Raw genomic sequence first — 56,773 nt, forward strand, 5'->3', positions numbered from 1 at the left:
CCCTGCGAGGAAAGCACCTCGGCCTCGCGCAGCTTGTGGATGATCTCTTCGGAACTAAAGCGTTTCTTGGGCATCGTCCAGTCTCCTCGTCATAAGTCTATGAACTTTGGATCTGGACCAGAAATTTCAGGTCAGCTCACAGCCAAGAAAAGCGTCAATATGGATGGAATATGGAAAACCGCCTTGCAAGAGGCGGTTTTTTTGTTTCTGGGTACGGGAGGCACCTTACTCCCATGGCATAGGGTGAATCCGCCCGTCTCATCGGATTTTTGGCATGCTCCCGACAGATTCACTCCAGCCCCGACAGCCACTTGCGACACGAAGCTGCGGTCGCTGGCCGGCCCAAGCATTCGAAACGAGGCATGTCGATTCCACGCCAGCCCATTCGTCGCCACTTCAAACAGGGCAAAAAGCCGCCCCATGTTGAAACCTATACTCGGCGCCCCGGCTCCCGACGATGGCACCGTGCAACGACGATCACCAGGAGACCCCGATGACTATCACCATTACCGCCTTTGAACGTTCGCCCGATGGCGGCATGGGTCTGGCGCGCGATACGCGCGTTCGCTGGGTACTGGAAGAAGCGGGGCTGCCCTACGAAGTTCGGGCTGTTTCATTCGCTGCGATGAAGGAGCCTGCGCATCTGGCCATTCATCCCTTTGGCCAGATTCCGACCTATGAGGAAGGCGATCTGGTGCTGTTCGAGTCGGGCTCGATCATTTTTCACGTCGCTTCGCAGCATGCAGGTTTATTGCCGGACGAGCCGAACGCCCGCGCACGCGCCATCACCTGGATGTTTGCTGCGCTCAATTCCGTGGAGCCACCGATTCTTGATTTGGTGACGGTCAGGCTCACCGAGGGCGACAAGCCCTGGAGCAAGGAACGCATGCCGCTGGTAGCGAATCGCATCCGCCATCGGTTGAACCAACTTGCGGCGCGCCTGGGCGATGCGGAATGGCTGGACGGCGCGTTCAGTGCGGGCGACCTGGTCATGGTGTCGGTGCTGCTCAGGACGAGGCCGTCGGGCATTTTGAATGAATTTCCCAGCCTGGCCGCGTATGTGGCTCGAGGCGAAGCGCGCCCGGCGTATAAGCGGGCGTTTGCGGCGCAATTGGCGTTCAACACGGCTCAGCCGGCGACCGGCTGAGCCCATTTGCTCTGTCGCCCAAGCGGATGTAGGGCACCAACCGACACGGCTGACGCTCACGCCGCAGCGCGTACGGAGACGATGGTATCGTGCATGCCACTAACAGGGGCACGGGTACCAGCTAATCCATTCGCCTGGCGCGGCAAAATCGCCAGAGCGCCCGGTTTGCATACCCGGAGAAAAAGCCGGCTCCTGCGACGGCCAGATCCCATCGGACCTGGCACCACTCAAGGAGCGCGCTCGTGGCACGTTATGACGATGAGCTGCAATCGGCCCTACCGGATCGTGCGGCAAAGCCTTATCTGGTTCTCGTCAGCGTCGCATTGATCACGTTTTCCCTGGTGACATGTTTTGCGGTTGCCTTGCACCGTCAACTGATCACGCTGGTATTGGTCCAGGTATGCCTGCCGTGGCTTCCGATAGTGCTGAAGCTGTATTTCAAGCATCGGGGCACGGCCGAGGAGAACGACGGCATCGTTGTCGGCACGCTGGTGGCTGCGCTCTTCGAGATCGTCGCCCTGCTCCTGCTCGCGTCTTCGCTGGCCGACCTCGTGCACGAGAACGTGGTTTTGATACCGGCCGCCCTGGTGGGGCTGTTGTGGTTGCTCGGGCTGTATGTCGCGTTCTTCGGTGGCGATGCTGACACGCGAGCGTCGCTTGCATTCAAAGATTGGTTCTTTGCGCTGTTGCTGTTCGGCATACTCGCTTTCGGTTATGGCTATGCCGCACTGAGCCTGGTCAATCGCATCGTGGATACAGGTGCGCCGGATATCTATCACAGCCAGATCGCCGGGAAATACACCACGTCCGGTAAAAGCGGCACGCATTACTACCTCAAACTGGCAGGCGGCCCGGATCCCGGCGGCTCCAATTTGCAGGTTGGCAGCGGGCAATATGCCGCCGCGCAAGCGGGCAACGTTGTCTGCGTTGCGGTCTATCCGGGCGCGCTGGGGTTTAGATGGATGCACAGCGTTGCGTGTCCGGACCAGGCCTCGCCATGACACGAGGCCGATGCCACTCGCACTGCGCTCGTCATTCGGTTTAGTGCGCGCGCAAGTCGAGCGTCCAGGTTTGTCCGACCAGATCCTTGCCAAAGGAATGGTGCCGATTTTCTTCGACCAGCACGAAACCAAACGCCTGATAGATTTTTCGTGCGGAGACCAAGTTGTCGTTGGTCCATAAGGTCAGCGTTTTATAGCCAAGCTCGCGCGCCCGCTCGATGCATCGATGGACCAGACGTGATCCAACACCGAGCCCGCGCGCGGAGGGTTCCACGTAAAGCAGGCGCAGCTTGGCAACCTCGGCATCCTGGCTTTTCATCAGAAAAATGGAACCCATCACCTCGCCATGATGTTCGGCCACCCAGGCATCTTCACGCGCGGGATCAAAGTATTTGGCGAAGTCGCCCAGGATCTGCGCAACCAGGCCTTCATAGGTCCAATCCCAACCATATTCCTGCTGATAAAGCAGTGCTTGCCGATGCGTGATCCAGCCCAGATCGCCCACCTTCAACGATCGCAGTTGCACCTCATCGGGGGATGCCTTGGTTCCCGACAGCAAGGTCTGGATTTCGTAGAGGTTCGCCGCCAACCGTTGCTGATGATGCGCAGGCAGCGGCGATACCAGATCCTCGATCTGCGCCTGCGTGCCCGCGTTCAACTGCTGAAAGGTCTGCTTGCCCTTCGCGGTCAGCGACAACAGTTTGTGCTTGCCGTGTTCGGGGCTGATCCGGCTTTTCACTAATCCGGTTTCCTGGAATCGCGCCACGATCCGGCTGATATGCGCCTTGTCCATGCCCAAGCTGCGGATGATGTCTGCCGCGGTCTGCTCCGGGATGTTTGCCAGCTCATAGAGCACGCGCCCCTCGGCCAAGGTGAATGCGCTGCCGGGAAGAAATTTGGAGAGCAGGCCGATATGGCGCGTGTAGAAGCGGTTGAAGCTTCTGACCCGATCGACGAGGTGGGATTGCATGGGCTGCGTCCTATGTTGTCAGATACAACATAGGTCAAGGCTGCCGCTTGTGCAATGCCCCTGGAAGACCGGCCCGGCGGGGTCTCCGATAATTTTGAGCGGGATTACATCCTATTAACGAACTTGTCGGTATAGTTACCTCCATGTCGTGAGACATCAGTCCCGCCGCTGGGTCTGGCCTCCCCTCCCGCCCCAGCAAACAAGATGGATGACCCTGAAGCCCGCAGGCTCCCCTTGCGGGCTTTTTAATGCCGGTATCATGTAAGGCCTTTCGTCGCCGGCTCCCGGCACCCATCGCTGTTCAACGGCCTCCAGGCCGATCCAGGAAACCCCGCCGGGCCCGCGTGATAGCGGTTTGCTTATGCCTGCGGGGCTCTCGTATCGCGCCAACCAGCAGCCCACCAAGGGATAGCTGGATCTGGAATACCGCAGGCAGCCCACTCGCGATTCGATATGACTGCCTTCAATACCCTGCCCCTGAAGCCCGAGCTGCTCGCCAGCGTTGAAACGCTCGGCTACCGCCAAATGACGCCGATCCAGGCGCAAAGCCTTCCGGCCATGCTGGAGGGGCGCGATGTGATCGCCCAGGCCCAGACCGGCAGCGGCAAGACCGCAGCATTCGGCCTGAGCCTGCTGCAAACGCTGAGCGTGGAAACCATCCGCCTGCAGGTGCTGGTGCTTTGCCCTACGCGCGAGCTGGCCGATCAGGTAAGCAAGGCCATTCGCAAGCTCGCCGCGAATATTCCCAACGTGAAACTGCTGACTCTGTGCGGCGGCATGCCGCTGGGGCCGCAGTTGGCCTCGCTGACGCACGATCCGCATATCGTGGTGGGCACGCCCGGCCGCGTGCAGGAACATCTCAAGCGCGGCAGCCTGCATGGCGGCGGCATCAAGGTGCTGGTGCTGGACGAGGCCGACCGCATGCTGGACATGGGCTTCAGCGAAGCGATCGATGACATCGTGGGGCGCATTGCCAAGCATCACCAGACACTGCTGTTTTCAGCCACCTACCCTGCCGCCATCCGCGAAGTCAGTGCGCGCGTGCAACGCGAGCCGGTGGAAATCACCGTGGAAGCGCCGGCGCAGGCCAAGGCGGCGATCGAGCAGCAATTCGTCGAGGTGGATCCCGCCCGCAAGCTCGATGCCCTGGCTCAATTGCTCAGCGGCGAACGCGGCCAGCATGCACTGGTGTTCTGCAATATGCGGCGCGATGTGGATGCGGTGGCGGAAGAACTGGATCGCCGCGGTTTCTCTGCGCTGGCCCTGCATGGCGACATGGAACAACGCGATCGCGACGAAGTGCTGGTGCAGTTCGCCAACCGCAGCTGCGCCGTGCTGGTGGCCACCGATGTGGCAGCGCGCGGACTGGACATCACCGCCTTGCCGCTGGTGATCAGCTACGACGTGGCGCACGATCCCGATACGCATACCCACCGCATCGGCCGTACCGGCCGGGCCGGGCAAACCGGCCTGGCCATCACGCTGAGCACGCCGCGCGAATTGCCCAAAACCGAAAACATCGAACAAGCGCTCGGCCAGCCGCTGCCGTGGCGTGCGCTGAATGTGTCGGCGCCACGCGGCAAGACCCTGAACCTGGCACCGATGAAAACCCTGGTGATCGATGCCGGCCGCCAGGACAAGCTGCGCCCCGGCGACATCCTCGGCGCCTTGACCGGTGATGCAGGCCTGGACGCCAACGACGTCGGCAAGATCGATGTTTTCGCCACGCGCGCCTACGTGGCGATCAGCCGGCCGCTGGCCAACAAGGCGCTGGAACGCCTGCGCGCCGGCAAGGTCAAGGGACGCAATTTCCGCATCCGCACGCTGCGCTGATCAGGGCGCGGCTAGCGCGGCCGCTTTTTTTCGGCCTTGGGCTTTTCTGGCGCCGTGCCGGGATGCGTCGCATCGCGGGCAAAACTGTTGGTCGATTTAAAATCCTTGGCCTGCTCGACGACAGAAACAACTTTGGCGCCGGAATAAACTGAATGGATGGTCGCGGCCGTTAAGGGTTTGGATGTGTCGCTCATTCGAACGTCCAGCTCATTACTGAAAGAATCGTTCACTCTACTCCTAATGGGCCCCCTTACGCAGGCGGGGGTCTGCGCGGCCACCCGGGCCCGTTTTTTTATTTCAGCAGGAACAAACCCACGGTCAGCGCCACCCCGATAGCTACGATCGCGATACGCAGTACTTTCTCGTTGACCCGGTGCAGTAAGTGCGCACCGAGCTGGCCGCCCACGATCGCCGGAATCGCCACACAGCCGATCAAGGGCCAGGGCAGCGTCCGCGCCTGCACCAGGAAGATCGCCACGGCCGACGCATTCATCACCGCCGCCAGCACGTTTTTGGTCGCCCCTGCCACCCGCACGCCAAGGCCGGCGGCGGTCAGCGCGGCCAGCATCAAGATGCCGATGCCGCCGCCGAAATAACCGCCGTAGATGGCAATGCAGAACTGCACCAGCATGGCGGCGTGCCGGCCCAGCGCCGGCTTTGCGCCATGGGCAGCGGGTTTTCTGAAAAAGCTGCCCCAGGCAAACACCACCGTGGCGAACAACACCAGGAACGGCACCAGCCGGGTAAAGACGCTCACCGGGGTTACCAGCAACAACACCGCGCCCAAGGCGCCGCCGACCAGGCTGATGCCGAACAGCATGCGGAACGACAAGCCTTCGGCGCCCGCCACATCCGCGCGGCCGGCCAGTCCCGTGGTGACCTGCCCGGGAAACAGGGCGATGGTGGAGGCGATATTGGCCAGGCGCGGATCGAGGCCGGCAAACAACAAGGCTGGAAAGGTGAGAAAGGAGCCCCCGCCGGCCAGCGCGTTCTGCACGCCGGCAACCAATGACGCAAGCATCAACAGCAGCCAGGACTCATTCGGATGCATAAGAGATCAGGACGTCGCTAAGCGGGTCCGGCCATAGTGCCTGTCCGGACCCACGTCTGGAAATCCCAGCCGCGCCCCGCTGCCTTCACTCCCGCTCAAACCGCGCAATCTCCTCCAGCATCGCCTCGGCCCGCTTCACGCTGTTGCCGGCGAAGCTGTCTTCCAGCTGGCGGCGAAATCCCAGCCGGCAAATCAGCGCATAGGCGATCCCGACAAACACCAGCGACAGCACCGCGCACGGCAGCAGCCAGGTGAGGGAATGCGACAGCTGGCTCCACAAGTCGACCCCGGCGCGATCCGCCGCGTACTGGAACAACATCAGCATCGCCGGAATCCAGATCAGGCTGCCGAGCACGGCAAATACCGGTGCTTCCACCTTCACCCGCCATGCACGCAACTGGGCAAGACGACGCTGGATCTCCAGCACCGGGGCGGCATAGTCGATGGTCTGCGCCAGCGACAACACGCGCGCCGGAAAAATGATCGCCAAGGTGCCGAAAACCTGCATGGCGATGCCGCACGCCATCGCCTGCCAGATATGCAGATGGCTGGACCAGAACCCGATCCCCCACAGCGCCATGGCAATGCCCAGCAGTAATTGCAACGACTGCCCCCACAGCAGCGGGCGCACGCCGCGGCGCAGCCGCTCCGCCTGATGGGTGCGGAAAATCTGCCAACTCAGCGTCTGCTGCTGCGCCAGCTGCTGATTGAGCGCCAGCCACGCCTGTTTCATCTCGTCCAGTTCCATATTCATGCTCCCGCCATGGCCGCGCCGGTCATTTGCCCGCGCAGCGTTTGTTTGATGCGGCCGATCTTGGTGGCCACGTTGGTTTCGCTGATGCCGAGAATGTCGGCGATCTCCGCATAGCTCTTGTCTTCCAGATAAAGCAGGATCAGCGCGCGATTGAGCGCATCGAGCTGGCCGATAAAGGCATACAGCGCAGCCAGCCGCTCATCGGCTTCGGGCAGCGGATCGGCGTGCAGGCTGTCCAGGTGATGTTGTTCCAGCGGTTCCAGCCTGCCGCTGCCGGGGCCGCTGGTTTTGCGCAGCTGCGAAATCGCCACATTCAGCGCCACGCGATACAGCCAGGTCGAAAACTTCGCCTTGCCCGGATCGAAGCGGGCGAACGAGCGCCAGGCCTGCAGGCCGATCTCCTGCGCCAGGTCGCGCCGGTCTTCGGCATGCTGCGCATACAGCCCGGCCACTTTGAACACGATGCCCTCGTGCTCGCGCAGCAGGTCCTGGAAATGTCGGCGGTCGGCGCGGTTGCTCATGTCCCCATGATTCGCTGTGAAGGGAAAAAAATCACAGCCCCAAGGGCGGCCCGCCAGCGACCCAGCCCGGCAGCGGGTTGACATACTTTTCACCAATGAGAATAATTCCCATTAACTAATTGTCATATACCGCCGATCGCGCTGCGCCAAGGAGCACCGCGAGGCGGCCGACTGGGACTCCGCTGCATGATGATCTGCGCTTTTTTGCTGGGCTTTTTGGGCGCAGTGGCGATCTACCTCACCCATCCCCAGCAGCGCCTGCTGGGCCGTCCGCTGACGGCCACGGCCCGGCTGGCCGGCATGGCGCTGATTGTTGCCAGCGTATGGAGCTGGTGCGCGGCGGGTGGCGTGGCCGCGGGTGTAAGCGGCGCGCTGACCTCGCTGATGCTGGCCTGGGTGGCGCTGCCCTATGCCGCCTGGTGGCGCAACAAGCAGCTCGCCACGCTCAGGAAAGGATCGCCATGATCGGTCGCTGCGTGGCCGGCGTGCTGCTCGGTTTTCCCCTCGCTGCGGCGCTGCTGCGCCTGTTCCTGCACGCGCTGCCCAACGATGGCGCGGATTGGCTGATCCCGGTGCTGATTCTGTTTTTTCCGTTGTGGATGGCCTTGATCAGCGGCGCCTTCGCCTTTCGCAACGCCGGGCGTGCATGGGTGACGCTGGGCAGCGCGACTATCGCGGCGTTTTTCGCCTTGTGGCTGGCCCGATGAAAGCCGCCACACTGCGCACCTTCCAGACCGTGCATACCTGGACCGGTTTGCTCGCCGGCTTCGCGCTGTTCGTGGCGTTTTATGCCGGCGCGCTCACCGTCTTTCACGATGCGATCGCCGCCTGGCAAAACCCGCCCTGGCACAGCGCGCGCGATGCGGATATTCCGCTCAGCCAATTGATCGATCGGCTGGTGGCCGAGCATCCGCAGGCGAAAGACGATTTCGGCATCGTGCTTCCGCCCGACCCCGCGCACGCCGCGTATGCCTATTGGGAGGATGCGCAGGGCACGCGTTTCGCCACCTATAGCGAAATGAGCAAGCCCCGCGACGAAGCCAATCGCGGCAGCCTGGCGGACTTTATCTACGCCCTACACGATTCGCTCGGCATTCCGGTCGCCGGGCTTTATCTGATGGGCATCGTCAGCGTGCTGTACGGGTTGGCGCTGATTTCCGGCTTCCTGATCCATCTGCCGCATCTGCTCAGCGACCTGTTCGCCATGCGCGTAGGCCACAACCTCAAACGGCTGTGGCAAGACGCGCACAACGCCATCGGCGTGGTGAGCCTGCCGTTCCATATCATCTTCGCCGTCACCGGTTCGATTCTCTGCCTGTTCACCATCACGCTGGCCGCGCTCAATACGCTGGCCTTCGACGGCAAGCTGTACGGCGCGTTTGCCCAGGCCGTCACCACCGCACCGACGCTGACGGCCAGCCACACGCCCGCCGCCATGCTGCCGCCGCAAGTGTTGATCGATCGCGCCAGGCAGGCTTCCGTGGCCGGCGGCGTCACCAGCTTCGAGCCCGATTATCTGCACTACATGCGCTATGGCGACCGCACTGCGGTAGCCGAAGTGCGCGGTCTCTCGCAGCACACGCTCGGCACCTACGGCACGGTGGCGCTGTCGGCGGTGGATGGCACGGTGCTGTCCACGCATGTCGGCAGCCTGCACACCATCAACGGCATCACCAACTCGGCCATGTACGGCCTGCATTTCGGCACCTTCGGCGGCAACCTGGTGCGCTGGCTTTATTTCGTGTTGGGGCTGGCCGGTGCGTTTTTGTTTTATTCGGGCAATCTGTTGTGGATCGAATCGCGGCGCAAACGCCGCCATGCCGATCAGCCCAAGCGCACGCGCGTGATGGCGCGCGCCACCATCGGCGTGTGCATCGGCAGCTGCCTGGGTATTTCCGGCGCGTTTGCCGCCACGATGATCGCGGCGCGGCTGGATCTTGATGTGGCGATAGCACAACAAGCCGCGTGCTACGGCCTGTTCTTCGCCGCCTGCCTGTATGCCTGCCTGCGGTCGATTCCGCGCGCCACGGTGGAATTGCTGGCCGCGACCAGCGCACTGACGCTCGCCGTGGCCGTGGCCGATCTGCTCGCCAACGCATCTTCACTGATGCATGCCAGTTCGCCGCAGGCGCTGGCTGTGCTCGGTGTCGATGCGATAGGCCTGCTGCTTGGCCTGGTGTTTGCGATGTTCGCGCGTGCCGCCGCACGCCGCGCGCGCCATGGCGATCCGCGCAGCGTCTGGGCGCTTGCTGCCGCCTCCTAGTTTTTCTGTTTTGCCCTCTCTGATCGGCCAGCCATCGCCAGCCGGACAACCATTTCGCAAGGAGTTCCCCATGTCCGTGGCCGCCCGCCGTCACGCTCTGCATCGCTTTGGCTCGCGCCGCCTGCTGGCCGCGCTGATTGTTTCCGCGCTGACCCTCGGCGCGGCGCATGCCGACGACAACGATCCGCAAAATGCCAAGGTGCTCGACCAGGTCAGCGTCACCGCCACCAGTCCGCTGGATGTCTACCACGCCACCGACGCGAACACCGGCGCGCTCGGCGCACGCAGCCTGCTCGATACGCCTTTCAGCATCGACGCAGTCACCGCGGACTTGATGCAGAACCGCCAGTCGATCGATATCAACGAAGCCTTCGCCGCCGATGCCGGCGTCACGCCGCTGTCCAACGGCTACACCGGCGAATCGTCCGGCATTGCCGTGCGCGGCCTGCCGGTGGATCTGCTCAACGGCTACAAGATGGATGGCCTGTCGATTCCGAGCTGGGGCAGCGATCTGCCGCTGGAAGCCTTCAGCCAGATCGAATTGCTGAAAGGTCCCGGCGGCTTCATGTACGGCTTCGGCCAGCCCGGCGGCATTCTCAATTTCGTATCCAAGCAGCCCACGCTGAAGCCGTATGCGAGCTTTACCCTGGGCTACATGTCCGATGGCGTGTTGCGCGAAGCAGCCGACTTGGGTGGCACCTTCGGTGGCCAGGGCGGCTGGGGCTATCGCATCAATCTGGTGCATGAAGACGGCAACACCTTTGTCGACGATGGCCATATTCGCCGCAACGCCGCCTCGCTGGCGTTGACCAAGGACATCACGTCGAACCTGCATTGGCATTTCAACAGCATCTACCAGGACCGCGATGTGCGCGGCACCTATTACGGCATCATCCTGGGCCAGGATTACGGCTATACCCTGCCCGAACCGGTACGCACGCCCACGCCGCTGCCGGGCGACCAGCGCGTCAGCCAGCCGTATACCGGCTACCAGACCACCTACCGCGTCGCCAATACCGGCGTGGTTTGGGATATCTCGCCCGACTGGAGCTTCCACCTCGATTACAGCTACGCCAAGCAGACGCGCGAAAACGGCGACAGCGCGCTGATCCTGATGGATAACCAGGGCAGCTACACCGACGTCAATTACACCGGCTACTCGCGCTACAACTTCCAGCAGTGGCAAGGCATGTTCAACGGCACGGTGATGACCGGCGACATCAAGCACGAGCTGGTGTTCGGCGCGTCCTGGCAGGCGCTGGACGAACACTATCCGGAAGGCTTCAGCATCAGCCCGGTGCTGGGCAGCGGCAATCTGTTCGACGCGCCGATCTTCCCCAATCCGGACGTGCCGACCAACCGCGCCAACTACCTGGCGGAAACCACCACGCAGCGCGCGCTGTTCGCCAGCGATACGGTGACGTTCTCGCCGCAGTGGTCGGCCCTGCTCGGCCTGCGCTACATGGAATACATCGACACCGCATACAACCAGGGCAGCAGTACGCCGAGTGCGCGCTACAGCAAGAATCCGGTCACGCCCACCGCCGCGCTGATGTACAAGCCGATCGCGCCGGTCACCTTGTATGCCAGCTATGTGCAGTCGCTGGAGCAATCCAGCAGCGCGCCGGAAACCGCAGTCAACGCGTACCAGACCTTCGGCCCCACCACCAGCAAGCAATTTGAAATCGGCGCCAAAACCGAATTCGACAGCTGGAGCACCAACCTCGCCCTGTTCCAGGTGCAGCGCGGCCTGCAATACCTCACCAGCGACAACGTCTATGTGCAGAACGGCCAGACCCGCTACCAGGGCCTGGATTTCTCCGCGCAGACACGCCTGGGCCAGAACTGGACCCTGATGGGCGGCGTGATGTACCTCGACGCTACCAATCAGCGCGCCGCCGCCGATGTGAATGGCAAGCGCGCTTACGGCGCACCGCGCTTGCAGGGCAATGTCTACGTGGAATACGCCGTGCCGCAGGTGCCTGGCCTGTTCTTTACCGGCGGTGCGCGCTATGTGGGCAACGAGGCGATCGAGGCGAGCAATGCCAACTTCGTTGCGGCGTATCACACCTTCGACCTGGGCGCGCGCTACAGCACCACGCTGGGCAGCCATGCCATCACCTATCGCGTGGGCCTGGACAACCTCACCAACGAGAAATACTGGCTCACCAGCTGGGGCTTCATTCTCAACCAGGGTACCCCGCGCACGGTGCGGGCCAGCGTGACCTTTACGCTGTAAGAGGCTGATTGCCCGCCGGTTTTCACGGCGCTTTGACAGCCGAAGTTCCACAAACGCGACAGCCGCAATTTCTTGCATACGAAAGGGTGCAGCACTAGCTGCACCCTAACCGGCCACCTGATGGATATCAGGGCCACACTGCAGGGAGATACGCCATGTCGCGTAAGCATCGTGCAAGATCTGCCCCCGCCCCGCGTTTGCTGCATGCCTACGCCGCACTGCCGGCGCTGTGGCTTTCCATGTTTCACCCGAGCGCGGTGTATGCCGCGTGCACCAACAACGCACCGGCCAGCGGCACCACGGTCACCTGCAGCGGCAGTGGCGTGGCCCCGGTCACCGCGCAAAGCGGCAGCAGCAATGTCACCGTCAACATCGCCAGCGATGTGAACTTCGCCAACACACGCGCCGTCAATCCGGTGTCCTTCAGCGTCGATCACAGCAGCCAGATCACCAACAGCGGCGCGCTCAGCCTTGGCGGCGGTGGCGGCAGTGGCACCAATCGCGGCGCCGCACTGCTCGGTACCGGCAACAGCAACACGTTGATCAACGCCACCGGCGCCAGCATCACCACCACCGGCGCCTATAACGACGGCATGGCCGCCAACGGCACCGGCAATACGCTGGTCAACAACGGCAGCATCTCCACCGCCGGCCCAAACGCCTATGGCATGACGGCAGCATGGGGCCAAACCAATACCGGCCAAGCCAGCAACAACCTGACCAATACCGGCGCCATCACCACCGCCGGCAGCAATGCGCGCGCCATGTCGATCCTCGGCCAGAGCGGCACCATCACCAACAGCGGCAGCTTGCTCACAACTGGTGCCAGCAGCACCACCGCGTATCTGCAAGGCAATAACGACAAGCTGGTGAACAGCGGCACCATCCAGGCGCAGGGCAGCAGCGCAGATGCCGTGTTTTCCAATACGGCTGGCTCGGGTTTCTCGGCCACCACCCAGAACCTTGCCGGCGGCAAGATCATCGCCCAGTCGGGTGCTGCCGTGCGCACGCTCAACGGCACCAGCACGGTCACCAACGCCGGCCTGCTGCAAAGTAATAGCGGCGTGGCCGTGCAAATGGGCACCGGCCTCAACACGCTGATCCTGCAGACCGGCTCGCAAATCATCGGCTCGGCCGATGGCGGCGGCGGCAGTGCGAGCACCGTGATCCTGCAAGGCACCGGCAGTGTCACCAATGCGTTTACGCGCTTTCAGACCTTGCAGGCGCAAGGCAGCGACTGGAGCTGGAGCGGCAGCGGCGCGTTCAATACCGCACAGATCCAGGGCACCTTCAATCTCACCGGCACGGTCAGCGGTGCCGGTGCTGCTACCGATACGCTCACCTTCAATGGCGCCACCGTCACCGGCGTGGCCGGCTTTACCGACTGGCCTACGGTTACGGTCAGCAACGGTACGCAACTGACCATGGATGGCACCCTCGCGGTCGGCAATGCCAGCGGCGGAACCGGCACGGTCAATATCGATGCCAGCAGCACCCTGCTCGCCGGCAACGGCGCGAACGGCGGCATCGGTCCGCATACCAGCGGCCAACTGGTCAATGTCAGCAATGCCGGCACCATCGATCTCACCAACGGCGGCGCGACCGCCGCCAACACCTTCACCATCACCGGCAACTACACCGGCAATAACGCCAAGCTGCTGCTCAATACCGTGCTCGGCACCGATACCTCGCCTTCCGACAAATTGGTGATCAGCGGCGGCACCGGCAGCGGCAACACCGCCATCCATGTCAACAATGCCGGCGGCCTCGGCGGCCTTACCACCACCAACGGCATCATGCTGGTCGAAGCAGCCAACGGCGCGAGCATTGCATCCAGCGCTTTCAGCTTGAACGGCGGTTCGATCCAGGCCGGCGCCTATACGTATTACCTGTTCGAAGGCGGCGTGACACCAGGCACCTCAAACAACTGGTATCTGCGCTCCAGCCTGCCGCCGGAGAGCAGCACCAGCGGCACGCCGTCACCCACACCGACGCCAACGCCAACACCCACACCAACCCCTTCGCCCACCGCGCCCATCGCCGCGGAAGGCACGCCACCGCTGCCCACACCACCACCTGCCGGCGATCCGCCGAGTGTGTTCTATCGCCCGGAAGTGGCGCTCGATTCCGCCATTCCCTCGGTGGCCATGCAAATGGGTTTACTGCAATTGGGTACCTTCGACCAGCGCCAGGGCGGCCAGCTGCTGGTCAATGGCGATGGCTGGGCGCCGGCCGGATGGGTGCGCGTGCTGGGCTCGCACAACGATCAGCAACAAAGCGGCGGCGCCACGCCACGCTTCGACGGCGATATGGAAGGTGCGCAGGCCGGCCACGATGTGTTTGCGTTCGAAGGCGCCAGCGGCTGGCGCGAACATATCGGCCTGCTGATCGGCTACACCCACGCCAACGGCGCCGTCGACGGCAATGTAGGCGGCTTCGACAATCTGCGCGCAGGCGACCTGCACAGCCATGGCGACAGCGTCGGCGCGTACTGGACGCACATCACCGCCTCCGATGCGTACGTGGACGCGGTGCTGATGGGCACCTGGTTCAACACCCGCGCCAACTCCATCCAGGGCTTCCAGAACAGCACGCGCGGACGCTCAGTAAGCGCCTCGCTGGAAACCGGCAAGCCGATCAAGCTCGGTGCGCAACTGGTACTGGAACCGCAGGCGCAGGTGATCATGCAGCACATCACCACCGATGGCTTCCAGGATCCGGTATCCAGCGTGGCCTTCAACGCCACCAACACCGTTACCGGCCGCGTCGGCGCGCGCCTGCTCGGCGATTTTGCCCAGGATGTGCAGCACTGGCAGCCGTATCTGAAGCTCAACCTGTGGCGCAATTTCCATCGCGACTACAACACCGTGTTCGCCGGCACCGATGCCATTCCCACCAATTTCGCCGGCACCTCGCTGGAATTCGGCGGTGGCATCAGCGCCACGCTGAGCGAGCATGTGAGCTTCTATAGCGAAGCCAGCTATCTGCACAATATCGACAGCCTGCACCGGCGCGGCGCCATGGCCGATCTTGGCCTGCGCATCCGCTGGGGCCGATAGGGCGGCCCCTAAGGGAGCGATAAGTAAGCCGGGGCAAGCTTGGCGCACTTCCCAGACCGAGCTTGCCCCATGCGTCGATCCCCGTTGTTCACCGTCCTGCTTGCCGCACTGGCCGGCATCAGCACCGCACCCTCCATCGCCGCCGATGCCGCGCCCGCGCCTTACCAGGTCATCCACCGGCTGAAACTCGGCGGCAGCGGCGGCTGGGATTACCTCAACTTCGACGCCCAGCGCCGGCATCTGTTCGTCAGCCGCGGCGACCATGTGCTGGTGGTCGATGTGGATGCCGACAAGCAGATCGGCAGCATCGCCAATACCAGCGGCGTGCACGGCATCGCCCTTGCGCAGGATCTGCACCGCGGTTTCACCAGCAACGGCAAGGCCGATTCGGTGACGGTGTTCGACCTGGATACGCTCAAGACCGTGGCCACCGTCACCGGCACCGGTCAGAAGCCGGACGCCATTCTTTATGACGATGCCTCGCACCATGTGTTCACCTTCAACGGCAAGAGCGGCAACGCCAGCGTGATCGATCCGGCCAGCAACCGCGTGATCGCCACCATCGCCCTGCCCGGCAAGCCTGAGTTTGCCGCCACCGACAACGCCGGGCATGTCTACGCCAACATCGAAGACAAAGCCGAACTGGTGGCGATCGACAGCCGCAGCAACAAAGTGCTCAACACCTGGTCGCTGGCACCGTGCGAATCACCGAGCGGGTTGGCGATGGATGTGGCGCACCGGCGGCTGTTCTCGGTGTGCGACAACCAGACCATGACCGTGTTGAATGCCGATAACGGCCAGCGGGTTGCCAGCGTGGCGATTGGCGACGGTCCGGATGCGGTCAGCTTCGATCCGGGCGAAGGCATGATTTACAGCTCCAACGGCGAGAGCGGCACGCTGACGGTGATTCACGAAGACGATGCGGATCATTACCGCGTGGTGGCCAATGTGCCGACGCAGGCCAGTGCGCGGACGCAGGCGCTGGATCCGCTCAAGCATCGGGTTTATTTGTCGGCGGTGCAGCTTGGGACGGGGAAGGATGCGCGTGGCAGGCCGGTGGCGGTGGCGGATAGCTTTAGTGTTTTGACGGTGGGTAAGCATTGAGCCTGGCGGGCTGGGGGGAGATTTGTTGGGTTACGCTGCGCTAACCCAACCTACCTATCCCCGTAGAGTTGGTTTGGGGGGCGAGTAAACACGCCATGCGAAGCTCTGCTCCCTCTTCCCTCCGGGGAGAGGGTTGGGGTGAGGGGTCACGGCTTGCCCCAACATACATACGTGCGTGAAGTGCTCTACGCCAATCTTCCAAACACCGCGCGAGGTTGCCCCCTCACCCCAGCCCTCTCCCCGCGGGGGAGAGGGGGTGCGCTTGAGGAATAACCACTTTCACCCGCAACCCACGCCCTGAGGGCGTATCCAGCAATTCAATATTCGCCCCATGCAATTGCGCGGCGCGCTGCACGATGGAAAGCCCCAGCCCATAGCCATCACCGCTACTGCTCGCCTCGCGATGAAAGCGCGCAAACACACTGCTGCGCCGCTCGGCCGGAATACCAGGCCCATTGTCGATCACCTCGATCACCGCATCGCCGCCATAGCGCTCCATCGACAGCTGCACCTGCCCATGCTGCTGCGGCACGTGGTGCATCGCGTTTTCAATCAGATTGCGCAGCAACGCCGCCAGCGCCGCTTCGTAGCCCTGCACTACCAAGCGCTCTTCGTGCTCCAGAAACGCAAAATCCACCCCGCTCTCCCCAAGCAGCGGCGCCAGCTCATCGATCACATTCATCGCCACCACCACCAGATCGACTTCGCTGCGCTGCCCCTCTGCCGCACGCGCTTCGATCCGCGCCAGCGCCAGCAATTGCTCGATGCGCCGCGCCAAACGCGCAAGTCCGGACTGCGCATTGACCAGGGTGTGCTTGGTGCCGGGCTGGATCTCGCCGGCCATGGCGGTATCCAGATGGATCATGGTTGAGGCCAGTGGCGTGCGCAGTTCATGCGCTACGTCGGCGCTGAAACGGCGCTCGCGTTCCAGCGCATCCTCCAGCCGTTCCAGCTGCGCATTCAATGCATCCACCACCGGCTGCAATTCCTGCGGCGCGCGTTCCAGCTGAATCGGCTGGCGACTGCCTGGCGCGCGCGAGGCCAGCGCCTGGGTCAAACGCTCCAGCGGACGCAAGCCGCGCGCTACCGCCCAGCCGGCCAGCAAGGCCAGTAATGGCAGGCCGATCAACTGCGTCAAACCCAGATCCACCGACAAGGCGTGCGTGATATCGCGACGGCTGTCGTCACGCTCGCCCATGCGGATGACTACGTCGTTGACCTCATCGACCAAGGTAAACACACGCCAGCCATAACTTTCGTAGTGATAATCCTCGAAGCCGGAAATCAGCGTATGCGGCAACGGCAGTTGCGCCAGGTTGGCGGTGGTGAGCTGCATGCGGCCATGCCGGTCCAGCACCTGATAACCCACTTCCGACTCATGCGTGCGGCCGTGCATCAGCTGCTCTTCCGCCTTGAGGCTGAGAATGGGCACCACCAGCGGCCCCTGCTCCGGCCGGCGGATCGCCGCGGCACCGCCGTTCTGGATCAGCACATCCAGCGTGCGCGCCGACTGCGCCAGGCGCCCGTCCAGCAATTCGCGCGTTTCGGTCAGCGTGCGCTGATAGCTATACAAGCCCAGCGGCAGCAGCACCGCCACCAGCACAGCCAGAATCATCCAGCGCAGACGCCCGCGCAAACTCAGTGGATTCACGTGGGGTCCCTGGGAATCATGTAGCCCACGCCGCGAATGGTGCGGATGGCATCGAAGCTGAGTTTGCGGCGCAGCGCATGCACCTGCACTTCCAGTGCGCTGCTGCCGACCGAGTTGTCCAGGCCGTACAGCGAATTCTCCAGATGTTCGCGGCGCACGATGCGCCCTGCCCGCTCCATCAAAATGCGCAGCAGGGAAAACTCGCGCCGGGTCAGCTCCACCCGCTTGCCGCGGTACTCCGCTTCGGAGGTGCCGATATCCAGGCTGATCACGCCCACGTCGATGCGATTGGCCGCCAGCCCCTGCGCACGCCGGGTTAGCGAGCGGATGCGCGCACCGAGTTCGTCCACGTGGAAGGGTTTCACCAGATAATCGTCCGCCCCCGCATCCAGGCCGCGCACGCGCGCCTCCAGCGCATCGCGCGCGGTCATCACGATCACCGGCGTGTTGACGTGGGCGCGGCGCGCTTCGGCCAGCACTTCCAGGCCATCCTTGTTCGGCAGGCCCAGGTCCAGCAGCACCAGGTCGGCGGTCTGGTCACGCAGCGCGGCCAGCGCCTCGCGCCCGTCGCGCAGCCAGGTCACCGCATAGGAAAGCTGCTCCAGCGCCTGCTTGATCGCCGTGCCCAGCGGGAGGTCGTCTTCGACCAGGATGATGTGCATAAGCCGATTACCTTGCCCCGGCCATACCGGCGGGTATTGTTCCAGCCTGCCATTGTGCGGGCACTAGCTTAGCGCGGCCTTACACGGCCATCACGCCGCCTGGACGTTTTGCTAGCGTCGCCGGCCGTCATGCGGCGGACGCATGGCCGGTCTTTTGGACGTCTATTTCACATCCGGTGTGCCGTGGCGCACACATCGGCAAACACCTGCAAAAATCCTCCGGCGATTCACGCCTGCTGCACGCAGGCGTGGTGACAGTACCGCGGCTTTGATCGTCAAAGCAGACGCGCCAAGGATATCGGCCGGGGAGTCGCCCGCTACATCAGGTTACGTTTCGCAGCGCTTTGAGGGGCAACGCCCTTCGTGGGCGAGGGATCGCTTTTGCCATCATTCGAGAGGAGTGCGCGATTTATGAAACCTTTTACGCTTGGCTGTAAAGCATGGCTCGGCAGGTGGATGATTGCTGCCGTTTCGCTGGTAGGCATGGCCACTGCGGTGCAGGCTGCCGATGCGGTCAACCTCACCAGTGTCAGTACGCTGTCGCCCAATTTCCGTCCGCAGAACGTGCCGCTGGATTACGTGATCACACCGAACGGCTATTTCGCCGCCTCGTGCGTGCATGCCGTCAACCAGGGCGAGAAAGTGCATAACGACGGCAGCATCGAAGCCCTCGACGGCTCGATCCGCAAACCCGCTGCGTGCACCCTGCCGCACTTCACGCAAAGCGGCGTACGCATCGAAGCGAATGGCCGCATCGGCAATCCGCTGAGCAGTAGGAAGCCCGCCTCCAGCTATAGCGGCTGGCTGCTTACCGCCGACTACGTCAGCTCATCCAACGTGGGCACGATCTCGGCCAACTGGGTGGTACCGTCCAATCCCAGCAGCACCACCAACCAGGTCGATTATTTCTTCCCGGGCCTGGAACAGAACGACAGCAGCCCCGATTCCATCCTGCAGCCGGTGCTCGGCTATAACGCCTTCAGTGGTTCGGGCGTGAGCGCATGGACGCTGTCCAGCTGGAACTGCTGCTACGCGGGTAGCACCTACTACAGCGGTCCGGTGAATACCGCCGCCGGTCATCAGATCTACGGCATCGTTACCGCTACCTGCACCAGCACAAGCACCAGCAGCACCTGCGCCACCATCACCACCAAGGACCAGACCAGCGGCGCCTCCACCACCTTCACCACCAGCCCCTACGGCGCACTCACCTGGGTCTTCGGCGGCACGCTGGAGGCGTACAACATCTCCAGTTGCAGCTTGCTACCAGCGAGCGGATCGGTGAGTTACACCAGCATCGTGGTGAAAAACATGAGCGGCACCACGCTCAGCAATCCGTGGAGCGCGGACAACATCATCGGCTCCTCCGGGCCGGCCTGCGGCTACGGCATTTCCACCACCAACAGCAGCGTGACGCTGGATTACTGAAAAACTTCCGGCACTTCCAGCCGGGCACCCCGCAACGGGGTGCCCGGTCGCAACAGTTTGCGGCGCATGCGCCGCGCAATATCTCCGTGCTACGCTAATTTGCATCGGCCGGCAGTGATGCCGGCAGAAGGGGGCCACGGAGGCCGCAAGCGCACCGTGGTGTTCTGGCACGACAGGGGCGCGGTCTTGAGCAGTCTTCCCAGCGATTTCGATTTGAATGCGGCCTGGTTCCGCAAGGCACAGGGTGACCTGAAGGCTTTCATGGAGGCCTTTGCGGTACGCCTGGAAGGCGCCATCCCCGGCCGGGTTGCGGTAGAACGCCAAAAAGACGGCCTGTTCGCCAAAACCAGCCACGCCACCCGCATCAGCGTGGAAGCGCACGACCACCATTACGTACTGGAACTGCAGAAAGGGCGCCTCGCCGCCCATCGCAGCAAGTCCGTGCGCGGGGTGACGCTCAGCACCGAACCGATGGATGTGCCCGCCTGGCTGGCCGCGCTGTACAGCGATATCCAGGTGCTGGCCGAACACGCCGGCGCAGCGCAGAACGTGCTGCACGATTTTCTGATGTCCTGAACCTGTAACGCACCTGCTGCAAGGTGCGCGATCGAATCCCGCTGCAAGGATTACAGCATGGAGTTTCGAGATGTCCTGGTTTAACCGTTTCAAGGGAACTGCAACACCCACCGGGCCGGCCCAGCAAGATTTTGCGGGCAATGCCGCCGAGCGCCTGAAAAAATGGGAAAGCGCGCTGCAGCACCATCACCTGCCCGACTTCGTCAAACAACGCCTGGCTGATGCCGGCAGCGGCAAGCTGCCGTGGATCGCCACCATGACCCCGGCCGAACTGGCGCAGACCCATCGCCACCGCGTGCGTCCGATCGCCATGGTTTCCGGCACCTGCTGGTACCACTTCGGCTATTCGTGGACCAACGGCCATACCGCCGGATGGCATGCCGCCCTCAGCCGCATGCAGGAAGAAGCCGTGGCCGCCGGCGCCAATGCCATCGTCGACGTGCGCATGCGCAAGATCGACCTGCCCACCGACGCCAGCATGGATTTCACCGTGATCGGCACGGCCATCCGCATCGAAGGCATGCCGCCCAGTCCGGAGCCGGTGGTGGCTACCGTCACGGCGCTGGAATTCATGCGCCTGCTGGAAGCCGGCATCGTGCCCAGCGGCATCGCCATCGGCGCGCACTACGAATGGCTGCAAGGCTGGGACAACTATTACAACTCGCTGGACGCCAAAGGCGGCTGGGTCAACCAGCCGTTGACCCGGCTCGGCAACTTCTGGGAGCAGGTGCGCAAAAAAGCCTTGCTGCAACTGCGCCAGGATGTGCACCGGCAAGGCAACGGCGCACTGGCGCATATCCATTTCGGCCAGTTGCTGAAATCGGAAGACGACAAAAATCCCAGCTATCTCGGCCGCCACATCGTGATCGCCACCGTGATCGACAGCGAACGCTACCGCTCGGTACCGCACGACATCCGCCACGTGGTGGACATGTGCGACGGTCCCTCGCCGCTGAACGATGTGCGGCCGGGCAGCCACAACGTTTATGACACCAATCAGGAAGAGGGTTCGATATGAGTGACGGCATGGCGATTCCGCAACACGCGCTGGAGCGCTTGAAAGGCCTGCGCAGCGAAGGACATCCGGGCGGCATCTTCACCTCGGATTTCTCGGTCAACGAATTTCTGCTGGTGCGCAAGGCCGGCTTCGAGCCGGTGGGCCTGTGCGTGGGCTCGTGCATCTACCACCTGGGCATCCAGTACGCCAACTGGAGCCAGAACCAGGAAATGGACGTACTGTCGCAAGCCATGTACCACGCCCGCGAACTGGCCATGTCGCGCATGCGCGCAGAAGCCGAGGGCATGGGCGCGGACGGCATCGTGGGCGTGGAGCTCACCGTCAAGCGCATGGAGTGGGACGACAAGATCCTGGAGTTCATCGCCATCGGTACTGGCGTGGTGCATGCCAAGGGCCATCCCGGATTCAAGAGCCACGGCGGCAAGCCGTTCACCTCGGACCTCTCCGGCCAGGATTTCTGGACCTTGCTGCAATCCGGCTATCGCCCGCTGGAAATGGTGATGGGCTCGTGCGTGTATCACGTAGCGCACCAGGGCATGTTCAAGGCGCTGGGCAATATCGGCAACAACACCGAGCTGACCAACTTCTCGCAGGCGCTGTACGACGCGCGCGAAATTGCCATGGAACGCATGCAGCACGAGGCCATTGCGGTGAAAGCCGAAGGCGTGGTCGGCGTCGACCTGCACGAAGGCTCGCACAACTGGAAGCCGCACATCATCGAATTCTTCGCCGTGGGCACGGCCGTCACGCCGATCACCACCGAGCGCGATGCCTCCACCATCCCCGATCCGCAGCTGGTGCTGTCGGTCAACAACTGATACCGGAGTACACCTATGAGCCTTCTCGGACGCATGGCCGACCTGCTGCAGGCCAAAACGCATTCGCTGTTGAACAAGCTGGAAGATCCGAACGAACTGCTCGATCTTTCCTATGAAAAAATGATCAGCGGCCTACAGGAAACCAAGCAGCACCTGGCCGAAGTGGTCACCGAGCAGAAAATGCTCGAACGCCAGATGGACCAGGCCAAGCAGGAAGCCGACCAGGCGCAGGACAATGCACGACTGGCGCTGCAATCCTCGCGCGAAGACCTGGCGCGCGAAGCGCTGGCCAAGCGCCAGGCTGCGCTGGACAAGCAGCAGTCGCTGGCCAAGGCGCACGACAACATCACCGCCCAGGTGCAGAAGCTGATCGGCTACCAGAAGACGCTGGAAGCGCGCATCGAGCAATTCCATACGCAGAAAGAAGTGATGAAGAGCAGCTACACCGCCGCGCAAGCGCAGGTGAAAGTGACCGAATCGCTCACCGGCGTGGGCAACAAGCTGGGCCAGGTCGGCGACACCATGCGCCGGGCGGAAGACAAGCTTGCCGGTACACAGGCGAAAGCCGATGCGATGGAAAGCCTGTTGCAGTCAGGCGTGCTGAACGATCCGCTCGATCATCGCAGCAGTGCGGAGAAAGAGCTCGATACCCTGCGCAGCCATAGCGCGATCGATTCGGAGCTGGAAAAGCTCAAGGCAGAGCTCGGCAAATCCTGAGCACGCCGAACAACGTAGGTTGGGTTAGCGCAGCGCAACCCAACATGGCGGTGCGGCTGCATGCCATTTGAGGCAAGCGCAAACAACCCCACCCCAGCCCTCCCCTGCCAAGCAGGGGAGGGAGAAATTCGGCGAGTGCATTGCACCTTCAAACTCGCGCGATCAGCTCCCTCCCCTACGTGCAGTAGGGGAGGGAGAATTTCGGCAAGTGCATTGCACCTCCAAACTTGCGCGATCAGCTCCCTCCCCTACGTGCAGTAGGGGAGGGTTGGGGTGGGGTGAAGTCCCCACACTTACGAACACCTTCCTTCGAAAGCGCGAACGCTTTCGTCGGAATGACAGCAAGGGTGTGACAAACGAAACGTCTGCTTGTGGTTCAAGGCAAGCGCACACAACCCCACCCCAACCCTCCCCTGCCAAGCAGGAGAGGGAGAAATTCGGCAAGTACATTGCACCTTCAAACTCGCGCCATCAGCTCCCTCCCCTACGTGCAGTAGGGGAGGGTTGGGGTGGGGTGAAGTCCCCACACTTACGAACACCCTCCTTCGAAAGCGCGAACGCTTTCGAAGGACAGCAACGGTGTGACAAACGAAACGTCTGCTTGTGGTTCAAGGCAAGCGCAAACAACCCCACCCCAACCCTCCCCTGCCATGCAGGGGAGGGAGAAATTCGGCAAGTACATTGCACCTTCAAGCCCGCGCAATCAGCTCCCTCCCCTGCCAAGCAGGGGAGAAAGCGATCTCGCGATATGCTTGATCACCATGACTCGCGCCACACCGCCACGCCTGCACGACGACAACCGCCCGCTGCACACCTTGCGGCGCGAATACCCGCGCGCCACATATATCGAACCACACACCCACGACTGGGCGCAGGTGCTGTATGCGGTGGAAGGGGTGATGTGGGTGGAGGTGGGGCACGAAGCGCTAGTGGTGCCGCCGCAGCGTGCGGTGTGGTTGCCGCCGGGCGTATCGCATTCGATCCGCATGATGAGCGCCGTGCAGATGCGCAACTTGTATCTGCAAGCGCACATGGCCCGTTCATTGGGACAACGCGGCGAAGTGTTCGAAGTGAGCCCGCTGCTGCGCCAGCTGATGGTGGTGCTGAGTGAAGAAGGCGAACAGCGCAGCGACGAATACCGCGATGCCGCGTACCGCCTGATCGTGCTGGAACTGCTCGCCGCCCGGCGCAGTGCCCTGCGCATCGCCTTGCCGCACGGCGGCGATCGCCGGCTGGAAGCGGTATGCCGTGCGGTGATCGAACAACCTTCGCAAGATCTCAGCCTGGAACAACACGCCGAACACGCCGGTGCCAGCGTGCGTACCCTCTCGCGCCTGTTTACGCAGGAACTGGGCATGGGTTTCGCGGAATGGCGGCGACAAGTGCAATTGGCGGTCGCCACGTCGCGCCTGGCCGAAGGGCATGCCATCGGCGCCATCGCCCGCGCCCTGGGCTACCAGCCCAGCAGCTTCAGCGACATGTTCCGGCGCGAACTCGGGGTGGCGCCGGCCGCCTATATCGCCACGGATACCGCCCGCTAAGCGCTTGGCCGAAATTCGAAAGCCTTTGACCGATACCCAACATGCCGGTCACCTAGACTGCTCCACATCGGCAAGCACTGCTTGCGCCACACGGCAGCCCCCATGAAAGCCCTGCAATTCAAGCGCCACGGCGCGCCCGAGGTACTGGAATACGTGGATGCCACCCTACCCGCCAGCGGCACCGATGCAGCCCTGGTGCGCATCCATGCTGCTTCGGTCAATCCCAGCGACGTGAAAAACGTGGCCGGCCATTTCGCGCAAACCACCCTGCCCCGCATTCCCGGCCGTGATTTCAGCGGCGTGGTCGAACAAGGCCCGGCGGAGTGGATCGGTGCCGAGGTGTGGGGCACCGGCGGCGATACCGGCTTTACCCGCGATGGCACGCATGCCCAATACATCTGCCTGCCCACCACGGCCCTGGTGCGCAAACCCGCCGCGCTGAGCCACGAACAGGCCTCGGCCATCGGCGTGAATTTCGTGGTCGCGTGGCTGGGCACGGTCACCTATGCGCAGCTGCGCGAAGGCGAAACCATTGCCGTGATCGGTGCCGGTGGCGGCGTGGGCGGCGCGGTAACGCAAATTGCCAAATCGCTGGGCTGCCGGGTGATCGGCATCGATCGCCATCCCGTTGCCGCCGATGCCCCAGCCGCGCGCCGCATCGATGCGTTCGTACCTTACGACGAGCATACGGTGGAACACCTGCGCAGCCTGGATCAGCTCGCCGATGGCGTGGACGTGGTGTTCGACAGCGTCGGCGGCGTGGCTTTCGAAACTGCCTTGGGCCTGGCCCGGCGCCGTGGCCGGGTGGTGGAAATCAGCGCCACCGGGCGGCGCCGGGTGGAGTTCGATCTGATCGATTTCTATCACAACGAAACCCAGCTGCTCGGTGCCGACAGCGCCAAGCTCGGCGTGGTCGAATCCGCACCGCTGATGCAGGCCATTGCGCAACGTTTCGATCGCGGCCACTTCGACCCGCCGGTGATCGCCCATCGCTATACGCTGGCGGATGGTCGTGCGGCCTATGCGGCCGTAGCCCAGGGCACGCCCGGCCGTGTGGTGCTGCTTCCCTGACCCCCGCGATAACCCGAAGGACATCGCCATGAAGGCTTATCTCGTATCGCTGGGCGTGGGGCTGCTGGTCGGCGTGATCTATGGCCTGCTGCGGGTCAAATCGCCGGCCCCGCCCACCGTGGCCCTGATCGGACTGTTCGGCATGCTGGGCGGCGAACAGCTGATTGCGCTGCTTCGCCACCTGCTGCGCTAGCCGCCCGCACCTACTCCACGCTGAGGACCTTGGGTTTGCGGCCGCGGCGCGGCTTGGCCTCGGTCTGGGCGATCAGGCTTTGCAGGTAGGCAATGCCCTCTTCCTCGGGGAAAAAGGCAATCACGTCCGCCACCGTCAAATTGTGACGCTGGCGCAACGCCAGGAATTCTTGCCTGGCCCGTTCCATGGCGGACAGGGCCGCTTGTTTGGCAGTCTGCTTCGCGGTCGGCTTTGGGGGGCCGCGATCTTCAATCTGCTTGTCGAGGGCCGCGAGTTCTTCCTGGAAGCGGCGAAAGGCATCTTTAGGGAGGGTCATGGCGACTTGGGGTGTAGCGGGAACAGCCATTATCTCACACGAAGCAAGGCCTTAGCGCGCGCCAGGTTCCTGCGAAAGTCGACCGAAACTGTCATAAAGCAAGCGCGCACTGCCTATTTTTCTTCACCTTTTTCCTAATTTCCGCGCGTATGATGGCCCCTAGGCCGTCGACCACGATCGGCGTCCACGCCGTTGCGTATTACTTGCCATCACGTGTTTTGTCCGTCGATGGCACAGTCCTGGCTTTATTGGCTGTAATTGCTGGAACTTGCCGGAAGTCATACCGCTCAGGGACGGCTGGGGTGCGGTTACCGCGAGCTTGGGGAGCGGCGAAAATGCTTAAGTCCATCACAGCGAACCTGTGGGTGCGTCAGGTTGCAGTATGTGTGGCATATGGGGTGGTGTTCGCAGTGTTGCGACCCTACGCGAGCAGCGTATGGGCGATTACCTGCGGCCTGCGCATGGCCTGCCTGCTGCTGATGCCCTATCGCTACTGGCCCAGCCTGGCGCTGGCCGAAGTCGGTCCGCTGATTTACCAGAACCTGGAAAGCGCGGGCGAATTCGGCCTGGCGTGGACCATTGCCAATTCCATTCCACCCATTCTGTATGCCATGCCGGTGGTGTGGTGGTGCCGGCACAAGCTGGCACTGTTTGCATCCCGTCGCGCCGTGGCCGTCAATGCCTTGTTTATCTGCATGAGCCTGGCAGCGTTGGTGTGGACGGTGGCGATCTTCGTGGTGCTGGCCACGGTGACGCAATCCAATCCGTATCGCTTCCATGTGTTGAACGTGGTGCAGGTGTTCCTGGGTCGCTATATCGGCATGCTCACCCTGGTGCCGCTGGCGATCGCGTTCAAATTGCTCAAGCCGGCCACGCTGCGCAAGCAGGCCGTGCAATGGTTCAAAAGCCAGCTGACGCTGGAAATGGTCATGTTGTTGCTGCCCAGCCTGGCGGTGCTGATGTGGATGGGGCTGCGTGCCTCGCCGGATGCGCAGCAAGTGATCCGCATGGCGATGTTCCTGCCGGCGGCATGGCTGACCATGAAACACGGCTGGCGTGCCGCCGCCATCGGCATCGCTGCAGTCACCACCTGCATCTTTATCAATATGCAGGTAATGCATAACGCGATCGGCCTGGTCGGCGCGCAAGCCTTTGTCGCCTTCGCCTCCACCTGCCTGTTCGCGCTGGGCACACGCATCACCATGCAGCAGGCGGCGGAAGAACAAGAGCGCCTGGATGCCAAGGCTGCGCTGAAGCTCGCCCAGCAAGGCATTTATCTGTGCGAAATGCGCATGCGCCAGGCGGCGCAATCGCTGGAACAGATCGGCGGCACCATGCAGCTCACGCAAACGCGGCTGCTCAACCGCTTCAAGCACATGCTGCCGCTGATGGAAGGCCAGAATTACTACAAACAGGCAGCCACCACGCAAAGCCAGGTGTTCCGCCTGGCCGAATCCATGCATCCCACCGCATGGCGCGAACGCGGCCTGCCCGCCGCGCTACGCGAAACCATCGGCCGCTGTCTGGACGAAGCCGGTTTCGCGTATCACTTCGCCATCAAGGGCCGCGGACTGAGCCAGCTTTCGCCCGGCACCCATGCCGCGATCTATCGGCTGGCATGCGAGGCGCTGGTGCATCTTTGCGCGCAGGAAACCTGGACCACGCTGACCACTTCGCTGCGTGGCGGCTATACCAACGGGCAGCGCTGGGCGTTGCTGCGCATCGAAGCCGCGGACGATCCGTTCGGCTTCGACGATATGCCACCCCACACACCCGATATCACGCAGCTGGCCTTGAAACTCGGCACCAGCGGCCTGGGCATCGACGCCATGCGCGACTACGTGCGCCTGTACGACGGCGATTTGCATGTACGCCTGTGGGCCGATAAATGCCGCATCACCTTCCTGCTGCTGGATGCCAGCCAACAAGTGCGGGATCGGCATACCGCCTCCCCCGCACTTGAGGTGTACATCCGCTGAGATCAGTTGCCGATCTGGCTGATCACATTGCCGGTGCAATCGCTGGGATCGTGATAAGGGCACCCCAGCAACGCAGGCACCACGGTGAGCTGCACGGTGCCATTGCTGGCAGGTGCAGCGGTGATGCGATTGACGCCATCGCTGTAGACATTCTCCGCATAGCCGGTGGTTTTTGGTGTGGCCGTACTTGCGGATGACACCGTTACCTTGGGCGCATCCACGCCCACCGGCAACACCAACACTTCGTTATCGGCCATGGCCACGGCACCGCGCACGGTGCCGGCGAGATCGTTTACCTGGATATAGCGCACACCGTCACGAGCAAATACGTAGACGTGATAGTGCGGACTGGTGCTGACATCGGCCGTGCTCGGCCAGGATTGGCCCAGGCCGGTCGCAGCGGGTTCGGTAGCGAAGGCTTGGGCGGAAAACAGACCGGTGAACAGCACGGTGGTGAACAGTGCGGACGAAACCAGAGCGTGTGTATTGCGCAACATAAATACCCCCTTTGCATGGGTTTTGGCACCAATTGCCGAGGGCAATCTAGCATCGGGGTGTGGGGGGATATTGCTAAAAAAGCCGCGTTTTAGCGGTGGTTTTGGTGAAGATTGGGGATGGGAAGTTAACTTTTTGGGTGTGATTTTGGAGGGGTGAGGCTGTTTTTGCCGGGATGATGGATTGGGTGAATGTGAGGGCTTCACCCCAACCTAACCCTCCCCTGCCGCGACGCAAAGCTAGTCCCGTGGGACACGTAGGGAAGGGAGCAGATTGCCCAAGCGTGCAGATGTGGCACCCCACCGACACGGCCCCCTCCCCTGCCTTGCAGGGGAGGGTTGGGGTGGGGTTGCACGCGCTTGCCTTGAACCTTATGCAGACGTTCCGGCACACACCCCAAAATCAGTCGCCAAAGACGACATCGCACCACCTAAAGGCGCGAGCTCACTAAGCCGTCATTCCCGCGAAAGCGGGAATCCATTTTGACTTTCAGCATCAGAGCAAGATGGATTCCCGCTTTCGCGGGAATGACGGCTCTGCGGGAACATGCACCTCGGTGGATTCCCGCTTTCGCTGGAATGACGACCCTGAGGGAACATGCACCTCGATGGATTCCCGCTTTCGCTGGAATGACGACCCTGAGGGAACATGCACCTTGATGGATTCCCGCTTTCGCGGGAATGACGGCTCTGAGGGAACATGCACCTCGAGGGATCCCCTCTTCCGCGGGAATCACGGCCCCGAGGGAACATGCACCTCGACGGATTTTCACCTTGCGCAAATGACGACACCGAGGAATGCATGCGCCCAAATGAATTCCCACCCACGCAAAAAAGCCACCCCACATCGCTTTTTTCAACATTTTCCGTGGCCCTCTCCCGACAAAAAAGACCACTTAATTAAGCATTATCCCCCACACCCCCATGCAAGAAATACGAAACCGCCCTCACAAAAACTGACTCGCCGTTCATTAAATAAGTCCATGTTTATTGCTTTCGCGTGACGTCTGTATATAACCTTGTCCGTGAAACACCCTTCACCAAGGACCACCAATGGCTATTGATCTAAAGTCTCTGTCTCCCAAAGAACTCAAGGCACTTATTGCTAACGCCGAATCGCACATGCATGAAGCAAGGGCCCATCAGATCCAGGAAGCCAGGAAAAAGATCGATGCATTGCTCAGCAGCGCAGGTCTTAGTCTTGCGGATGTGTATCCCGGCCACGGCGCCGGCAAGGGCGCCAAAGGCGTCAAGCGCGGCACGGTAGCCCCCAAATATCGCAACCCGGAAGATCCCAGCCAGACCTGGACCGGTCGCGGCAAGCGTCCGCTGTGGTTTGCGGCGGCGATCAAGCGCCGCGGCGTTACCGCCGACAGCCTGCTGATTGGCGGTGCCGGCAAGGCCAAGGCAGCGCCGGGCAAGCGCGCCGCCAAGAAGGCCACGCGCAAGACACGCGCACGCTGATCCAACCAGTCAGTCGGCGCCGAACAAGGCCCCACGGGACAATCCCGTGGGGCTTTTATTTTGGGCGGCAGGTACGTGCAAACGCAGCGCGGATTATTTACCCGTCGTATCGGCGAACTCACCCAGCGTCTGCAGCGTGGCATGCAGCTGTTGCAATTGCTGCACATCGAACGGCATGCGCACGGTTTGCACCATATTCGGGTGCTTCTGCTCGAAATGCCTATAAGCCTGCAACGCGTCTTCAAGAATGGCCACGCCCAGCGCCACGCCCTCCCCGGACTTGAAAGAAAATTTAATGGCACTCACGCGTGCCGCATGATTCTGATTGGTCATGAATCCTTATCCTGCTTGATGTGAATGAATACCTCTGCGCTAAAAAACGGCACGCCCGTATCGCCAGGCGTGCCGAAAAGTAGCGCGCCGAATCAACTAGCGCACCAAATGGCTGCCCTCAAAAAACACCCGCGTGACTTAGTCGCCGCGCGTTCGTCGGGTCGAACCGACGTGTTGATGCAAAACGTTGAGGGCAAACGGCACGCCATGGGGCTCGGCCGAGTCGAGCGGCAGAAACGGGCCGCAGAGACGCACGCCGGGAGGCAAAAGCGGCGGTATATCACTGCAGTGGGCGTTCGAAGCGCGCTCGGCAATCGGCACAGTCAGCAGGTAAGCATCACCCTGCTCCATGGCGGCGTTGCGCTGGTCCCGATCCAAACTCCGCGCAGGGAGCATGCCGTCGGGCGGTGAGGGACATTCGAAATGAAGCTCGATTAGATCCGAAAGGCACGCGGGTGCCGTATCATTGGCGACAGCCATAACAACTCCATCGTAGTTGATTGTGGTTAGCGGGTCGTGGGAGCTGTCACTCTCACGGCTCGCGCCTCTACCTTACATTGCTGCAAGGGTCATCGGCGGTTAGCTGTAACCAAAAACGCCGATGACCACGACAACATAACAAGCTGGGCGACAGCTGTATGTAGGAATAATCTTCTCATCGCTGTACGCCATACTGCCAAAACAAATCATCCAGCGATGCGCAACGCATCAGCGATCAATGATTGTCGCTATCCGGCGCCGGCTGCAAATGCTCCAACTGCGACTTGTAAGCCTGCACAAAGGCCGTACGCAGCACACCCCAGATAGCCTGCGGCTCGCCAATCTGGCTATCGCCGATGCGTCCACTGATCGGAACTTTCGTCACAATCTGATCGTTCGACGGATTCTTCAGCAGCGACGCCACGCCTTGTGCCGCTGCCTCATACAGCAGCTTCACCGGCCCCTTCTTCTCCTGCTCGACATCTTTTTTCCAGCTGAACATCTTCAGATCCTTGAACACCGGCTCCGCATAACCCTCCAGCTCGCCATTGCGCGCCTTCAGCTGCATGGTGAAATCGCCGGTGCCGGCGGCGAAATCCAGGCCGGTGTAGGCACGCGCCAATGCATTGGCGCGCACCAGCTGAATCTGCGTGGCCTTGATGTGGTAATCGAAATCGCCGAAGTGATTACCCGGATCGAAGGTGGCATCCGTCTCCAGCGGTGCATCGCCAAGAACGGTGGCGGTAGCGTGCAGCGTGGCCATGCGTGCGCCGTTCTGGCGCTTCTCCGACAGATTGGTGGCGGTGCCCTCGACATGGTTCATGGTGAGATCCACGCGCGGGCTGGAAACAAAGTTGCGGAAAGTGACGGTGCCGTTGTGCACGCGCACTTCATCCAGCTGGGCGGGAATAAGGATATTCAGCGCCTCGCTCCAGTTCACGCCTTTGCCAGTCTGCCGCTCGCTGTCGCTTTTGCCGTCGATAAAATTGACGGTGGCGTCGTAGAAATCCACCTTGCCGCGGAAGCTGCCATGCAGCAGCGCGCTGTAGCTCACGGCAATCTCGGTGCGCGGCGCGTTGAGGAAGGGCTCCTTCGAAGGGCCATCCACCTTGTCGATGCGCAGATCGCGGATGGTGTAGCTGCCGCGCCAGATATGCAGATTAATATCGGACATGGTGCCGTGATACGGCCCCATGTGCTCGATGCGCTGATCCAAGTAATGACGTACCCACATCGGCAAGCACAGGCGCAGCACCACCAGCAGCAGCGCCAGGACAAGCAAGGGCCAGATCAGTTTATGCACGTGAGCGGATTTCACCGCGCCGCTCCCTTGGTGGAACCGATCCGCCGACTGTAGCGCAAGCCAACCGGTGGGACACTAGGCCGGATCGTGATGGCCGCGCAATTCCTCGAAATATGCCGCGATTTCCTCCGGAAATTGATAGCGCAGCGCTGGAATGGGCGAGCCCGCCTCGATCAGCGCTTTGGCACAGGCCAGCCAATCGCCGCCCGGCGTGGTCTCGGCGATGGCGGCGAAGCAGAGCGTGCCGTAGACGTTGTCGTTATAGCCGTGCGGTTCGTCATAGTGTGCGCCGTGTGCCAGCAGAAACGCGGCCAGCGGCGCATTGCCACGAAAAACTGCCCAGTTAAGTGCACTGCCATCGATATCGCCGCCACGCACGGCAATCGGCCAGCCCGCTTCCACCATCACCCGCACCGCTTCATCGCAACCGGTGGAGGCCAGCTCCGGCAACATGCGCAAGGCACGCGCCGAGAGCTTGCCGATCAAGCCGGGATTCGCGATGAGTAGCGCCTTTACCTTGGCGCGATCGGCACGCGCACAGGCATTCAAGAAGGTATCGACGGGTTTGTCATCCGCGACGGCACCGGCCTGCAGCAGACGCTGCGCCACCGCCGTAAGCCCCAGGCGATGTGCCAGCCGGTACGCACTCATGCCGTGCTTGTCGCACACCGCCGGATCGGCACCGGCATCGAGCAGCATGCCGATAATCTCCGGTGAACGGCGCCGATGAATCGCATGCAACAGCGGCGCACCGTGCGGGCCGGCTTCGTTCGCATCGCCACCATGCGCCAACAGCAAGCGCAAGGTATCCGGCAGTTCCCCATCCAGCGCACGAAACAGCGCATTGCAGCCGCTGACCCGCGCGCCGGCCTGCAGCAACATGGCCACCAGCGTGGTATCCGCATCTTCGGTAGCGTGATACAGCGATTCGCCATCATTGGGATTGGCGCCCGCTTGCAGCAGCATGCGGGCGATATCCACATCGTGGTTGCGGCCAGCGGCACCATACAGGGCGCTCAATGGATCGTTCGGCAGCAGCGGATCCATCCAGGCGACATTCGGATCCGCGCCCGCCGCCAGCAACAGCTTCACGCAGGCGCGAATGCCCGGCGCATAGGCCGGCAACGCGACCAAGGCGGAAAAGCTCGCGCTGAGCAAAGGCGTCATGGCGTTATCCGCCCTGCCCTGTGTAACCCACTGCGGATCGGCAGCCATGGCCGCCTGCACCGCTGCGGTATCGCCTACCGCACAAGCAAGCACCGGGTCACCGGTAAGCAGATCCGGATGCGCATGCAGCAAGCGCTGCGCCAGCTGCGGCTTGGCCACCTGATAGCCATAGCCGAAGGCCCAGCACTGCCATTGCTCGCGACGCTGCGCGGCATCGGCATTTACGGCGGCAAGCGCCACATAATCTTTCAATTGCGTCCACGAGGCGAAGCCGTATTCACGGGCGACGCAGGATTGCGCATCGTGCAGCCGCAGATCCATGCGGGCGATGGCATCATGATCCAGCGACGCGGCAGCCGGCAAAGCGAGCCGGATGCGTTCGAGTGCGTCGCGATTTCCCTGGCGGACTTCATCGAGCAGGGTCTTGGCCTGCTTCTTCAGATGATCCAGATGCGGACGAGCGGGCAATGCTTTCATCACAACCTCCATGCACTGAATGCCGAAGGTCCGCAAGCCCGGCTGCACAAAGGTTGGTGGTGGCAAGCAAGTGACAAGTGGGTTGAACCCTTTCCGCGGACCCGGAGGCGGCTTGCGACGCCGGGACGGAAGGTAGCACAGAATGGATCCGCGCCGGAGCGCCTTCAGCTCTCCCCAATGGCACGAATAACCCGCGCGGGATTCCCTCCCACCAGCGTATTGGGCGGCACATTCTTGGTGACCACCGCCGCCGCTGCCGCCACCGCATTTTCGCCTACCGTGACACCGCCAATAATGGTTGCACCGGCGCCGATCCAGACATTGCGCCCGATCACAATGGGTTTCCCGATCGTTACCGCGCGGCGTTGCGACGGATCCAGCGGGTGCCCAGCCGTGATGATGCTTACATTCGGCCCGATCATCACATCGTCCCCGATATCGAGGCCACCAAGATCGTAGAACGTGCAATTCTGGTTGACGAACACATTGCGCCCGACGCGGATTTCATCGCCACCTGCGGTATAGAACGGCGGAATCAGCATGAAGCTTTCATCCACCGGCTTGCCGATAAGCTGGCTAAACAGTGCACGAACGGCGTCGGCATCGTTGAACGTAAGGCGATTGAGTTCAGCCGTAATCATCATGGCACGCTTGACGTTGGCAACCATGGCGGCAGATTCCGGCGTTCTGCGGTGAATGATCTTGGTACTGCCTTCGTTCGGCATTCGTGTTTCCCAGTGCATCCATTGATGCGTGCATGCTCGCGATAGCTGCTCGCTATTACGGCAAATAATGCCAGAAGACTTGGCAATCACCGAAGGTTGCCGCGCCTCTCACGATGACGTCGCTACGGTGATGGAGCGTCGCGCCATCTGCCGCTTTGTCGATCTGTCCTGGCGAGTATGCATCGCAGATGAAAAGCCCGTGACTTCGGCGCCCCTACCCCTTCACAACCGGGAGCCACCCATGCGCAAGTCACCCACCATGATCACCGCCGCTATCTGCTTACTCGCACTGGCAGGAGGCGCTGTCTACGCCCAAACCACCGGCGGCAGCGCCGGCACTACTGCGGGCCAGGCCGCGGGAGCCCAGCAAGGCATGACACCGCAGACGCAGGGATCGCAGACGGGTCAGACCAGCCCGACGCCATCGACGGGGCAAAGCGGAACGACGCAGAACGGGACCATGCAGAATGGGACAAATGGCACGAATGGCACCATGACGAATCCGCCTGGCGCGGGAACCGGTGCCAATGGCAATTCGAGCATGCAGAACAGTGATGCCAATGGGACCTATGGCAACGGAACGTCCAACCAGCGCAGGACTCGTTCGCAGAGCGGCAGTACGCGTCATTCGTCTGGGTCGAATAGTTACCCTACGTCGAGTTCTTCGGTGCATTGATTGGCTGATCTCAAGCGGAGCCAGTGCCTGAGGTGCTAGCTGAGATCTTAAAAGCGGGCCTCTTAAAAGCGGGCCGGAGGTAGTTAAAAGCAATTAACTGCCTCCGGCCCGCACTCTTGACCATCTTCTCATCCGGTCATTTACCGATGTTCTCAATATGGTCGGATTCTTGACACCAGCCATCCCCCTCTATTTTATCTGCCGCGGCCGTGCCCCGGCGGCCACTTCATTCGTCTTGATCGCGCGACCTTTTTACCTGGGTTGCTTGTTTATTTTTCCCGGCAGCAGATCGCCCGTAAGGCATGCTGGTTATTGCAAAGCCGCGGCAAATTGACACGGCCCGCGCTGCAAACCGCACGTGGCGGTGCGGCGTTTCATGGCGCGCCGGATATGGCAGAGTGGACACGGCGTAGGCATCGAAACGTTCATGGCGAAGCGCAAGAGCTTACGATGCGCCGATATGCGGGATAGGAGTATCGGCGGGTGCGTAGATCGATAGTCATTATTCGCGCGCGCTGCGGCGGCACTATCATCGAATTGGGGACAGGACGGCGGTTTTCATTGGCCGACATCAATCGGAAGCTTTCGAGCATGGGCGACTCACGTAATCACGGCGGCAGGCGATGATCGTCCGTCGCGCCAGGGGACTTGCTTGTGCTGCGCCAACGGCGCGGATCTGCTTGGCGATGGCGGCGCTGTCGATCGCCGGTTGTGCGGTCGGTCCTGATTTCAAGAAGCCCGCGGCGCCCGCCGTCTCCGGGTATACGGGCACGCCCGTCAGCACCACGCAAGCCACACCCGGCGTCGCCGGTGGCGAAGCGCAACGGTTCGTGATGGGTGGCGATGTCAGCCGCGACTGGTGGACATTGTTCCATTCCCCGGCGCTGAATGCCCTGATCGACGAGTCGCTGAAGAACAACGCCGATCTCAAAGCCGCGCAGGCCGCGTTAACGGTGGCGCATGAAAATGTGTTGGCACAACGTGGCGCCTATTACCCGAACCTCTCCGCCGATTTCTCCGCCACGCGGCAAAGCCAGTCCGGCACGCTTTCGCCGACGCCGAACAACAATGCTTTTCTGTACAACCTGTTTACGCCCCAGCTCAGCGTGTCCTACGTGCCCGACGTATTTGGTTTGAATCGGCGCACGATGGAATCGCTGAAAGCGCAGGAAGCTTCCGTGCGCTTCCAGATGATCGCCACCCACATCACGCTGAGCACCAACGTCGTTGTCGCCGCCGTGCAGGAAGGTTCATTGCAGGCACAGGTCGATGCGACGCGCGAGCTGATCGACATCAACACGAATATGGTGAAGATCCTGCAGCGGCAGGCCGACAAAGGTTACGCAAGCGGCCTGGATCTTGCCGCGCAGAAATCGCAGTTGGCGCAAACGGTGGCCACTTTGCCGCCGTTGCTGAAGCAACTTGCGCAGCAGCGCGATGCGCTTGCCGTGCTGGTGGGGCGTTTTCCAAGCGATGCGCCTGCCGAAAATTTCGACCTGGCGAAGCTGCAGTTGCCGCAGGATTTGCCGCTAAGTCTGCCGTCAGCATTGGTCGAGCAGCGACCGGACGTGCTGCAGGCGCAGGCGAACATGCACGCAGCGAGCGCGCAGATCGGCGTTGCTACCGCCAATCGCTTGCCGAATATCACGTTGAGCGCGAATGCAGGCAGCACCGCGCTGGCGATGGGCCAGGTGTTCCATTCCGGTACCGGCTTTTGGGGTATCGGCGCCGACATTGCCGCACCCATTTTCCAGGGTGGCACCTTGTTGCATCAGGAGCGCGCCGCCAAGGCTGCCTATGTGGAAGCCGCGCAGCAGTACCGAAGCACCGTGCTCACGGCTTTCCAGAGCGTGGCCGATACCTTGACGGCGCTCGATCAGGATGCAGCGGCATTGAAGGCGGCAGCAGCGGCCAATGACGCAGCCAAAGTGACACTCGACCTGTCCGAGCGACAGTGGAAAGACGGCTACGCCGGCTACCTGTCGTTACTAAGCGCACAGCAGGCGTATCAACAGGCACGGATCAACCTGATCGTGGCGCAGGCAAATCGCTTCGCGGATACCGCGGCGCTCTTTCAGGCGCTCGGTGGTGGCTGGTGGCATCGTTCGGACTTAAATCGGGATCCAGATGAACATTAATTCCCTAGCCGGCTGGACAGGCGTGCCGGGCCGTCCGCGGGTGCAGCACCGACATGCGACGATGCTTATCGCGCTGCTGGCCTGTGCACTTTGCGCCGGCTGCTCATCCAACGAGGGCGACACGCCGGCCGCCTCGACGACCCCGGCGAATGTGACGCTGACAGCGACGCAACGCCAGCACATCAAGCTGTACACCGTGGCGGTCGAGCAGTTCAATCGCACTATCGACACGACCGGCGTCGTGGATTTCGACAACGATCAATCCACCAGCGTGCTGGCCCCCATCTCCGGCCCCGTTTCGCGTCTGGTGGTTTCTCCGGGCGACAAGGTGAAGAAAGGCGATCCGCTCGCCTACGTCGATTCCCCCGATTTCGCCACCGCGGTAAGCACCTATCGCAAGGCACTGGTCACGGCGCACACCGCGCGCCGGCTCGCCGACCTCGACAAGGATCTGCTGCAACACCAGGGCGTCGCGCAGAAGGAAGCCGACCAGGCCGAAACCGATGCCGCCAGTGCCGAAGCCGATGCCTATGCCGCAAAGCAAACGCTGGTGTCGCTGAATGTCGATCCGCAAACCATCAAGGATATCGAACAGGGGCATCCGATCGCCCGCATTCAAGGTGTGATCCGTTCACCCATCGCCGGCACCGTGGTCGAGAAGCTGATCTCGCCCGGACAATTGCTGCAGGCCGGCACCACCGCGTGCTTTACGGTTGCCGACTTGTCTCGCGTGTGGGTGATGGCGCAGATCGCCGACTCGGATCTTGCGTCCGTGCACGTGGGCGATAGCGTGGATGTGCAGACCAGCACGGACGCCAGGCCCATCGAAGGCAGGGTCGACAATGTCGCCCAACTGGTAGACCCCGATACGCGCATGGTGGCGGCACGCGTGGCCGTCAACAATGCGTCGGGTCTGTTGCGCAAACAGATGTATGTAAGCGCGCGCATTCATTCTCAGCATGCTGAAACCGGCATGCTGGTGCCGGTGTCGTCGATGCTGCGCGATGACGAGAACCTGCCGTTCGTCTATGTATCGCAGGCCGACGGCAGCTTTGCGCGGCGCAGCGTCACGCAGGGTTATCGCGTGGGCGACAAGTTCCAAATTCCCGACGGCTTGCGCGCGGGTGATCAAGTCGTCGTCGACGGCGGCATCTTCGTACAGTTCATGCAAAACCAATGAGCGACATATTGCCCCCCAGCGAGACACCCTCGCGCACCGCCTCGTTCATGAACCGCATCGTCAGCGCTTCGCTGGGACAATCGTTCCTGGTCATCCTGCTGACGCTGGTGCTGGCCGGATCGGGTGTGCATTCGCTGCAGCGCTTGCCGGTGGACGCTTATCCGGACCTTTCGCCGCCGATTGTCGAGATCATTACGCAATGGCCGGGTCACGCGGCGGAAGAAGTCGAACGCCTGATCACGGTGCCGGTCGAGCTGGGCATGAACGGCATTCCGAAAACCGCGACGACGCGCTCGATTTCGCTGTATGGCTTGTCCGACGTCATCATTACGTTCGACACCGGCACGGACGACTACTTTGCGCGGCAAGAAGTCTTCAACCGGCTGGGCGACATTACCCTGCCCAGCGGCGTGTCGCCATCGGTCTCTCCCCTCTCCGCTCCCTCGGGCCTGATCTATCGCTACGTGCTGCAAAGCACGGATCGCTCGCCGATGGATCTGAAGACGCTGGAAGCATGGACGATCGAGCCTCAATACAAATCCGTGCCAGGCGTCGCCGACGATTCCGGATTTGGCGGCGGCACCATGCAATACCAGGTGCTGCTGGACCAGGCAAAACTCGCCTCGGTCGGCCTGTCCGCGCCCGCCGTCGAGGCATCGCTCACCGCCAACAACGCCAACTCCGGCGGCGGCTTCTATTCGCAAGGCGGCCAGTTCTATTACGTGCGCGGCATGGGCCGAATGCAGACGTTGGAGGACATCGGCAACGTGGTGGTCGCCGTGCACAACGGCACGCCGGTGCTGGTCAAGGATGTCGGTCGCGTGACGATCGGTATCGCGCCTCGGCTGGGTGAGTTCGGCTACGAGAAGCACGACGATGCCGTCGAAGGCGTGATTCTTCTTCGCACTGGAGAGAAGACGCAGGACGTGCTCAAGCGTGTCGAGGCCAAAACCAGGGAACTCAACGACCAGATATTGCCGAAAGACGTAAAAGTCGTGCCGTTCTACGATCGCTCCGACTTGATCGCGCTGACCACCAAGACGGTCGAAGACAATCTGCTGCGCGGCATGGTGCTGGTCGTGGTGATCCTGATTTTCTTTCTCTACGATGTTCGCGCGGGCCTGATTGTCGCGGCGACCATTCCACTGGCGCTGCTGTTCGCATTCATTTGCCTCGATGTGCAGAAGGCGTCGGCGAATTTGCTGTCGATCGGCGCTATCGACTTTGGGATATTGGTCGACGGCGCCGTGGTAATGGTGGAAAACATTTTCCGCCAGCTCGCCGAACGCAAGGGCACGCCGCTCAATGTGAGGGCGATCATCCGGGATGCGGCGGCGGAAGTGGATCGTCCGTTGTTCTACGCCGTCGCGGTGATCGTTGTCAGCTTCCTGCCCATCTACGTGCTGTCGGGCGCATCGGGCACACTGTTCAAGCCGATGGCCGACACGATGATCTTTGCGCTGGTCGGCTCGCTGATCGTGACGCTTACCCTGTTGCCGGTACTGTGCGCGTGGTTCATGCGCAAAGGTGTTACCGAGCGGCGCAATCGGATCTTCGAAGCGATCAAGTCGGTTTACATCAAGGGCCTCGATGCCTGTCTCAAGCGCCCCTGGGCGACCACGCTGGGCTCGGCGATATTGCTGCTCGCGTCGCTGCTGTTGATCCCGCGCATTGGTGCGGAATTCATGCCGCATCTGGACGAAGGGGCGCTGTGGGTGCGCGCCACCATGCCGTATACGATCTCGTTCGACGAGTCGGCCAAGATCACGCCGAAGATCCGCGACATCCTGCGCTCGTTTCCCGAAGTCACGACGGTGGCCTCCGAACTGGGCCGCCCTGACGACGGCACCGATTCCACCGGCTTTTTCAATGTCGAGTTTTACGTTGGGCTGAAGCCGTATTCGCAGTGGACGGGCACATACCGCACCAAGGCTGCGCTCACGGAGGCGATCGACCAGAAGCTGCAGGCCTTTCCCGGCATCATGTTCAACTACACGCAGCCCGCGGAGGATGCGGTGGATGAAGCGGAGACGGGGCTCAAAAGCGCGCTTGCGGTAAAAATATTCGGCGCCAACCTCAATACCCTGCAGGAGAAAGGCAAGGACATCAGGAAGGTGTTGCAACACGTGCGCGGCATTACCGATGTTACGCTGGTGCAGGAACTTGGCCAGCCCAGCCTGACCATCAAGATCGACCGTGCCGCCATTGCGCGCTACGGCGTGAATGTCAACGACATCAATGCATTGATCCAGACGGCGATTGGCGGCGATGTCGCGACCGAAGTGGTGCAGCAGGAAAAGCAGTTCGATCTCGTGGTGCGCCTGGAACAGCAATATCGCGACAATCCCGAAGAGATCGGCAATATCCTGGTCGCCACGCCGGGCGGCCAGCAAATTCCGCTGAAGGAGTTTGCCGATATCAAGGTGACCAACGGCGCATCGTTCATTTATCGCGAAAACAATTCGCGCTATATCGGCGTGCAGTTTTCGGTGGAAGGCCGCGATCTCGCCGGCGCTGTCGGCGATGCCATGGCGCAGGTCAACAAGCAGGTCTCGCTGCCACAAGGCTATCGCCTGGATTGGGGCGGCGAATATACCGAATACACCGCATCGCGCGCGCAGCTGAACGTTATCGTGCCGTTGACGCTGGCATTGATCTTCTTGCTTCTGTTCACGCTCTACAGCAACTTCAAATTCCCGTTCATTACGGTGATGGGAGTGCTGCTGTCGGCACCGATCGGCGGCATCGTTGCGCTGTGGCTGACCGGAACACCGTTTTCCGTATCGTCCGGCATCGGCTTCCTTGCGCTGTTCGGCGTTTCCGTGCAAACGGCCGTGGTGTATATCTCCTACGTCAACGAATTGCGTCGCGCGGGTGTCGAGGTGGCGGATGCCATTCGCCAAGGCGCCATTCTGCGTCTACGCCCCATCATGATGACGGCCCTGGTCGCCGCACTCGGCTTGCTCCCCGCCGCACTCGCTACCGGCGTCGGTACCGATACCCAGCGCCCCTTTGCGCTGGTCATCGTCAGCGGTTTGTTTACGCGCCTGCTGATCAGTATTTTCCTGATGCCTGCGTTGTATGCGCTGGTGGCAAGAACGGGCGACAGGCTGGAGGTTTGAAACCATCACAGCCTGGTCCGCCATCGGCGGCCGATCCAGCCGATCGACAACGGACACTGCATACCGCCGAAAGCCGCGATTATCGCTCCACCGGCTTGACGGCGTTGATGAGTATGCCGACCAGTGCATCGTATTCAATAATGCTCTTCGATATAAAGAAACTCCTTCCATCGTAGAGCCTGATACGGAGACCACGATTGTACCGAGAGTCATTCATATCCATCTTCGCTATGTCGCTCATGTTGAAATGCCGCTTGAAAATCCCAGCGACAGTGACCTGATGGCAATTTATGATCAATCGATACTGACGTGTGTAGTACGCGCCCGCCAATCCAAGCAGTGAAAAGCATCCGCACACTGCCAGAGCTATAGCATCATGCCCAAGCCATAACGGCGTTATGGCAAAAAACATGCTTGGCAAGAGGCTCACATAAAAGGTACCTGCCGGGAACTTGTAGATTTGCATCGTCCCGATCCGTTGACGAAGCTCGTCTTCTCCGACCGTAGACAGGGAAATCATCGCTATCGCCGCAATTAGGATTGACAGCGGGAATACAAACAAAATCATATCGCGCAGCCTCTAGATGCCCCAGCACGAGATTACGTAAAGTGAGATGCAATGTCTGGATTTCCCAGGATTTAGTGGACAGGTGTTCGACGATGTCTATGCGTGGCCTCAAACTGTAGTGCTGTAGACAGCTAGGGCAACGAAACAGCACGAACAGGCTCCACGATGCGAACCATGCTAGATGGCCGTCTGATCAATGCCATATTGCATTGCAGCCTTTAGCGTCTCTACATTTATATCGCGTAGCGCTTTGAACTTGATGCAGTACCCAGTTACTTTCGCCTTACCGAGATCCTTTCCATAGGTCTTCGCCAAGTATTCCTTGTCTTCGATCCCAAGGATGTAGACGGAAATTCCGGCTGTGTTTGCGCTGATGCCGACCTGATAGAACTCTCTGGTGCTTCCGTTGGCGTACTTCATCATCTGGGTTCCATACCCTACGTTAGGGTTAGAAACGGTTTTACCTGAATCATCCTTGCCATCCAGGAACCACAATCTGCCCTTCGGAATTAAATCCAGAATGATGCGGTGCAACTCCTTCATATCTCCGCGCTTTGGTTCCGGCTGACCGGCGATATATTCGTTGATTTGTTTGTCAATGCTCATACAGCCCCTTCGTAACCGATCAATCGTCATTTGCTGAAGGCAGCAACCAAGGCATTCATACACCCCAAACCGATTCCCCGCACCGGTGATGCCACCCGCACCATCCAAAGCGAATCCAGGCATAGGCCAAAGAGCAGCCAACAAAGTCTCCGCGCCTGGACCGATGAAACACCAAACTCGACTCGGGCTGCACCCGCATGTCGGTGTATCCGGACCCGACTCCTTCGGACGGTTGCTCGCGAAGACAGCGACCAAGACGAGGGCTATACCACCCGCCAGGTAGCCAATCGCTCTAACATGCCTCCCCCTTTAGCATGGGCTTACGGTCTTTTTCGGATCGAAGACGGGCGTCGGCTTATTTCAGGCTGCTTGGGCGCACGCGTTGGGGCCAGCTTTTTCAAACCATTCGCCACGATGTCGGCGAAAACCTTGGGATCGCCATAGGCACGTGCGGCCAGCATGGCCCCATACACCATGGCCAGGAACGATTCCGCCTCTTGCCGGGCCGAACCCTTTAGCTCGTAGCGGCCCATCTGCGCGCCGCGCGTGAGCACAATTTCAAGCCAGTTGGACAAGTCCCGGAAGTGCGCACGCACCTCGGCGGCCAGATCGTCGGGCAACGTAGGCAACTCACAGGCAAGCATGCCAGCGACACAAAAGGGGGCCGAGGCGTCGGCGATGCACTTTTCCCAATAGCCGGTATACATCCGCAGCTTCGTCTCGGGATCAAAGTCTCCGGCGGTGAGCAGTTGCGTCTGCTCAACAATCAAAGCCCGGGACTGCTCGACCACGGCACGCGCCAGATCGGACTTGGCAGGAAAGTGGTGATGGATGCTTGCCTTGCGCACCTGCACCTCTTCAGCGACATCCGCGTAGCTGAACCCGTTGTAGCCCCGCGTCTGGATAAGGCGCCGGGCCGAGTCGATGAGCTTCTCCTGAGTCGTCATGGCGGCATCCTACCATTAGGTAGGCGCTCCGAACCCGCTTGGCGGGGGATAAAACATTTTCCGGTAAATGGGTGTAACCCAGGTGGTCCAGGCGGCGAAATACCTACCTACTAGTTGGTCATATCACGCCATAAGGAACGCTCATGAAATCTCTCCGCAACTTCTATTTCCTTCGCGCCGGCGCCGCTTTTGTCTGGGCAGCCCTGGCCATCCTCGCAGGACCCGTCTCGGCACTTATCGCGGGCACTCTGCTGGTGGTTTATCCCGCATGGGATGCAGCGGCCAATGTGATCGACGCCCGACGAAGTGGCGGACTCCAGGCCAACCCGGGCCAGAAGTTCAACGCACTCACCAGCATGATCGTTGCGATATGTATGGCATTGGCGTTTGCGTTGCGCGGCAATGCAGGTGCAGTGCTGGTATTCGGCATATGGGCACTGCTCGCCGGATTGTTTCAGCTGGCCGTAGGCGTCGGCCGCCGAAAACTGGGCGGACAAGCGTTCATGATGCTCAGTGGCGCGCAATCAGCGCTGGCGGGAATCTTCTTCGTCAAACAGTCTTTCGGCGTCGCACCGGGCGTCGCACAACTCGCACCCTACGCTGCGTTCGGTTGCCTCTACTTCCTGTTGTCGGCGCTCTGGTTGACCTTCAGGAAAAGCCGCGCGCCTGCATTGGACGATCGAGCGGCGTTCTGACGAGTTTCCTAGTCAGCGTGTCGAGCAAGAACATCGAGTGTTCTGGTCCGCTGGAGGGCCGAGAGCGGACATTCTCATGAATTCCCCACAGTCCGCCCCGGCTCCTCAAAGCTTCACGCATCTGTTGGCACAAATCAGCAGTTGTCAAACGACAACTGCTTGATGCTCGGCAATCAGATTCGTCGAAAACGGACCGGAGGCAGTTAAAAGCGATGAAGTAGCCACCCTCCACCGGATACCTCTTCTGCACTATTCCGAATCATGACGCGCTGCTGCAAGTTGGCCAATCAACTCGAAGAGCTTTCCACCATCAGAAACAGTATAGGTTCCAAAGACCCAGCCGGCCGTCACGTCACTCATGCAGTAGAAAGTGGTGCCATCGTTGTCGCTCTCTTCTAGATAACCACCAATCACCCTATTCCTAAGCTTTATACGTAGCGTCACTGCGTGAGTCACTCTAGGGTGCTCGGGATGGTGAATGGGCATCCCGGACATAGCTTTGGAAAACACCCCAATCATTTGCTGATCGTCGATGGCGATGGGGTACTTGATGGCAGTGGGATACCCCGCTCTAGCTGGCTCTATGCTTATTGACTGGATTTGTTGGGCGGACAGATGCTCCAAAATCGCTCGATCTTCGCGCGAAGTTGGATTGACATACTGATAAGAAACCACTCCAAGCCAAACGAAAGCGAACGTACAAACCAGATATTTCACCCACCGCGGCTGCTCCCTTTGGTCCAACGACATGGCGGCCTCGAAGCTAAAAATTTGTCTTATGGATGTCCTATTCGGGACAGAAGTGAACCACCCTGGGCTATTTCATTTCCCTATACGTCTCGATGCCTGCAATGGACACCATACCGAGCAGCCCTGGTTCTGGCAGAGCCACTGAGCCCAAGATAGTCGAAGCTCAAAGTAGCTTCCAGGGCACGTACCCCACTGATCAAATAGCTCAAGCACCGCTCCGCTTCGAACGCCCTCTCATTGAGAGCTAATTCCCGAATATCGCGTTAAGGGATAGAACGGGTAAAAAAACACAGGTCATCACCGCATCTTCTCATGAGCTTGGCACCTGTTTTTCGGATCGAAAGCAGGCATTCGATCACCCTAGGTTGCCCGCGATTACCGCCATCAAAAGCAGAACGCCAATACAACCAAAAAAAACCGCTATAGCAATAAAACATTTTCGGCGGTACGCCAATCCGTCGGAAGTCAGCGACTGAGGATCAAAAAGGATGTTTGCCGGGTTCCATAGGGTGCCTCGCCCCCAAAGCCGGATTCCAGCCTTCGTCCGTCGCACGGCCTTCACCGCAAAAAAAACGGCGAAAAACCAAGCGACGACCCCCACACCCCACGCAGAAACAAATCCCAAGATGGCAACAACAGCAAGGATTTTAGTCATATACGTAATTGTGCCTGTCTTGGGTCGAAAGCTGACATCAGTCAACCCATCACATGTTTGACGGTTCTGCGCTACTCGGCTCGGCCTGCTTCGCAGGCAGCGGGGACACCAGGAGCGCGGAGATGTGCGCGGCTCCCAACAGTACAACGAGGCCAATGGCCGTGCTGGCAACCCCATGGTTCACAAAGGCGATAGCAGTGGCACTAACTGAGTAACTGCCATTGTGGACGTTGTATGCCGTAACGAAATCTCTGAGGCCATAGAAGATCTCTGATACGGCGAGATAGCGCAACACAAGCGTGAACCACATCCGCGGTGACATCGATTGGCACTCCTTAATGAAGATATCTAACAACTTAGCTAACCGAAAAAAGCTGGAGGTAGTTAGAAGGGAGCAACCACTTCTGGCCTGCTTTTCGCCTTGAATTCGTCACCATGAAGACTTTTATTGATCGCCGAGCACGCCGGATACATATTCGGCCAGTTCCCTGGTGTTTTTGTCGAACTCCGCCACCAAATCAATGCCGCACTTATTTGCAATAACAATAATCGACCACAAACAGTCCGACAATTCATGACCAAGTTTAGCCTTGCAGTCATCAATATCGCGGACACCGGCGTTTGCCTGGATCAGTTTGGCCAGATCGCCCACATCTCCTACAAAACCGAGCGTAAGCTCTTCTGTGCTCCAGATGCGTCCATACTTTTTGATCTCCAGTTGTTCGTAGAGCTGATTTAGTTGCAGTGCTGATTGCTCAAGATTGCTGAATTTCATGTTGAATGCACCTAGCGATGGCTATGACTTACCTGTTCACCCATCGCCCCCATGGGCGTTGACGACAACTTGCAAGGGCCGCCATCGAAAGTCGATGCGCCCACACCACTACCTACGCCAGAAAAATAGCGCAGACAGCGCCGACTGACGCCAAACATAGAGACGATCCAGAAAGCGTGCCGGCACAAATAAGAAACAAAGCCCGGCGACCACGAATCCCCCAGCAAAAAGCGCAGCGGATAGCTTCGGTCCAAATGCCGTTGTACGGACACCGTTATAAACAATAGATGCGTTCGGATCCAAAACCAGTGGAATACAAGAGAGCAGCAACATGCCACCGACAAGTGCCCAGACAAAACCCATGAGACGAAAAAGGCGACGATGTCGGCGCATTTGTTTAAGTTGGCGGATATCCATATACCTGGCTACCAGATGGTCGGATGTGCATCCCGGTGATAATTCCTGCACTCAGCTGTTGAACGCAGCCCCTTAAGTATTGCCTTGCCAAAACTTCAACCTGGCCCGTTCCCAGCTTTTGGAGAAAGCCAGTCGAGGGATGTTTTTGACCACTATTTGTAGGCGCCCGCTAAACCGACTTTATAGCCCGCCTTCTTTAAGAAGGCCGTCGCCCTGCCGTTGACGACGAGTAAAGCGATCAAATTGATCACAGGAATTAGCAATAAAACAAACGTGGCTAGCTTTGCCAAATCCGACCATCCGAGTTCGCTCGCAATCTTGAAGATTCCGTAAAGTCCCAACGCAATGGTCCCCAAGCGAACTATCCAAGTGGCCAGAATGATGTAGCCACCCACGTTATGGGAGACATTGAGACTGGGCAGAACCACGACCGGAACGATAGCGACGAGATTGATGAGAAAGGCATAAATGATTGCCTTTTGCCCCTTGGATATTTCCCGCGCGGTCAAATCGCTCTTCTGGTTCTTATTGAACTTGAGATCGGAAAAATTCGGTTCCATGACTCCCCCAGTCATTTATGACGATTACCGCCGCCTCCAAGCTCGGAAGCGGATACGGATTTAGCTAAAAGCCCCTGATCCATAGCAAGACAAAATTTACCTCGCTGATACCGAGGAAAGATCACCGCCTATGCCCCCATAGCATCATACGTTGGAAAAGCGAATCCGAAAACGGGCCCGCGGCGGTTACATGCGATCAACTACCTACGGGCCGCCTTACTCCTACAAGTTATCCGCCACTTTGTGACTTTTCGAACTTGCGGGCAAGAGCGAACGCTCGATGCCGAAGGCGCTGAGGGAACTGGCTCGTTGCAGCCACGTCGTCCAGAAGATTCATTATCCCGGCATCCATTGGCACACCCAGCTCAAGTCATTTGACGGCTAATTCAGGCCAATAGGGAGTGGGCCACCGCAATCCTGCTTCAATTGCGTCGCGCATGAGATCAGGCGATGCGATGTCTTCGAATGGCGATTCCAGTAGCACTATGAGCTCTCGACTATCCACTTGCCTTTCCATGACCACCTTGGGGCGAAGTGGACACAACGCCCATTATTGAATACTAGATTGTTTTGCGGACGACCCTAAGTACGTTAGGTTCTTGAGCGTCCATAAACATGAAGCATCGCCCGAAAAGCGCCTTCATGCCAAAGGCATCAAACTTGTTTGGACCGAGAGGGGTTATCAGCACCTCACTGGTGGTCAACGCCTCCAGATGATGCTCCTCGATAGCTTTCCAGTTTTTGGTAGCAAGACTGTCAAGAACGAGATTGACGGCAGGATGGTTGTATTGGACTAAGACGTTTCCATCCTTCATCGACAGCGGGTTCATGTCGGGATGGAAATGATAGATCTTGGCCAGTACGTCCTTGGCGTGGGACGTCGCCTGTTCGTCAGAAAGCCCATCTGGCAAGAGCACGCAAGTTCCATGCTCAAATACAACCAAATCACGCTGTTGATTCGTATAGAACCGGAGGCGCTCGACGATCTCATCCACTGGCTGGCGAATGTCCGGCCTCCACTTGGGAACCGGCGGCATCTTCCTGGGTGGTTCTTGTGGTGGCTCTTTTTTCTTGAAAATTCCAAACATTACTCCCCCTGATGATCCATAAATGTGGTTCTAGTTGGCGCAAAAAAATCCATCATGAGTCGAAAGCAAGCAATCCGTCCACCTGCCATCATCAAGTCTGATGTGCGCTCGTTACGGGAGTGAAACCATCCGCGCTCCACGTCTCGCTTCCCACGCCATGATGAATAACAAAAAGACCATCTGGATCGTAGCGCCGTTTGACGGCAGCGAGTCGAGCATAGTTCGAGCCCCAAAATCGGGCTTGCCAATCGCGCAGGAAATAGTCGCTTTCCGATAGATAACTTCCGGCATCGGGCACGAGTCGATACAGAATGTCCATCGCTCGATCGAGATCGCGGATGTCGCGACGTACCAATTCGTCATCGATCCGCGCGCCCGGCATCCCGGGAAAGGCGGGCTTGCCGTCACTCCCCAGAATCGCAAGTGCGAAGGCGTCCAGCACCTGAGGATTCATCGCCGTATCGCGCGTTTGGGCAAGCGCGTCTGGCGAGCCACCGGCAAGCCCCTTGCCAAAATACAGCTCGATACTGCGTGAGCGCGATGCATGGAACAGCGCCTCGGTGAGGCTGCCGCGAAGGTCGGGCTGCAGTAACTTTGCCGGGAGCCATGCGGAGCGATAGCCATGGATAAACCGGCCTACTTCGCTTTGCTCCCCATCCCAGAACATGTGCCAGGCGGGTGCGCCGGGGCGATCATCGAACCGCATATGGCCAGGGAAGTGCTGCTTGAAATAAGCACCATCCCACAAATGCTGCGCGGGAACAGTCAGCACGCCGACCGGGCTGTCAAAGCTGTATGCCTTATGCGCCCGCACCCAATCCAGAAATGGTGCCCAGATGCGCTCGACGGCTGCCGCGTCCAGCGCCTGGAACATCATGGTGAAGCTGAGTACGTTGTCCGGGCGCAGCGTGACATGCTCGCCCCAATGGGGATTGAACAGCTCGGCCTGATAGAACGCGAAAAAGCGTGCAATCAGTTCGCGATAGGCGTCGTCGCTCGACGCATGTATGTCGCCGCCAACGCCACCGAAAAAGTTGGGCAAGTCGTAAGTTCGCAGGGTCACGCGCGTGACGATGCCCAGGCTACCTCCGCCCCCACCCTTCAACCCCCAGAACAGATCCGGGTGATTGCACGCATTAACGGTGCGGATCTGCCCATCGGCAGTCACCACTTCCGCCTCCAACAAATTGGCCGAAGCAGTACCGAAGGTCTTGGAGTAGTGACCGAAGCCGCCACTTTGCACCAGCCCGGCCACGCCCACCGTCGGGCAGCCGCCACCCTGGACATACCGGCCGCCTAGCGTGGTGACCGCATGGTAGGCGTCCATCCACAGGCAACCGGCTCCCAGCGTGACAGCCGGCTGTGGCTCCACGTTTCTTTCGCATCCCTGCCCCACGAACGCCGAATGGTGCTGGATCTCTCGCATATGGCGCGTCCATACCAAAAGCGAATCAGGCGCGTCAGACGTGCCCTGATAGCTATGGCCCCCACCTTTCACAACCAGGCGCAGGTGATGTTTGCGCGCGAAGTCTACGGCGGCCGCCACGTCTGCGGCGGACTCGGCTACCACGGCATAGCGGCTGGGCTGGGACGTCCATGCACCGAACCAGCCGCTGGTTTGTGTGAGGCCAGGCTCATCGCTTATGTAATAGAGATTCTGACTGCCAATGTATTTGAGCGCTTCCGCTTCCGCCGCGCCGCCTTGAGTAAAGGGCGATGCGGGAACGATCAACCGTCCGCCGACTTGCGCCTTGAGCGTCTCCCACTGCGCAGGTGACGGCCAACCCGCATCACCGGGACGAACACGGGAAGACGGGAGTATTGCGCCTTGTGCCCGCATGCTCCACGAAACCGCCAAGGGCAGAAAAGGCGCCGACAAGGCGGTCTTGAGCAAATCGCGACGACGCATGCCTTCCTCCATGAAATGGACAAACCCGCATCCTGAGGCAACCCTGCTCCATCTGCCATGGCATAAGTGACCAATGGATGGGAAACGGGGATGAGTTGCGGGTAATTCGGGTACGGGTGTGGGGATTCGGAAGCCGGCAGTCTGCTTTGGATTGCAATCTCAACGGGCCGGAAAGCGGGCCAGGGATAGTTAAAGGCGATTGGCTACCTCCGCCCGATTCCCCCCTTGATCTGACGTCGCCCGGCGTTGGGGGCTTCAAGGCGCATCGGCGAGCGGCAGCGCCTTGCCGTCAACGATCGTGATGTCGAGCGCGAGCGCGTCGAGGCCTTCCACACAGCCGAGGTTGACTCGGTAACGGTCCTTGCCATCTTCGCCGGTAACGGCACCGTACGTAGCGATGCCGCAGGTCTTGCAGAAATAGTGGCGCATGACTTTGTCGTTCCAGAGGTATGCGGCCAGATCGGACTCACCGGCGTGCAGCGTGAAGTTGTCACCCGGAATGTAGTCTGACGACAGCACCGCACCCTTGCGGATACACAGCGAGCAGTTACAGCGTTTGCCGGTCGTGATCTCGGGGCTGCGGAACGAAAAGCGCACGCGTTTGCAATGGCAGCTAGCGTGGTACTCCATGGTCTGGCCTCCTAGGGCAAAGGCATCTGCTTAAGCACCAGCGCGGCGGAAATCTGATGTAAACCGAGCAAGCGACGAACCGGATCCTATCAATCGCTGAAGGTACCGCGCGCTAAAGCGTGGCTTCTAAACCGTTCGCTTTGGGTCAAAACCAGGCTCCCTTGTTAGACCAAAAACGGACAAGGAGCAGTTAAAAGCGATGAGAGTAGGAAACCCATTAACTGCCTTCAGACTCTTTTTCGAGGACGCTCCGGCGCTGAAAGCTGAAATCGGACAGGCAATGGAGTTCAGCCTATCCAACGGTCATAGCTACCCACAAAGCGGCCCGCCGGGGGCGCCCCAAGGCAATGAACTGCATGCGATACCCCTTGCTAGCGGCATGAGCCAAGGGACGACTGTTTTCACCTTTTTAGGCAAAAATTAAAGAGGCGAGATGGGGGTCCGTTAGGGAGCGCGGCAAAATAAGAGGTGCAATATCACCTCTTAATAAGAGGTCTCTTGACACCTCTTATATTTTTTACTATCGTAACTAGATGGAAAGTCTAGATAAATTGATTTCCCGGCAATGCCCCAAGGCCCCGTCTGCCGAAGAGTTTCCCCGCGAAGTCGGGGAACGAATCAGGAGGCAACGGATGGCCTTCGATTGGCGACAATCCGACTTGGCGGAGCGGTCCGGTATATCGGAGAGCACGATCAAAGCCGTGGAAAAGGGCTCCCCCGTTTCATCCGAGAAACTTCTGCGATTACTGCTCGCGCTGGGGCACGGTTCCGATGTCTTGAAGATGCTCGACTCCCCTCATTACCCGGATCTACAGTCGCAGGGCCGCTTCTTTGATCTGAAACCCGCTTCGTCGCCGGTCTTGGCGACGAAGCGGGTGCGGCCCAAAGCCTAGGAGGCATCGTGCCGATCGACCGCGCTTGGCTCGATAAACCGCTGCACGAACTCGACGTGTGGACCGAGCATCTTGGGGCGCCCGTGAAAATCGGGCGACTGAGCTACGAAGTTGATGCAAAAGAAAGCCTCTTCGCGTGGAGCGCAGAGGCGAAACGGCTAAACCTCAATCTCTCCCCAATACGACTTTCGATGAGGGGCGTTTGGTCTAGCCGCGATGAGCAGCAGTTGCCCGCCGACTACCGCGGGCTCCCTGGCATGCTCAACGACTCCCTTCCGGACGGCTGGGGTCTATATCTGATGGATAAGGCTCTCGCCCGGCAGAACATCCCAGCCAACCGCATCTCGCCCGCCACCCGCTTAGCGTTTTTGGGTGATCGCGCATGGGGTTCGCTGTCGTTTAGCCCTGCGCTTGGCGACGACATTCAAGACGCGATCCCGATGGGCGAGCTCGGTCTCGACATGGAAGCCACCATTGAAGGGCATCTCGATGAGGTATCGGCCGTGCTGCTTCAAGCGGGCAGCTCGCCCCAAGGTGCACGTCCGAAGGTGATGGTGGACTGTGATGAGAGCTTTCGTTGGGCGCGCGTCTCCGGAGGACCGTTAGCACCAGGCTCTCGGTCGTGGCTCATCAAATGGGCCGCTCGCGACGAACCCGAGGACGCTCCCATCGTCGAGCAGGTTTACATGGAGTCGGCTCGTGAAGCCGGCCTCACCGTGATGCCCAGTCAGTTGAAGGCCATCAATAAGGCGACTGTCTTCGTTACGGAACGTTTTGATCGCACCCCCAACGGACGCGTTTTTTGTCACTCCCTGGCCGGCCTACTCCACCTGTCCCACCGCGACCTGAACGTGCGACTGGACTACGGCCACATTGCAGAAGTAATGATCGAACTAAACGTGCCCGCGGCCGAGTTGCGCGAGGGTTATATGCGAGCGGCGTTTAATGCCGCCATGAGTGTTCGCGATGACCACACAAAGAATGTCGCGTTCTGCCTCGACGCCAAAGGGACTTGGCATCTGTCTCCGGCCTACGACCTCACCTACATGGATGGTCCCGGCGGCTACCACACGCTTACATTTGCCGAGCACAAGGGGAGAGATCCCAAGCGCGAGGACTTACTCCGGCTGGCGACGTTTTATAAGGTCAATAAAAACGACGCTCGCGACATTCTTGATCAGATGCTCGACATCGCAAGTCGCGTTAATGAGAAGTGCTGCGCCGCGGGCGTGAGTATTGATACCCGCAAACCGAGAGAGCAACGACTTAACGCAATCGCAAATGGGTTGAAATGACGCCGTACGTTTCGCCTAACATGCTCCGACATCCATAAGCCGGGACTGTCCCGGTTTTTTTGTGCTCGGCGCCCGCTCGCCAAGTTCGGAAAAAACTGACCAGTGGCAGTTAAAAGTAAAAGCGATTGACTGCCCCCGGCCCGTTTTTTGCTAACTAACTGCGACCTTTTTCAAGGGCCATGACTGCGTCGCATCCGGTTGCTTGTCTTCCATAATTCTAGCAATATAGAAATATGGAAACCAAGACCGCCGTTCGCTCCCTTGCCGGTTTGGCCCAGGACAGCCGGCTCAGCATCTTCCGTTACCTCGTCGTCTGCGGGCCGGGTGGCGCGGTGGTGAACGAGATCGCGGAGGAAATCGGTTTGAGTGGATCGACGTTGTCGTTTCATCTCAAAGGCTTGGTGCATGCGGGTCTGGCGGAATCCTTTTCCGAAGGACGTTACATCCGCTATCGCGCCAACTTTTCCGCCATGAAAGGGCTGATCGACTACCTCACGCTCCATTGTTGTGAAGGTCATCCCGAACGGTGTCGTCCTGCCAAAGCGTCTTAACCCCATTACTCCATCAGCCAGAGACCACCATGCACCCCTGCCGCGTCTTGTTTATCTGCACAGGCAATTCCGCGCGAAGCATTCTTTCCGAGGCCACGCTCAATCGCCTGGGAAAGGGGCGCTTTGAAGCGTTCAGCGCCGGAAGTCAGCCCACCGGCAAGGTCAACCCCTATGCCATCCAACAACTGACGGCGGCGGGCATACCGATCGATAACCTCGCCAGCAAATCCTGGGACCGTTTTGTCGGGGACGACGCGCCACCGCTCGATATCGTCATTACCGTATGCGACAGCGCGGCCCGCGAACCATGCCCCGTGCTCTTCGGCTACTTCGTACGCTCGCATTGGGGCTTGCCCGACCCGGCTGGGGTCCAAGGTGATCCCGCGACGATAGCCGCCGCGTTCGAGCATGCCCACGCGCTCATCACGGTCCGGCTTATGGCGCTGCTGGACCTCCCGGTGGAAACGCTGTCCAGGAACGAGCTCAAGCAGGCGCTTGACCATATCGGCACGATCACGGACGCCGAGGAGGAGCACGTATGACGCAGGCCCATGCGGACGCATTGATGGACGCGCCGCCCGCGCCGGCGCGTATCGGCCTTTTCGAGCGCTACCTGACGATCTGGGTGTTCCTGTGCATCGTTGCAGGCACCTGGTTGGGACACCTGCTGCCCTCGACGTTTGAGGCGATCGGGCATAAGCAGGTGGCGCAGGTGAATCTTCCGGTCGCCGTGCTGATCTGGCTCATGATCATTCCGATGCTGCTGAAGATCGACTTCGGCGCGCTGGCCGGTGTGCGGGAGCAATGGAAAGGCATCGGCGTGACGCTCTTCATCAATTGGGCGGTAAAGCCCTTTTCGATGGCGTTGCTCGGATGGATCTTTATCCGTCACGTCTTTGCGGCGTACTTGCCCGCCGGGCAGCTGGATTCCTACGTGGCCGGTCTGATCCTGCTGGCGGCCGCGCCGTGCACGGCAATGGTGTTTGTCTGGAGCAACCTCTGCCGCGGCGAACCGCACTTCACCTTGAGCCAGGTCGCCTTGAACGACGCGATCATGGTCGTGGCCTTCACGCCGATCGTCGCGCTCCTGCTTGGCATTTCCTCCATTACGGTGCCCTGGAATACGCTGATCTTGTCCGTGATCCTCTACATCGTCGTGCCGGTGCTCATCAGTGTCGTATTGCGCCGCGTGATTCTTGCGCGTGGCGGCGAACCGACGCTGCAGGCGCTTCTCCACCGCCTGGGTCCGGTCTCGCTGGTGGCGCTCCTGGCGACCCTGGTGCTGCTGTTTGGCTTTCAGGGACAGCAGATTCTCGAGCAACCGCTGGTTATCGCCATGCTCGCGGTACCGATCCTGATCCAGGTCTACTTCAACTCGGGATTGGCGTATTTGCTCAACCGTCAGCTCAAGGTTCCCCATTGCGTGGCCGGCCCTTCATCGCTGATCGGCGCGAGCAACTTCTTTGAGCTCGCGGTGGCCACGGCGGTGGGCCTTTTCGGCGTGCACTCCGGGGCGGCATTGGCCACGGTGGTCGGCGTGTTGATCGAAGTGCCGGTGATGCTTTCCGTGGTGAGTGTCGTCAATCGCACGCAGCACTGGTACGAAGCACGCGCGTAAACAACCTGGCTGGCGTCATGGGCGCTTGCCGTAAAGGCCTGGTTCCTTGATCTACCCTAAGCGACCGGTCCGCTACACTAGCCATTCGAGGCCTCATAGCGACATTGCCAGACATGCAGACCGCACAGACCATCAAAATGCTCTCCGCTCTCGCGCAGGAGTCGCGTCTGGCCATTTTTCGCCTGCTGGTGGAGCAAGGCCCTGAGGGGCTGCCTGTGGGAACAATCGGAGAGCAGTTGGGCATCCCCAACGCGACGCTCTCGTTCCACCTGAAAGAGCTGCTGAATGCCGGGTTGGTGACCAGCCGGCAAAGTGGTCGCTTCATTTATTACGCCCCCGTGATCGACGCCATGAATGATCTGGTGGGTTATCTGACGGAAAACTGCTGCCAAGGGCAGAGTTGCGCACGCCCAGCCTCGCGGACTTCCAAGTCCCGTGCCCCGATCGCGCCACGTACTCGTCGGCGTGTGCCCTAAGAGGTAACGGCAGTTACTCGACCGCCCCTACGCTACTGCTTCATCCACAGCAGGATGAGTCGTTTTGCTGGATCGGAGGGCATGGAACGTTGCCCCAAGAGCAGAACACACAGCAATCGCCTGCCTTAGGCCGCAGCAATTCACCACAGCCGGCACATTCGTGGAAAAACAGGCACGCGTTCGTAGGCATCGTTTCGATGGATTGATGACCGCAATGGGGGCAAGTCAACGTGCTCTGCAAAATGAGTTCTGTTGTCATACGTAAGCTTCGAACATTAGCTAGCATCGCTGTGAGAATATTTTCCCACGGGGCTCTTTAACGAGTATCTGAAGGGATATCGCTAGTGCAGCAGGAAGTGTTTGTTGCAGCCAGCTATATATCACCGATCGAAGCCACGACTGGAGTGGCGCATCTAAGCCTGTAGAAGTTCGTCTCCGGTTTATTGTAGTTGGCGTCAGAGCAATTTGATCCCAAAAGGTTTCACGGCCCATGCGAACAACATAAAACAAACGATTGTCAGCAGTGCGCTGAGCCCTAGGGCCGGCCAAAATCCAAACCGCGCGAATAATCGAGGGAATGCGAGTGAGCTGACCTGAAATTTCTGGTCCAGATCCAAAGTTCATAGACTTATGACGAGGAGACTGGACGATGCCCAAGAAACGCTTTAGTTCCGAAGAGATCATCCACAAGCTGCGCGAGGCCGAGGTGCTTTCCTCGCAGGGGCGTACGGTCGCCGAGATATGCCGACAGCTCGGCATCGTGGAGCAGACGTTTTTCCGCTGGCGTAAGGAATACGGTGGCCTGAAGGTCGACCAGGCCAAGCGGCTCAAGGATCTTGAGCTGGAAAATGCTCGCCTGCGTCGGGCGC

56 protein-coding genes (1 of these 56 cut by a window edge) are annotated in these 56,773 nt (G+C 60.4%); 30 read left to right on the top strand and 26 right to left on the bottom strand.

Going from position 1 to position 56,773, the window contains the following annotated elements; all coding sequences use genetic code 11:
- Positions 1-493 precede the first annotated feature (493 nt).
- Positions 494-1,147, top strand: coding sequence for a glutathione S-transferase family protein (locus IGX34_RS20870; RefSeq protein ID WP_192557691.1), 654 nt, complete (start codon positions 494-496; stop codon positions 1,145-1,147).
- A gap of 242 nt (positions 1,148-1,389) precedes the next feature.
- Complete coding sequence (locus IGX34_RS20875) at positions 1,390-2,148, top strand: hypothetical protein (protein WP_192557692.1); 759 nt, start codon at positions 1,390-1,392, stop codon at positions 2,146-2,148.
- A gap of 40 nt (positions 2,149-2,188) precedes the next feature.
- Here the strand turns inward: IGX34_RS20875 and IGX34_RS20880 are convergent, their stop codons facing one another.
- A complete protein-coding gene (locus tag IGX34_RS20880) occupies positions 2,189-3,019 on the bottom strand; it encodes a bifunctional helix-turn-helix transcriptional regulator/GNAT family N-acetyltransferase (RefSeq protein ID WP_238482213.1) in 831 nt (276 codons plus the stop codon).
- A gap of 552 nt (positions 3,020-3,571) precedes the next feature.
- Between IGX34_RS20880 and dbpA the strand changes: the two genes are divergently transcribed.
- Positions 3,572-4,951: an ATP-dependent RNA helicase DbpA gene (dbpA, locus tag IGX34_RS20885; RefSeq protein ID WP_192557694.1), complete on the top strand. Its 1,380-nt coding sequence runs from the start codon at positions 3,572-3,574 to the stop codon at positions 4,949-4,951.
- 11 nt (positions 4,952-4,962) lie between these two features.
- Here the strand turns inward: dbpA and IGX34_RS20890 are convergent, their stop codons facing one another.
- From IGX34_RS20890 to IGX34_RS20905, 4 genes are all read right to left on the bottom strand, one after another.
- A complete protein-coding gene (locus IGX34_RS20890) occupies positions 4,963-5,145 on the bottom strand; it encodes a hypothetical protein (RefSeq protein ID WP_192557695.1) in 183 nt (60 codons plus the stop codon).
- Between the two features lie 98 nt (positions 5,146-5,243).
- A complete protein-coding gene (locus IGX34_RS20895; RefSeq protein ID WP_192557696.1) occupies positions 5,244-6,002 on the bottom strand; it encodes a sulfite exporter TauE/SafE family protein in 759 nt (252 codons plus the stop codon).
- A gap of 85 nt (positions 6,003-6,087) precedes the next feature.
- On the bottom strand, positions 6,088-6,756 hold the full coding sequence (locus IGX34_RS20900; protein WP_225737668.1) for a hypothetical protein: 669 nt from the start codon (positions 6,754-6,756) through the stop codon (positions 6,088-6,090).
- On the bottom strand, positions 6,753-7,277 hold the full coding sequence (locus IGX34_RS20905) for an RNA polymerase sigma factor (RefSeq protein ID WP_192557697.1): 525 nt from the start codon (positions 7,275-7,277) through the stop codon (positions 6,753-6,755). Before IGX34_RS20905 ends, IGX34_RS20900 begins: the two co-directional genes overlap by 4 nt.
- 186 nt (positions 7,278-7,463) lie before the next feature.
- Between IGX34_RS20905 and IGX34_RS20910 the strand changes: the two genes are divergently transcribed.
- The 6 genes from IGX34_RS20910 (at position 7,464) to IGX34_RS20935 (ending at position 15,942) form a co-directional block, all read left to right on the top strand.
- Positions 7,464-7,742 carry a hypothetical protein gene (locus tag IGX34_RS20910; protein ID WP_192557698.1) on the top strand — a complete coding sequence of 93 codons (279 nt, stop codon included), beginning with the start codon at positions 7,464-7,466 and terminating at the stop codon, positions 7,740-7,742.
- Positions 7,739-7,984: a hypothetical protein gene (locus IGX34_RS20915; RefSeq protein ID WP_192557699.1), complete on the top strand. Its 246-nt coding sequence runs from the start codon at positions 7,739-7,741 to the stop codon at positions 7,982-7,984. Before IGX34_RS20910 ends, IGX34_RS20915 begins: the two co-directional genes overlap by 4 nt.
- Positions 7,981-9,540 carry a PepSY-associated TM helix domain-containing protein gene (locus IGX34_RS20920; RefSeq protein ID WP_192557700.1) on the top strand — a complete coding sequence of 520 codons (1,560 nt, stop codon included), beginning with the start codon at positions 7,981-7,983 and terminating at the stop codon, positions 9,538-9,540. The genes IGX34_RS20915 and IGX34_RS20920 overlap by 4 nt, the downstream gene beginning before the upstream one ends.
- Positions 9,541-9,610: 70 nt before the next feature.
- Complete coding sequence (locus IGX34_RS20925; protein ID WP_192557701.1) at positions 9,611-11,779, top strand: TonB-dependent siderophore receptor; 2,169 nt, start codon at positions 9,611-9,613, stop codon at positions 11,777-11,779.
- Positions 11,780-11,934: 155 nt separating this feature from the next.
- Complete coding sequence (locus IGX34_RS20930) at positions 11,935-14,838, top strand: autotransporter family protein (protein ID WP_225737669.1); 2,904 nt, start codon at positions 11,935-11,937, stop codon at positions 14,836-14,838.
- A 69-nt stretch (positions 14,839-14,907) separates the two neighbouring features.
- Positions 14,908-15,942, top strand: a complete 1,035-nt coding sequence (locus IGX34_RS20935) for a YncE family protein (RefSeq protein ID WP_192557702.1) — start codon at positions 14,908-14,910, stop codon at positions 15,940-15,942.
- A gap of 223 nt (positions 15,943-16,165) precedes the next feature.
- Here the strand turns inward: IGX34_RS20935 and IGX34_RS20940 are convergent, their stop codons facing one another.
- Together IGX34_RS20940 and IGX34_RS20945 are read right to left on the bottom strand one after the other, a co-directional pair.
- The gene (locus IGX34_RS20940) at positions 16,166-17,593 is read right to left on the bottom strand and encodes a sensor histidine kinase (RefSeq protein ID WP_338015524.1); all 1,428 of its coding nucleotides are present in this window, start codon (positions 17,591-17,593) and stop codon (positions 16,166-16,168) included.
- Positions 17,590-18,255: a response regulator gene (locus IGX34_RS20945; RefSeq protein ID WP_192557703.1), complete on the bottom strand. Its 666-nt coding sequence runs from the start codon at positions 18,253-18,255 to the stop codon at positions 17,590-17,592. The genes IGX34_RS20940 and IGX34_RS20945 overlap by 4 nt, the downstream gene beginning before the upstream one ends.
- 456 nt (positions 18,256-18,711) lie before the next feature.
- On the opposite strand from IGX34_RS20945, the gene IGX34_RS20950 reads away from it, so the two are divergent.
- From IGX34_RS20950 to IGX34_RS20985, 8 genes are all read left to right on the top strand, one after another.
- On the top strand, positions 18,712-19,683 hold the full coding sequence (locus IGX34_RS20950; RefSeq protein ID WP_192557704.1) for a hypothetical protein: 972 nt from the start codon (positions 18,712-18,714) through the stop codon (positions 19,681-19,683).
- A gap of 186 nt (positions 19,684-19,869) precedes the next feature.
- Entirely contained in the window at positions 19,870-20,259 is a 390-nt protein-coding gene (locus IGX34_RS20955) for a hypothetical protein (RefSeq protein WP_192557705.1), read from the top strand.
- Between the two features lie 70 nt (positions 20,260-20,329).
- Positions 20,330-21,277: a heavy metal-binding domain-containing protein gene (locus IGX34_RS20960; RefSeq protein ID WP_192557706.1), complete on the top strand. Its 948-nt coding sequence runs from the start codon at positions 20,330-20,332 to the stop codon at positions 21,275-21,277.
- Positions 21,274-22,095 carry a heavy metal-binding domain-containing protein gene (locus IGX34_RS20965; RefSeq protein WP_192557707.1) on the top strand — a complete coding sequence of 274 codons (822 nt, stop codon included), beginning with the start codon at positions 21,274-21,276 and terminating at the stop codon, positions 22,093-22,095. The genes IGX34_RS20960 and IGX34_RS20965 overlap by 4 nt, the downstream gene beginning before the upstream one ends.
- A gap of 15 nt (positions 22,096-22,110) precedes the next feature.
- On the top strand, positions 22,111-22,812 hold the full coding sequence (locus IGX34_RS20970; protein WP_192557708.1) for a PspA/IM30 family protein: 702 nt from the start codon (positions 22,111-22,113) through the stop codon (positions 22,810-22,812).
- 761 nt (positions 22,813-23,573) lie between these two features.
- On the top strand, positions 23,574-24,353 hold the full coding sequence (locus IGX34_RS20975) for an AraC family transcriptional regulator (RefSeq protein ID WP_192557709.1): 780 nt from the start codon (positions 23,574-23,576) through the stop codon (positions 24,351-24,353).
- A gap of 102 nt (positions 24,354-24,455) precedes the next feature.
- Positions 24,456-25,424 (top strand): quinone oxidoreductase family protein, encoded by a 969-nt coding sequence (locus IGX34_RS20980; protein WP_192557710.1) that lies wholly within the window; start codon positions 24,456-24,458, stop codon positions 25,422-25,424.
- A 28-nt stretch (positions 25,425-25,452) separates the two neighbouring features.
- Positions 25,453-25,617, top strand: a complete 165-nt coding sequence (locus IGX34_RS20985) for a DUF1427 family protein (protein ID WP_192557711.1) — start codon at positions 25,453-25,455, stop codon at positions 25,615-25,617.
- A 10-nt stretch (positions 25,618-25,627) separates the two neighbouring features.
- On the opposite strand, the gene IGX34_RS20990 is transcribed toward IGX34_RS20985, so the two are convergent.
- A complete protein-coding gene (locus IGX34_RS20990) occupies positions 25,628-25,933 on the bottom strand; it encodes a 2-hydroxyacyl-CoA dehydratase (RefSeq protein WP_192557712.1) in 306 nt (101 codons plus the stop codon).
- A 335-nt stretch (positions 25,934-26,268) separates the two neighbouring features.
- On the opposite strand from IGX34_RS20990, the gene IGX34_RS20995 reads away from it, so the two are divergent.
- Entirely contained in the window at positions 26,269-27,912 is a 1,644-nt protein-coding gene (locus tag IGX34_RS20995; protein WP_225737670.1) for an MASE1 domain-containing protein, read from the top strand.
- A 2-nt stretch (positions 27,913-27,914) separates the two neighbouring features.
- Here IGX34_RS20995 and IGX34_RS21000 read toward each other — a convergent pair whose 3' ends face one another.
- Positions 27,915-28,409 carry a hypothetical protein gene (locus tag IGX34_RS21000; RefSeq protein WP_192557714.1) on the bottom strand — a complete coding sequence of 165 codons (495 nt, stop codon included), beginning with the start codon at positions 28,407-28,409 and terminating at the stop codon, positions 27,915-27,917.
- A gap of 1,119 nt (positions 28,410-29,528) precedes the next feature.
- Here IGX34_RS21000 and IGX34_RS21005 point away from each other — a divergent pair.
- Positions 29,529-29,870 carry an H-NS histone family protein gene (locus tag IGX34_RS21005; RefSeq protein WP_238482214.1) on the top strand — a complete coding sequence of 114 codons (342 nt, stop codon included), beginning with the start codon at positions 29,529-29,531 and terminating at the stop codon, positions 29,868-29,870.
- Between the two features lie 93 nt (positions 29,871-29,963).
- Here IGX34_RS21005 and IGX34_RS21010 read toward each other — a convergent pair whose 3' ends face one another.
- The 5 genes from IGX34_RS21010 to IGX34_RS21030 all read right to left on the bottom strand — a co-directional run bounded on the left by IGX34_RS21010 (position 29,964) and on the right by IGX34_RS21030 (position 34,355).
- A complete protein-coding gene (locus IGX34_RS21010; RefSeq protein ID WP_192557716.1) occupies positions 29,964-30,203 on the bottom strand; it encodes a hypothetical protein in 240 nt (79 codons plus the stop codon).
- Between the two features lie 138 nt (positions 30,204-30,341).
- Complete coding sequence (locus IGX34_RS21015) at positions 30,342-30,683, bottom strand: hypothetical protein (protein WP_192557717.1); 342 nt, start codon at positions 30,681-30,683, stop codon at positions 30,342-30,344.
- A 235-nt stretch (positions 30,684-30,918) separates the two neighbouring features.
- Positions 30,919-32,001: an AsmA family protein gene (locus IGX34_RS21020; RefSeq protein WP_192557718.1), complete on the bottom strand. Its 1,083-nt coding sequence runs from the start codon at positions 31,999-32,001 to the stop codon at positions 30,919-30,921.
- A 60-nt stretch (positions 32,002-32,061) separates the two neighbouring features.
- Positions 32,062-33,630, bottom strand: coding sequence for an ankyrin repeat domain-containing protein (locus IGX34_RS21025; RefSeq protein WP_192557719.1), 1,569 nt, complete (start codon positions 33,628-33,630; stop codon positions 32,062-32,064).
- A gap of 164 nt (positions 33,631-33,794) precedes the next feature.
- A complete protein-coding gene (locus IGX34_RS21030) occupies positions 33,795-34,355 on the bottom strand; it encodes a DapH/DapD/GlmU-related protein (protein WP_192557720.1) in 561 nt (186 codons plus the stop codon).
- Positions 34,356-35,717: 1,362 nt separating this feature from the next.
- Here IGX34_RS21030 and IGX34_RS21035 point away from each other — a divergent pair.
- The 3 genes from IGX34_RS21035 to IGX34_RS21045 are packed head-to-tail and all read left to right on the top strand — an operon-like array spanning position 35,718 to position 41,471.
- Entirely contained in the window at positions 35,718-37,169 is a 1,452-nt protein-coding gene (locus IGX34_RS21035; protein WP_225737671.1) for an efflux transporter outer membrane subunit, read from the top strand.
- Positions 37,159-38,349, top strand: a complete 1,191-nt coding sequence (locus tag IGX34_RS21040; RefSeq protein WP_225737672.1) for an efflux RND transporter periplasmic adaptor subunit — start codon at positions 37,159-37,161, stop codon at positions 38,347-38,349. Before IGX34_RS21035 ends, IGX34_RS21040 begins: the two co-directional genes overlap by 11 nt.
- Positions 38,346-41,471 carry an efflux RND transporter permease subunit gene (locus tag IGX34_RS21045; RefSeq protein WP_225737673.1) on the top strand — a complete coding sequence of 1,042 codons (3,126 nt, stop codon included), beginning with the start codon at positions 38,346-38,348 and terminating at the stop codon, positions 41,469-41,471. The genes IGX34_RS21040 and IGX34_RS21045 overlap by 4 nt, the downstream gene beginning before the upstream one ends.
- 79 nt (positions 41,472-41,550) lie before the next feature.
- Here the strand turns inward: IGX34_RS21045 and IGX34_RS21050 are convergent, their stop codons facing one another.
- The 3 genes from IGX34_RS21050 to IGX34_RS21060 form a co-directional block, all read right to left on the bottom strand.
- Positions 41,551-42,039 carry a hypothetical protein gene (locus IGX34_RS21050; protein ID WP_192557722.1) on the bottom strand — a complete coding sequence of 163 codons (489 nt, stop codon included), beginning with the start codon at positions 42,037-42,039 and terminating at the stop codon, positions 41,551-41,553.
- 177 nt (positions 42,040-42,216) lie between these two features.
- The gene (locus tag IGX34_RS21055) at positions 42,217-42,645 is read right to left on the bottom strand and encodes a DUF1801 domain-containing protein (protein WP_192557723.1); all 429 of its coding nucleotides are present in this window, start codon (positions 42,643-42,645) and stop codon (positions 42,217-42,219) included.
- A gap of 320 nt (positions 42,646-42,965) precedes the next feature.
- Positions 42,966-43,592 (bottom strand): TetR/AcrR family transcriptional regulator, encoded by a 627-nt coding sequence (locus tag IGX34_RS21060; RefSeq protein ID WP_192557724.1) that lies wholly within the window; start codon positions 43,590-43,592, stop codon positions 42,966-42,968.
- A 143-nt stretch (positions 43,593-43,735) separates the two neighbouring features.
- Here IGX34_RS21060 and IGX34_RS21065 point away from each other — a divergent pair, with 143 nt between their 5' ends.
- A complete protein-coding gene (locus tag IGX34_RS21065; RefSeq protein WP_192557725.1) occupies positions 43,736-44,287 on the top strand; it encodes a DUF308 domain-containing protein in 552 nt (183 codons plus the stop codon).
- Positions 44,288-44,536: 249 nt separating this feature from the next.
- Here IGX34_RS21065 and IGX34_RS21070 read toward each other — a convergent pair whose 3' ends face one another.
- From IGX34_RS21070 to IGX34_RS21105, 8 genes are all read right to left on the bottom strand, one after another.
- Positions 44,537-45,004, bottom strand: a complete 468-nt coding sequence (locus IGX34_RS21070) for a hypothetical protein (protein ID WP_192557726.1) — start codon at positions 45,002-45,004, stop codon at positions 44,537-44,539.
- 388 nt (positions 45,005-45,392) lie between these two features.
- The gene (locus IGX34_RS21075) at positions 45,393-45,692 is read right to left on the bottom strand and encodes a hypothetical protein (RefSeq protein ID WP_192557727.1); all 300 of its coding nucleotides are present in this window, start codon (positions 45,690-45,692) and stop codon (positions 45,393-45,395) included.
- A 445-nt stretch (positions 45,693-46,137) separates the two neighbouring features.
- Positions 46,138-46,467, bottom strand: coding sequence for a nucleoside triphosphate pyrophosphohydrolase family protein (locus IGX34_RS21080; RefSeq protein WP_192557728.1), 330 nt, complete (start codon positions 46,465-46,467; stop codon positions 46,138-46,140).
- Positions 46,468-46,575: 108 nt separating this feature from the next.
- Positions 46,576-46,884, bottom strand: coding sequence for a hypothetical protein (locus IGX34_RS21085; RefSeq protein ID WP_192557729.1), 309 nt, complete (start codon positions 46,882-46,884; stop codon positions 46,576-46,578).
- A gap of 152 nt (positions 46,885-47,036) precedes the next feature.
- On the bottom strand, positions 47,037-47,444 hold the full coding sequence (locus IGX34_RS21090) for a hypothetical protein (RefSeq protein ID WP_192557730.1): 408 nt from the start codon (positions 47,442-47,444) through the stop codon (positions 47,037-47,039).
- A 560-nt stretch (positions 47,445-48,004) separates the two neighbouring features.
- Positions 48,005-48,532: a hypothetical protein gene (locus tag IGX34_RS21095; protein ID WP_192557731.1), complete on the bottom strand. Its 528-nt coding sequence runs from the start codon at positions 48,530-48,532 to the stop codon at positions 48,005-48,007.
- Between the two features lie 91 nt (positions 48,533-48,623).
- Entirely contained in the window at positions 48,624-50,441 is a 1,818-nt protein-coding gene (locus tag IGX34_RS21100; RefSeq protein ID WP_192557732.1) for an FAD-binding oxidoreductase, read from the bottom strand.
- A gap of 255 nt (positions 50,442-50,696) precedes the next feature.
- The gene (locus IGX34_RS21105) at positions 50,697-51,071 is read right to left on the bottom strand and encodes a GFA family protein (protein WP_192557733.1); all 375 of its coding nucleotides are present in this window, start codon (positions 51,069-51,071) and stop codon (positions 50,697-50,699) included.
- A gap of 533 nt (positions 51,072-51,604) precedes the next feature.
- Between IGX34_RS21105 and IGX34_RS21110 the strand changes: the two genes are divergently transcribed.
- The 6 genes from IGX34_RS21110 to IGX34_RS21135 all read left to right on the top strand — a co-directional run bounded on the left by IGX34_RS21110 (position 51,605) and on the right by IGX34_RS21135 (position 55,904).
- On the top strand, positions 51,605-51,964 hold the full coding sequence (locus IGX34_RS21110; protein WP_225737674.1) for a helix-turn-helix domain-containing protein: 360 nt from the start codon (positions 51,605-51,607) through the stop codon (positions 51,962-51,964).
- An 8-nt stretch (positions 51,965-51,972) separates the two neighbouring features.
- Positions 51,973-53,259 (top strand): HipA domain-containing protein, encoded by a 1,287-nt coding sequence (locus IGX34_RS21115; RefSeq protein ID WP_192557735.1) that lies wholly within the window; start codon positions 51,973-51,975, stop codon positions 53,257-53,259.
- A 233-nt stretch (positions 53,260-53,492) separates the two neighbouring features.
- Positions 53,493-53,810 (top strand): ArsR/SmtB family transcription factor, encoded by a 318-nt coding sequence (locus IGX34_RS21120; RefSeq protein WP_192557736.1) that lies wholly within the window; start codon positions 53,493-53,495, stop codon positions 53,808-53,810.
- A gap of 29 nt (positions 53,811-53,839) precedes the next feature.
- Positions 53,840-54,352 (top strand): arsenate reductase ArsC, encoded by a 513-nt coding sequence (locus tag IGX34_RS21125; RefSeq protein WP_192557737.1) that lies wholly within the window; start codon positions 53,840-53,842, stop codon positions 54,350-54,352.
- Positions 54,349-55,428 (top strand): ACR3 family arsenite efflux transporter, encoded by a 1,080-nt coding sequence (arsB, locus tag IGX34_RS21130; RefSeq protein WP_192557738.1) that lies wholly within the window; start codon positions 54,349-54,351, stop codon positions 55,426-55,428. Before IGX34_RS21125 ends, arsB begins: the two co-directional genes overlap by 4 nt.
- Before the next feature lie 113 nt (positions 55,429-55,541).
- Complete coding sequence (locus IGX34_RS21135; RefSeq protein ID WP_192557739.1) at positions 55,542-55,904, top strand: ArsR/SmtB family transcription factor; 363 nt, start codon at positions 55,542-55,544, stop codon at positions 55,902-55,904.
- Between the two features lie 40 nt (positions 55,905-55,944).
- Here the strand turns inward: IGX34_RS21135 and IGX34_RS22230 are convergent, their stop codons facing one another.
- The gene (locus IGX34_RS22230) at positions 55,945-56,190 is read right to left on the bottom strand and encodes a GDCCVxC domain-containing (seleno)protein (RefSeq protein WP_486599029.1); all 246 of its coding nucleotides are present in this window, start codon (positions 56,188-56,190) and stop codon (positions 55,945-55,947) included.
- Positions 56,191-56,553: 363 nt separating this feature from the next.
- Between IGX34_RS22230 and IGX34_RS21140 the strand changes: the two genes are divergently transcribed.
- Positions 56,554-56,773 carry the 5' portion of a transposase gene (locus IGX34_RS21140; RefSeq protein WP_192557740.1) on the top strand. It continues 59 nt past the right edge of the window, so the window shows 220 of its 279 coding nt (coding positions 1-220); the start codon lies at positions 56,554-56,556; its stop codon lies beyond the right edge, outside the window.

Source organism: Dyella acidiphila (assembly GCF_014863405.1).
GTDB classification, from domain to species: domain Bacteria; phylum Pseudomonadota; class Gammaproteobacteria; order Xanthomonadales; family Rhodanobacteraceae; genus Dyella_B; species Dyella_B acidiphila.

Excerpts from the sequence above, each read along its gene's own strand:
- IGX34_RS21085 (WP_192557729.1), bottom strand. The coding sequence starts at position 46,884 with ATGGATATCCGCCAACTTAAACAAATGCGCCGACATCGTCGCCTTTTT.
- IGX34_RS21000 (WP_192557714.1), bottom strand. The coding sequence starts at position 28,409 with ATGTTGCGCAATACACACGCTCTGGTTTCGTCCGCACTGTTCACCACC.
- IGX34_RS20995 (WP_225737670.1), top strand. The coding sequence starts at position 26,269 with ATGCTTAAGTCCATCACAGCGAACCTGTGGGTGCGTCAGGTTGCAGTA.
- IGX34_RS21135 (WP_192557739.1), top strand. The coding sequence starts at position 55,542 with ATGCAGACCGCACAGACCATCAAAATGCTCTCCGCTCTCGCGCAGGAG.
- IGX34_RS21120 (WP_192557736.1), top strand. The coding sequence starts at position 53,493 with ATGGAAACCAAGACCGCCGTTCGCTCCCTTGCCGGTTTGGCCCAGGAC.
- IGX34_RS21105 (WP_192557733.1), bottom strand. The coding sequence starts at position 51,071 with ATGGAGTACCACGCTAGCTGCCATTGCAAACGCGTGCGCTTTTCGTTC.
- IGX34_RS20945 (WP_192557703.1), bottom strand. The coding sequence starts at position 18,255 with ATGCACATCATCCTGGTCGAAGACGACCTCCCGCTGGGCACGGCGATC.
- IGX34_RS21090 (WP_192557730.1), bottom strand. The coding sequence starts at position 47,444 with ATGGAACCGAATTTTTCCGATCTCAAGTTCAATAAGAACCAGAAGAGC.
- IGX34_RS20965 (WP_192557707.1), top strand. The coding sequence starts at position 21,274 with ATGAGTGACGGCATGGCGATTCCGCAACACGCGCTGGAGCGCTTGAAA.
- IGX34_RS21015 (WP_192557717.1), bottom strand. The coding sequence starts at position 30,683 with ATGGCTGTCGCCAATGATACGGCACCCGCGTGCCTTTCGGATCTAATC.
- IGX34_RS20975 (WP_192557709.1), top strand. The coding sequence starts at position 23,574 with ATGACTCGCGCCACACCGCCACGCCTGCACGACGACAACCGCCCGCTG.
- IGX34_RS21045 (WP_225737673.1), top strand. The coding sequence starts at position 38,346 with ATGAGCGACATATTGCCCCCCAGCGAGACACCCTCGCGCACCGCCTCG.
- IGX34_RS21050 (WP_192557722.1), bottom strand. The coding sequence starts at position 42,039 with ATGATTTTGTTTGTATTCCCGCTGTCAATCCTAATTGCGGCGATAGCG.
- IGX34_RS20985 (WP_192557711.1), top strand. The coding sequence starts at position 25,453 with ATGAAGGCTTATCTCGTATCGCTGGGCGTGGGGCTGCTGGTCGGCGTG.
- IGX34_RS21025 (WP_192557719.1), bottom strand. The coding sequence starts at position 33,630 with ATGAAAGCATTGCCCGCTCGTCCGCATCTGGATCATCTGAAGAAGCAG.
- IGX34_RS20920 (WP_192557700.1), top strand. The coding sequence starts at position 7,981 with ATGAAAGCCGCCACACTGCGCACCTTCCAGACCGTGCATACCTGGACC.
- IGX34_RS20925 (WP_192557701.1), top strand. The coding sequence starts at position 9,611 with ATGTCCGTGGCCGCCCGCCGTCACGCTCTGCATCGCTTTGGCTCGCGC.
- IGX34_RS20970 (WP_192557708.1), top strand. The coding sequence starts at position 22,111 with ATGAGCCTTCTCGGACGCATGGCCGACCTGCTGCAGGCCAAAACGCAT.
- IGX34_RS21055 (WP_192557723.1), bottom strand. The coding sequence starts at position 42,645 with ATGAGCATTGACAAACAAATCAACGAATATATCGCCGGTCAGCCGGAA.
- IGX34_RS20960 (WP_192557706.1), top strand. The coding sequence starts at position 20,330 with ATGTCCTGGTTTAACCGTTTCAAGGGAACTGCAACACCCACCGGGCCG.
- IGX34_RS20980 (WP_192557710.1), top strand. The coding sequence starts at position 24,456 with ATGAAAGCCCTGCAATTCAAGCGCCACGGCGCGCCCGAGGTACTGGAA.
- IGX34_RS21035 (WP_225737671.1), top strand. The coding sequence starts at position 35,718 with ATGGCGGCGCTGTCGATCGCCGGTTGTGCGGTCGGTCCTGATTTCAAG.
- IGX34_RS20990 (WP_192557712.1), bottom strand. The coding sequence starts at position 25,933 with ATGACCCTCCCTAAAGATGCCTTTCGCCGCTTCCAGGAAGAACTCGCG.
- IGX34_RS20935 (WP_192557702.1), top strand. The coding sequence starts at position 14,908 with ATGCGTCGATCCCCGTTGTTCACCGTCCTGCTTGCCGCACTGGCCGGC.
- IGX34_RS21095 (WP_192557731.1), bottom strand. The coding sequence starts at position 48,532 with ATGTTTGGAATTTTCAAGAAAAAAGAGCCACCACAAGAACCACCCAGG.
- IGX34_RS20900 (WP_225737668.1), bottom strand. The coding sequence starts at position 6,756 with ATGAATATGGAACTGGACGAGATGAAACAGGCGTGGCTGGCGCTCAAT.
- IGX34_RS21065 (WP_192557725.1), top strand. The coding sequence starts at position 43,736 with ATGAAATCTCTCCGCAACTTCTATTTCCTTCGCGCCGGCGCCGCTTTT.
- IGX34_RS20930 (WP_225737669.1), top strand. The coding sequence starts at position 11,935 with ATGTCGCGTAAGCATCGTGCAAGATCTGCCCCCGCCCCGCGTTTGCTG.
- IGX34_RS22230 (WP_486599029.1), bottom strand. The coding sequence starts at position 56,190 with ATGCTAGCTAATGTTCGAAGCTTACGTATGACAACAGAACTCATTTTG.
- IGX34_RS21075 (WP_192557727.1), bottom strand. The coding sequence starts at position 45,692 with ATGACTAAAATCCTTGCTGTTGTTGCCATCTTGGGATTTGTTTCTGCG.
- IGX34_RS20905 (WP_192557697.1), bottom strand. The coding sequence starts at position 7,277 with ATGAGCAACCGCGCCGACCGCCGACATTTCCAGGACCTGCTGCGCGAG.
- IGX34_RS20870 (WP_192557691.1), top strand. The coding sequence starts at position 494 with ATGACTATCACCATTACCGCCTTTGAACGTTCGCCCGATGGCGGCATG.
- IGX34_RS20915 (WP_192557699.1), top strand. The coding sequence starts at position 7,739 with ATGATCGGTCGCTGCGTGGCCGGCGTGCTGCTCGGTTTTCCCCTCGCT.
- IGX34_RS20895 (WP_192557696.1), bottom strand. The coding sequence starts at position 6,002 with ATGCATCCGAATGAGTCCTGGCTGCTGTTGATGCTTGCGTCATTGGTT.
- IGX34_RS20950 (WP_192557704.1), top strand. The coding sequence starts at position 18,712 with ATGATTGCTGCCGTTTCGCTGGTAGGCATGGCCACTGCGGTGCAGGCT.
- IGX34_RS21080 (WP_192557728.1), bottom strand. The coding sequence starts at position 46,467 with ATGAAATTCAGCAATCTTGAGCAATCAGCACTGCAACTAAATCAGCTC.
- IGX34_RS21125 (WP_192557737.1), top strand. The coding sequence starts at position 53,840 with ATGCACCCCTGCCGCGTCTTGTTTATCTGCACAGGCAATTCCGCGCGA.
- IGX34_RS21010 (WP_192557716.1), bottom strand. The coding sequence starts at position 30,203 with ATGACCAATCAGAATCATGCGGCACGCGTGAGTGCCATTAAATTTTCT.
- IGX34_RS20890 (WP_192557695.1), bottom strand. The coding sequence starts at position 5,145 with ATGAGCGACACATCCAAACCCTTAACGGCCGCGACCATCCATTCAGTT.
- IGX34_RS21005 (WP_238482214.1), top strand. The coding sequence starts at position 29,529 with ATGCATGAAGCAAGGGCCCATCAGATCCAGGAAGCCAGGAAAAAGATC.
- IGX34_RS21110 (WP_225737674.1), top strand. The coding sequence starts at position 51,605 with ATGGAAAGTCTAGATAAATTGATTTCCCGGCAATGCCCCAAGGCCCCG.
- IGX34_RS20910 (WP_192557698.1), top strand. The coding sequence starts at position 7,464 with ATGATGATCTGCGCTTTTTTGCTGGGCTTTTTGGGCGCAGTGGCGATC.
- arsB (WP_192557738.1), top strand. The coding sequence starts at position 54,349 with ATGACGCAGGCCCATGCGGACGCATTGATGGACGCGCCGCCCGCGCCG.
- dbpA (WP_192557694.1), top strand. The coding sequence starts at position 3,572 with ATGACTGCCTTCAATACCCTGCCCCTGAAGCCCGAGCTGCTCGCCAGC.
- IGX34_RS21030 (WP_192557720.1), bottom strand. The coding sequence starts at position 34,355 with ATGCCGAACGAAGGCAGTACCAAGATCATTCACCGCAGAACGCCGGAA.
- IGX34_RS21060 (WP_192557724.1), bottom strand. The coding sequence starts at position 43,592 with ATGACGACTCAGGAGAAGCTCATCGACTCGGCCCGGCGCCTTATCCAG.
- IGX34_RS21100 (WP_192557732.1), bottom strand. The coding sequence starts at position 50,441 with ATGCGTCGTCGCGATTTGCTCAAGACCGCCTTGTCGGCGCCTTTTCTG.
- IGX34_RS21040 (WP_225737672.1), top strand. The coding sequence starts at position 37,159 with ATGAACATTAATTCCCTAGCCGGCTGGACAGGCGTGCCGGGCCGTCCG.